We start from the raw sequence: 56,815 nt of genomic DNA on the forward strand, positions 1-56,815 counted from the left end.
GCGGCCATAGCGTGAGGGAAACGCCCGGTTACATTCCGAACCCGGAAGCTAAGCCTCACAGCGCCGATGGTACTGCAGGGGGGACCCTGTGGGAGAGTAGGACACCGCCGGACTTCTTTTAAGTAAAATGGCCACCCAATGCTGGGTGGCCATTTTGCGTTTACAGGGATAGGAATCATCATGCCGGAAGACGACCAGCGCCGCCCGCGTCGCGCCAACGACCGCGGAGCCCGCAACGAGCGCCCTTCCGGCGGACGACCGAACTATCGCGAAGGCGGGCAGCGTCGCGAGGGCGGCTATAACCGCGACGGTGGTTCTGCTCCGCGTCGCGAGGGCGGGTACAACCGCGATGGTGGCTCCGCGCCCCGTCGTGAGGGCGGTTATAACCGCGATGGTGGCTCCGCGCCCCGTCGTGAGGGCGGGTACAACCGTGATGGTGGTTCTGCTCCGCGTCGCGAGGGCGGCTATAACCGCGACGGTGGCTCCGCGCCCCGTCGTGAGGGCGGGTACAACCGTGATGGTGGTGCTCCGCGTCGTGAGGGTGGCTACAACCGTGATGGTGGTGCTCCGCGTCGTGAGGGTGGCTACAACCGTGATGGTGGTGGCCCGCGTCGCGAGGGCGGCTATAACCGCGACGGTGGCTCCGCGCCCCGTCGTGAGGGCGGGTACAACCGTGATGGTGGTGCTCCGCGTCGTGAGGGCGGGTACAACCGTGATGGTGGTGCTCCGCGTCGTGAGGGCGGGTACAACCGTGATGGTGGTGCTCCGCGTCGTGAGGGCGGATACAACCGCGACGGTGGTGGCCCGCGTCGTGAGGGCGGGTACAACCGCGATGGTGGTGCTCCGCGTCGTGAGGGCGGGTACAACCGTGACGGTGGTGCTCCGCGTCGTGAGGGCGGGTACAACCGTGACGGTGGTGCTCCCCGTCGTGAGGGCGGTGCCCCCCGTCGCGAAGGCGGATACGACCGCGACCGCGCGCCCCGCCGCGAAGGCACCGGTGCCGGCCGCTCTTACCCGCAGCGCGGGGGAGCGGGGCGTGAGCGTCCTGTGCAGGCGACGAACGAGCGTCCTCGCTTCGACGAGCCGCAGATTCCCGAAGAGGTCACCGCGCGCGATCTCAACGGCGCCGCGCGCAATGAGCTCAAGACGCTGAGCAAGGAGAACGCCGAGCACGTCGCGCGTCATCTCGCGATGGCGTCGCGACTCATCGACGAAGACCCCGCGCTGGCACACGAACACGCTCTTGCCGCGTCGCGGAGCGCCGGACGTATCGCGATCGTTCGTGAAACCCTTGGGATCACGGCCTACGCGACCGCGGACTTCGCCCTGGCACTGCGCGAGCTTCGCACCTTCCGTCGCATCTCCGGAAAGGACGACCAGATCGCGCTCATGGTCGACAGCGAGCGCGGCATCGGTCGTCCCGACCGTGCGCTCGAGACAGGACGCTCCGTCGACCGTTCCACGCTGGCGACTCCCGTGCGGGTCGCGCTGGCGATCGCGATGTCGGGTGCTCGTCTCGACCAGGGCGACCTCGAGCTCGCTCTCGGTGAACTCGAGATTCCCGAACTCGACCCCGATCGCGCCTTCGAGTGGAGCCCGGCACTCTTCGCCGCCCGCGCCGCTGTGCTTGAGGATCTCGGTCGTGACGACGAGGCGGCGTTCTGGGCGCACCGCGCGGAGGTCGCCGCCGAAGCACTCGGTATCGACGAGGCAGGCGACGAGGAGATCTTCATCGAGGACGGCCTCATCGAGGGCGACTTCGATGACGACGCCGAAGACGCCGACACGGAGGACGAGACCGCCGCCGAAGCGACTTCGGAGTCCGAAGCGTCAGAAGACTCGGTTCCCGAGTCGGATGCCGTGGACGCCGAGCCGTCCGTCGACGACGAGGTGCGCGAGCTCCTCGGCGAGTCCGACGACGACTCCGAGACGCCGGGGGCCTGAGTGGCGCTGTTCTCCAAGAAGCGCGCGGCAGCGACCCCGCTCGACGGGGTCGACACCGTCCTGGCCGACCTCGATGGTGTGGTCTACGCCGGTCCCGGAGCCCTTCCGTACGCCGTCGACAGTTTGAACGAAGCGGCACGTCGTGTGCGTCTCGGGTACATCACCAACAATGCGTCCCGCACGGATGCGTCGGTCGCTGCCCACTTGACCAGCCTCGGTCTCGAGGTCGCGCCGCACGACGTGGTCACCAGCCCTCAGGCGGCGATGCGGCTTCTGGCCGATATCGTCCCCGCTCCCGCCACGATTCTGGTCGTCGGGGGAGACGGCCTCGTCGACGAGCTGCAGAAAGCCGGATACACCGTCACACGCAGCGCGCAGGACTCTCCGCAGGCCGTCGTCCAGGGCTTCGCACCCGAGGTGGCCTGGACGGATCTCGCCGAAGCATCCTTCGCCTTGCAGCTGCCGGAGGACGAGGGCGGCATCCCCTGGATCGCCACCAACACCGACTGGACGATCCCGCGTGAGAGGGGCGTCGCCCCGGGCAACGGCACGCTCGTCTCGGCAGTGCACACGGCGGTCGGTCGGCTCGCGACCGTGGCCGGAAAGCCCGAGACGCCGATCTTCGACGAGGCCATCGCGCGCTTCGACGCGAAGAAGGCGCTCTTCATCGGTGATCGGCTCGATACCGACATCATGGGAGCCAATCGCGTCGGCATCGACTCCGTGCTCGTGTTGACCGGCATCGACCGTCCGAAGCATGTTCTGGCGGCCCCAGAGGGATCGCGCCCGACGTTCATCGTGAGCGACCTTCGGGAGCTGCACCAGCCGTACCCTGCGACCGTCGAGCGCGACGGCGTCTTCCACGTGAACGGGGCCGCGGTGCGCGTGCACGGCGCCGATGTCGAGATCGTCGCCGACGAGGGGGAGCAGATCGATCTGCTCCGGGCGGGAGCAGCAGCGATCTGGGCGTCCGGAACCCCGGTGTTCGTCCTGAGGGTGCCCGAGCACCTCTACGACGATCCGTTCCACCGTCCCTGATCGCAACCGGAGCCCGGTTCGTCGCCTGCGCCGTGGCGACCGGCGCTGTCCGAGGCGCCGCGTACAGTGGAATCCGTGAGCGAAGATAAGACGAGCACCCCGACCGACGGTCTGTGGAGCCGGCTGCGTCTGATCGAAGGACAGCCGTTGCCTGCGCGTGCCGACGCCTACTCGGCGCTGCACGACGACCTCGCCCGACGCCTCGAGAGCGGGGCGAAACTCGACCCCCGGGAGACGCCGACACGATGACGCGCCTCGATGCCGCCCTCGCCGCGCGGGGACTCGCTCGTTCGCGCACGCACGCCGCCACTCTGATCGCCGAAGGACTCGTGTCGGTCGACGGCACGCCCGTCGTCAAAGCGTCCACCGCGGTGACGGACTCCTCCGAGATCTCGATCGCAGGCGCCGATCACTATGTCGGTCGGGCCGCGCACAAGCTGATCGCCGCGCTCGACGGCTTCGATGTCGGCGTCGATGGGCGTCTCGCCCTTGACATGGGGGCATCCACCGGCGGCTTCACCCAGGTGCTCCGTGAGCGCGGTGCTCGTCGAGTCCTCGCGGTCGACGTCGGTCACGGACAGCTCGCGCCGTCGATCGCGGCGGACGCCGGTGTCGTCCCGGTCGAGGGGTACAACGTCCGCCACATGACCCCCGGGAATCTCGCGGAGGCGACCGGGGAACAGGCGCTGCCCGATGTCATCGTCGGTGATCTCTCGTTCATCTCCCTCGAGCTCGTGCTCCCGGCCGTCGCGGGAGTCGCAGCCCCGACGGCAGACATCGTCCTCCTGGTGAAGCCGCAGTTCGAAGTGGGCCGCACCGCGGTGCGCGGTGGACTCGTCACCGATCCGGCGACCCGCGCCGATGCCGTGGCGCGAACCGTGTGGAGCGCGTGGGACGCTGGGCTCGGGATGCTGGGCATCCTTCCCTCCCCGATTCTCGGAACACACGGCAACTCCGAATACCTCGTCCATCTCGCGCCGGGGCGCGGTAGCAATCCGACAGAATGGTTGGATCGCATCAACGCTTTGGCAGGAGGACGATGAACGAGCGCAGCATCCTGGTCGTCGCCCATGCCGGTCGCGCCGACACGGTCGCGGCTGCACGGCGGGTGATCGAATCCCTGCGCGGTGCGGGCGCGCGACCTGTGCTGGCGTCGGACGACCGCTCCGAGCTCGCCGCGGTCGACGCGTTCTTCGCCGACGTCGCCGAGCTGGGCACCACCGTCGATCCCGGAACTCTCGAGCTCGCGATCGTGCTCGGCGGGGACGGCACGATACTGCGGGCGGCCGAGCTCGTGCGAGAGACCGGGGCGCCGGTCCTCGGTATCAACATGGGCCACGTGGGCTTCCTCGCCGAGATCGACCGTGACGATATGGACGACGCCGTGCGGCGCGTGATCGCTCGCGATTACGAGGTCGAAGAGCGTCTGGCCCTCTCGGTGCGCGTCAAGGATGCGGATGGCGCGGTCGTCTACGAGACCTGGGCGCTGAATGAGGCGACGGTCGAGAAGGCGAGCCGGGAGCGCATGATCGAGGTCGTGCTCGAGATCGACGGGCGCCCCCTGTCGAGCTTCGGCTGCGACGGCATGGTGATCTCCACGCCCACGGGCTCGACCGCGTACAACTTCTCGGCCGGCGGTCCCGTGATCTGGCCGAGTGTGGAAGCGATCGCCGTCGTGCCGCTCTCGGCGCACGCGCTGTTCGCCAAGCCTCTCGTCGTCAGCCCCGACGCCGCCGTCGCGATCGAGATGCTCGAGCGTACGGACGGCTCCGGCATCCTCTGGTGCGACGGACGCCGATCCCACGAGCTTCCCCCGGGGGCACGCGTGGTCGCGCGCCGCTCGTCGCGGCCCGTGCGACTCGCTCGTCTGCACCCGACCGCGTTCACGGACCGCCTGGTGCGCAAGTTCCAGCTCCCGGTCGAAGGATGGAGAGGGCAGGAGGTGCCGTCGTGATCGAAGAGATGCGGATGCAGGGACTCGGCGTCATCGATGATGCCGTGCTGCCGCTGGGTCCCGGCTTCACGGCGATCACCGGCGAGACCGGTGCGGGAAAGACCATGGTCGTCACCGGCCTCGGGCTGCTGCTCGGTCAGCGCGCTGATTCCGGCGCGGTGCGCGCCGGGGCCGCCCAGGCATCCGTCGCCGGCGTATGGATCGTGCCCGAGACCGGACCGGTCTCGGAGATCGTGTCGGATGCCGGTGGCGAACTCGAACCGGCCGGCGCAGGTCGCTCCGAGCTCTACGTGTCGCGCACGCTGAGCGCCGAAGGGCGCAGCCGCGCGAGCGTCGGCGGACGAGCGGCCCCGGCGGGCGTGCTCTCGGCACTCGCCGACGAGCTCGTCGTGGTCCACGGCCAGTCCGAGCAGCTGCGGCTGCGATCCGCGGCCGCTCAACGCGACGCCCTCGACCGCTTCGGTGGAGCGCCGATCACATCCGCACTCCAGACCTACGTCATTGCGTTCGAGCGTTGGCGGGCGTTGGATGCCGAGATCTCCGACATCAGCGAGAATCGCGACCGCCGCGCCGACGAGGCGACCCGGTTGAGGGAGGCGCTCGCCCTGATCGAGGCGACGGCGCCCGAGGCGGGGGAAGACGAAGAACTCGCCGAACGGGCGGAGCGCCTCGCGAATTCCGAAGAGCTTCGGCTCGCGGCATCCGTCGCCCATGGGGCGCTCTCGAACGAAGAGGGGGAGTCCGACGCCTCTGCTCTGGTGGCCGAGGCACGACGCGTGCTCGAGCGGGTGACCGATGCCAAGCTGGCGGCGATCTCCGAGAGCCTCGCCGACATCGGTTACCGCCTGACCGATGTCGCCGGTCTCCTCTCCGCGTACCTGGCCGACCTCGACGAGTCCGGTCCGCACGAGCTCGCGGCCGTCGAAGAGCGGCGTGCCGCCCTCGGCACCCTGATCCGTGCGCACGGCTCCCTCGATGAGGCGCTCGAGGTGTGGCAGACGGGCTCGGCCCGGCTCGCCGAGCTCGACGACGATGACGACCGCCTCGAGCGGCTGCTCGCCGAACGCGACGCCGCTCGCGAAGAGCTCGATGCCGCAGCGGATCGTCTGACCGCCGCGCGCACCGAGGCGGCGGAACGTCTGGGCGCGGCAGTGACCGAAGAGTTGCATGCGCTGGCGATGCCGGATGCGCGTCTCTCCGTCACGGTATCGACGGGATCCGAGAGCACCCATGGTCGTGACGACGTCGCCATCCTGCTCGCCCCGCATCCCGGCGCCGAACCGCGCTCCGTCGCCAAGGGTGCCTCGGGAGGAGAGCTCTCCCGCGTGATGCTGGCGATCGAGGTCGTCATCGCCGCGACCGATCCCGTGCCGACCTTCGTCTTCGACGAGGTCGATGCCGGCATCGGCGGCGCAGCGGCGATCGAGGTCGGGCGGCGACTCGCCCGGCTTGCAGAGAAGTCGCAGGTGATCGCGGTGACGCACCTTGCCCAGGTCGCCGCATTCGCCACGAACCACCTGTCCGTCGTGAAGTCCAACGACGGAGCAGTCACCGCCTCGAATGTGAGGCGGCTCGACGGTGCGGATCGAGAGGCGGAGATGGCTCGTCTGCTCTCCGGACTCGCCGATTCCGACGCCGCACTGACCCACGCCCGTGAACTACTCAGCCTCGGTCGCTGAACGAACTGTTAGGATAGAAGCCCGTGATGAACTCTTCTTCTGCGGGACCCAACAACGACACCACCAAGCACATTTTTGTGACGGGCGGTGTCGTTTCGTCTTTGGGTAAGGGGCTCACCGCAGCGAGCCTGGGAAACCTGCTCACGGCTCGCGGAATGCGCGTCGTGATGCAGAAGCTCGACCCGTATCTCAATGTCGATCCGGGAACGATGAACCCGTTCCAGCACGGCGAGGTCTTCGTCACCGACGACGGCGCCGAGACCGACCTCGACATCGGCCACTACGAGCGTTTCCTCGACATCAACCTGTCGCAGGCCGCGAACGTCACGACCGGCCAGATCTACTCGCAGGTCATCGCCCGTGAGCGCCGGGGGGAGTACCTCGGCGACACCGTCCAGGTCATCCCGCACATCACCGACGAGATCAAGCGCCGCATGCGCCTGCAGGCGTCGGAGGACCCGCGCCCCGACGTCATCATCACCGAGGTCGGCGGCACCGTGGGTGACATCGAGTCGCAGCCCTTCCTCGAGGCGGCCCGCCAGCTTCGCCACGAACTCGGTCGCGACAGCGTCTTCTTCGTGCACGTCTCCCTGGTCCCGTTCATGGGAGCCTCGGGTGAGCAGAAGACCAAGCCGACCCAGCACTCGGTCGCGGCCCTCCGCCAGGTCGGCATCCAGCCCGACGCGCTCGTGCTCCGCAGCGACCGCCCGGTGAGCGAGAGCAACCGCAACAAGATCGCCCTCATGTGCGACGTCGACGTCGAGGGTGTCATCAACACCGTCGACCTGCCGAGCATCTACGACATCCCGTCCACGCTCAACGACCAGGGCCTCGACTCCTACATCGTGCGTCGCCTCGGACTCGACGCCAAGGCGGCCGATGTCGACTGGACGCGCTGGAACAAGGTGCTGCACGCGGTCCACAACCCCAAGCACGAGGTCACGATCGGGCTCGTGGGCAAGTACATCGACCTGCCCGACGCGTACCTCTCGGTCACCGAGGCGCTGAAGGCGGGCGGCTTCGCGCAGGAGACGAAGGTCAACATCCGCTGGATCCCTTCCGATCTCTGCGAGACGCCCGAGGGTGCGCAGGAGCAGCTGTCGCAACTGGACGGTATCTGCGTTCCCGGCGGCTTCGGCATCCGCGGCATCGAGGGCAAGCTCGGCGCCCTGCGTTTCGCCCGTGAGCAGGGCATCCCGACCCTGGGCCTGTGCCTCGGACTGCAGTGCATGGTCATCGAGTACGCTCGCCACGTCGCCGGCATCGAGGGCGCGTCCTCGAGCGAGTTCGACCCCGAGACCTCCGAGCCGGTCATCGCGACGATGGCGGAGCAGGTCGAGATCCTCGACGGCGGCGACCTGGGCGGCACGATGCGTCTGGGCCTCTACCAGGCGGCTCTCGCCGAGGGGTCGCTCGCACGCGAGGTGTACGGCGCGCCGCAGGCATCCGAGCGTCACCGTCACCGCTACGAAGTGAACAACGCCTACCGCGGTCGTCTGTCCGACGCCGGCCTGGTCTTCTCGGGCCTGAACCCCGAACTCGACCTGGTCGAGTACGTCGAGCTGCCGCGCGACGTGCACCCGTACTACATCGCCACCCAGGCTCACCCCGAGCTGCGTTCGCGCCCGACCGACCCGCACCCGCTGTTCCGCGGTCTCGTCGGCGCAGCCATCGATCGCCACCGCGCGAGCGAGCTGTTCGATGTCGACGCGGCCGCCGATGCCTGAGACTCAGGTCGACGCGGGCGATCTCCACGACGAGCCCTTCGAACCCGAGGTCCTGCAGAGCGACCTCGCGTTCGAGGGCGCCGTGTGGGACGTCCGCGACGACCGGGTGCGCTACGGCGACGGTGAGATCCGTCGCCAGTACGTCGCTCACACCGGTGCGGTGGCGATCCTCGCGCTCGACGACGACGAGCGCGTGCTGCTCATCCAGCAGTACCGGCATCCGATCCGTCACCGCGACTGGGAGCTGCCCGCTGGGCTCCTCGACGTGCCGGGGGAGGAGCCGCTGGAAGCGGCTCGCCGAGAGCTCGCCGAAGAGGCCGACCTCACCGCTTCCCAGTGGGTGCCGCTCGTCGCCTCGTGGACGACTCCAGGCGGAAACGACGAGCTCATCCACATCTTCCTCGCGACGGGACTCTCGGATGCCGAGACTCCGCACGCGAGAGAAGACGAAGAGGCCGACATCCGCGTCGAGTGGGTTCCTTTGGCGGATGCCGTCGACGCGGTGCTCGCCGGGCGCATGCGCAACGGCATCCTGAGCCTGGGCGTGATGGCGGCGACGCTGAGGCTGCGCAACCGGGGCTGAGGATGCTGCTCGCGCGCGCCCTCGACTCGTATCTGCGTCACGTCACGATCGAGCGCGGCTTGAGCGACCACACGGTCTCCGCGTACCGGCGTGACCTTGACGGATACATCGCCTGGTTGTCGGAGCAAGGTGTCACGGACACCTCCGAGGTCACGGCCCAAGTGATCGGCCGGTTCATCGAGGAGCGCTCCTCGGAGGTGCCGCCGCCTGCCGCGACCAGCCTCGCGCGACTGCAGTCGTCCGTGCGCGGATGGCACCGGTACCTTGCCCGCGAGGGTATCGAACAGGACGATCCGAGCGGGCGCCTGCGACCGCCGAAAGCCCCCCGGAGACTGCCGAAGGCGCTGACGATCGACCAGGTCGAGAGGTTGCTCCAGGCGCCCCCGTCGGAGGAGCCGATCGGGATCCGCGACCGTGCGCTTCTCGAGCTGCTCTACGCGACCGGTGCGCGCGTGTCGGAGGCGGTCGGACTCGACGTCGACGACCTGGCCCACGGCGATGTGCTGCGTCTGCGCGGCAAGGGGTCGAAGGAGCGCATCGTTCCCATCGGGTCGTTCGCCCGCGACGCCGTTGACGCCTATCTCACTCGGGTGCGTCCGGGGCTCGCTACGAAGGGGCGCGCATCGGCGCGCCTCTTCCTCGGAGCGCGGGGGGCGCCGCTCTCGCGGCAGAGCGCCTGGCTGGTGATTCGTTCGGCCGCCGAGCGTGCGCAGATCACCGCCGAGGTCTCGCCGCACACGCTGCGCCACTCGTTCGCCACGCATCTCCTCCAGGGCGGAGCGGATGTGCGCGTCGTGCAGGAACTCCTCGGGCACGCCTCCGTGGCGACCACCCAGATCTACACGCACGTCTCTGTCGACACCCTCCGCGACATCTACGCGACCTCGCACCCGCGCGCCCGCTGACGCGGAGCACACCTCGCAGCGGCGCCCCGAGGCCGCTCCAACGTGCGATGCACGGAGAGCAGAAAAGCGTCATGTCATCCTTTCGGCGGACGCGAGAATCTCGCCTCACTCTCTACTGTGGATACTTCCGGCCATCGTCGGTCGCACAAAGGAGTCTTGACATGCGTTCCACCGTTCCTCTCGCCGCGCTCGCGGCGACCGCCATGGTGCTCGTCCTCTCGGGCTGCGGAGGCGCGTCCTCCGACGAGCTGTCCTACGAGGACTCGCCCCTGAACGAGTACCTCGCCGCGGCCTGGGGCAGCGACCTCTCGCCCGAGGAGCAGCAGAAGAAGTTCGACGAGCAGCAGGTCAAGGTCGAGGAACTGATCTCGGAGTGCATGTCGGAGGAGGGATTCGAGTACGTCCCGAACACCAGCAGCGGCGGCGTGATGACCAGCGACGGCGGCGAGTGGGAGCCGGACAAGCGGGAATGGGTCGAGAAGTACGGCTACGGCTACGTCAACAACCCGTTCGCCGAGCAGCAGGACGAGGGCCCCACCGACCAGGAGTACGTCGACCCGAACGCGGACTACGTCTCGTCGCTCTCGGAGTCCGAGCAGACGGCGTTCTACGAGGTGCTGTACGGCCCGCCGCAGGAGGAGTCCGAGATGTCGGAGGACGGCAGCTACGAGTACAACTGGGAGACGGCCGGTTGCCAGGGCTGGGCGCAGCACGAGCTCGAGGGCGATGACCCGTGGCAGGCCGAGGAGTTCGCCGAGCTGCGCGCCAACATGGAAGAGCTGTGGACGACGTCGCAGGACGCACCCGAGCTCGCCGATCTGAACGCCGAGTGGGCCTCTTGCATGGCCGACAAGGGCGAGCCCGGATTCGAGAAGCAGATGGATGCCGGTCAGTCGATCATCGACGACCAGAATGCGCTGTACGACGCGGCCTACGGTGACGGCTCCGAGCAGGTCGACCTCGACTCGCCCGATTTCGTCGACCCGAGCGAGAGCCCCGAGATGAAGGAACTGGGCGAGCGGGAGATCGCCCTCGCCCTCGTCGATCTCGAGTGCCGCGAGAAGACGTCGTTCACGAAGAAGTCGATGGAGATCCAGTTCGCGCTGGAGGAGAAGTTCATCGCCGCGAACAAGGCCGACCTCGACGCCTTCAAGGCCGCCGCCGAGCAGAGCAAGTGATGCGCGACGACGAGACCCCGACGACCCAGATCCCCGCAGAGGGAAGCGACGCCGGGGCGGGGGAGAACTTTGCCACGGCGGAGACGACGACGTTCACCGACCTGATCGACGGCTCCGACGGTGCGAGCGCGGATTCCGCGGATGGCACCGCCGACGACGCCGCGGGAACGACGGACACTTCGCGGGTGAGCGGGTGGGGCCGCGTGCTCCGCGGCAACCGCACCCTCTGGATCGTGGCGCTCGGCGCGGTGGTCTGCCTGGTGGCCGGGCTGCTGGTCGGGCGTTTCCTGCTCTCGCCCGATGCGTCGAGTGCGGATGCGCCCGAGCCCGGTCTCGTGACCGCTCCGGTGGAGTTCGGTCCGTTGAGCAACGACGTCACCCTGCGGGCGGACGTCGGATACGCGGATGCCGTCGACGTCAAGATCGATACCTCGACGCTCACCGGCGGCGCCGTCGTCACCGGGAAGACGCCGGAGGTGGGTGCCACGCTCGAACCGCTGTCGGTCGCGCTCGAGATCGTCGGACGCCCGGTGATCGTCCTGCCCGGAGAACTTCCGGCGTATCGCACCCTGCGTTTCGGCGTCTCGGGTCCGGATGTTCTGCAGCTGAAGCAGGCGCTCGCGAGCGTCGGCATCGGCGCCGGCGACGTGAATTCCAACATGTTCGACCAGGCCACCGCCGAGGGGATCGCGCAGCTCTACGCGCAGGCCGGGTACCCGGTGCCGGAATCCGAGGAGGGGACCGCTGATGGCGTGCGGTCCGCCGAAGAGGCCGTCCGTTCCGCGCAGTCCGGAGTCGCTGACGCCGAGAAGGCGCTGACCGCCGCGGGAGCGGGCCCGACCCCGGTCGAAGCCTTCCAGGCGGACGTCGCGGTGCAGACGGCCGTGGAAGCGCTCGACGCCGCGCGTGCCGCCGGCGAAGGAGTCCCTGCCGCGGAGCGCGCCCTGCACACGGCGAACCTCGAACGGGATGCGATCTGGGCGCCGCGGGACACGAGCAGTGAAGCATCCGCTCTGGAGAGCGCGCGCGCCGCGGTGACCTCGGCCAACGAGGCGCTCGAGGAGGCGCGTCAGAAGGCGCTTCCCTTCCTGCCTGCCAGCGAGGTGCTGTACCTCACCGAACTTCCGCGTCGTGTGGACGCGGTGAACGTGCAGCGCGGCTCGATCGTCGAGGGCGCAGCGATGACCGTGTCGGGCGCGACCGTTCGTCTCACCGGGGCTGCAGCCGAGGCCGATGCCCGTCTGCTGGAGGCGGGAGCCGAGGCGGCGTTCGAGCTGCCGGACGGTACCGAGCACCGTGCAGTGATCGCGACGCTCAAGGAGGGCAAGGACAGCAGTGCTCGGTGGTCGGTGATCCTCGAACCGGACCCGCTCACGCCCGAGCAGATCAGCCAGCTCCAGGGAAGCAACGTCCGGGTCAAGATCGCGGTCGGAGCTACGGACGGCGACGTTCTCTCGGTGCCGCTCGCGGCACTCACCGCCGGCCCCGGGGGTGAGTCGCGCGTCGAGGTGGTCGAGTCCGATCCCCGAGAGGGCGAGGACGCCACGACACGCCTCGTCGTCGTCGAGCCCGGTCTGGCGGCCAAGGGGGCCGTCGAGGTGACCCCGGTCGACGGTGAACTCGACGAGGGCGATCTCGTGGTGGTGGGCCGGTGACGGCCGCGCCGCCGCTGGTCGAGCTCCGTGACGTGACGCGTTCGTTCCCCGGGCCGCCCGAGGTCCAGGCGTTGAAAGCGGCCACGCTGAGTGTGGCGGCGGGCGACTACATCTCGATCGTCGGACCCAGCGGATCCGGCAAGTCGACCATGCTCAACCTGCTCGGGCTGCTCGACCGGCCCAGCGTCGGGGAGTATCGGCTGGCAGGATCGCTCACGGGAGACCTGTCGGACGACGAGCGTGCGGCGGTGCGCGCCCGATTCATCGGCTTCGTCTTCCAATCGTTCCATCTGCTTCCCCGACGCAGCGTGCTCGACAACGTGCTCATGCCCATGCTCTACAGCGGTGTGCCTCGGCGCGAACGCGAGGAGCGGGCGCGCGAGGCGCTCTCCCGGGTGGGCCTCGGACACCGCATCGACTTCTTCCCGAACTCGCTGTCCGGCGGCGAGCGGCAGCGCGTCGCCGTTGCGCGCGCGGTCGTCAGCGGACCCCAGCTGCTGCTGGCCGATGAGCCGACGGGCAACCTCGACCAGCGCACCTCCGGCGAGGTCATGGAACTCTTCGAGGAGCTCAACGCGGACGGGCTCACTCTCATCGTCATCACGCATGACGATGCGGTCGCGCGCCGCGCCGGGCGGAGCATCCGCATCTCCGACGGCCGATTGAGCGAGCTGTGATGCGCCTGCTCCGGCGTCGACGCAGAGATGCCGGGTCGACGAACGTTCCGGCCGAGGGCACGACAGCCGAGAACTCCGCGTCCGAGAGCGCAGCCCCCGAGAACGCGGCGCCCGAGAACGCGGCGACGGCGCTCCTGCCGTCGGTGAAGCATGCCGATCGGTTCACGTTCCAGGACCTGGTCGCCGAGGCGACGGCCGATATCGGATCGAGGCCCGCCCGTCTGGTGATGACGATCCTCGGAACCGTGCTCGGCATCGCTTCGCTGGTCGCGACGCTCGGGTTCGCCCAGACGGCGGCGGCGCAGATCGCCGCGCAGTTCGACGGAGTCGCAGCGACCCAGGTCGTCGTCACGCCGGCGAAGGCGCAGTCCGGCCGGGAGAACACGACCGTCGCTGCCGGACGACTGCCCTGGGACGCCCCGGAGCGCGTGAAACTCCTCGCCGGTGTCGACAGCGCGGCTCTCATCGCCGACGTCGAACTCGCCGACGGCGAGACGATCACGGCCGTGCCGGTGAACGATCCCTCGGCCCCGATCACGGCCTCGCCGAAGCTGTTCGCGACGACCCAGGACCTGCCGGATGCCGTCGACGGGGAACTCGTGACGGGACGCTTCTTCGACGACGGTCACGACGAGCGGGGTGATCGCGTGGCGGTTCTCGGCCAGCGCGCCGCGGAGCGGATGGGGATCAATCGTGTCGATTCCCAGCCGTCGATCTTCATCGCCGGCGTGTCGTATTCCGTCATCGGCATCATCGACGGGATGGAGAGGCGCTCCGAGTTCGTCGACGGGGTGATCATCCCGCAGGGAGCGGCACGCGCGGACTTTGGATTGGCCGCGCCGTCGGAACTGGCGATCCACATCGTCGTCGGTGCCGGGCCTCAGGTCGCCGAGCAGTCGGTGCTCGCGCTCCAGCCCGACGACCCGGAATCACTGGACGCACGCGCGCCGGCGGCATCCTCCGACCTCAGCCAGAACGTGCAGGCCGATGTGAACGTCGTCTTCCTCATCCTCGGGATCATCGCGCTCCTCGCCGGTGGGCTCGGGATCGCGAACGTCACCCTGCTCTCGGTCATGGAGCGCATCGGTGAGATCGGTCTCCGTCGGGCGCTGGGCGCGACGCGCCGCCAGATCGGCGGGCAGTTCATGGTCGAGTCGATCGTGATCGGCTTCATCGGGGGGATCATCGGCTCCGCCCTCGGGGTCGTCGCGGTGATCGTGGTCGCCGCCGTCCAGGGATGGTCGCCGGTCACCGACCCGCTGATCGCCGTCGCCGGGATCTTCCTGGGGGCGCTGGTGGGATGGGGATCGGGCTGGTATCCGGCACGGCGCGCCGCACGCATCGAGCCGGTCGCCGCGTTGCGCGGCGTGTGAGGGAGAGGGCGACCGCTAGAATCGAGCAAGCACGAAGGAGCAGGAGAACCGGTGGCGGAGAAAGCGGCGAAGTCCAGGGCGACGGCCAAGAAGGTCGACGAGACACCCATGGGACCCACCGGACGGCCCTATCACGGGTTCGACACGCCCGAACCGTTGAGCTCCCACGGTCCGGCGAGGATCATCGCGCTGTGCAACCAGAAGGGTGGCGTCGGTAAGACGACGACGACCATCAACCTCGCCGCAGCACTCGCCGAATACGGGCGTAAGGTGCTCGCCGTCGACTTCGACCCGCAGGGCGCCCTCTCCGCAGGCCTGGGCATCCAGACGCACGACGTGCCGACGATCTACGACCTGCTTCTCGACACCAAGCGCGACGCGAACGACGCGATCGTCCACTCCAGCGTCGAGAACCTCGACGTCCTGCCCGCGAACATCGATCTGTCCGCCGCCGAGGTGCACCTCGTGAACGAGGTCGCCCGCGAGACGATCCTCGCCCGGGTGCTCCGCCAGGTCGCGGGGGAGTACGACGTCATCCTCATCGACTGCCAGCCGTCGCTCGGCCTGCTGACGGTGAACGCTCTCACCGCGGCGCACGGCGTGATCATCCCGCTCGAGTGCGAGTTCTTCGCGCTGCGCGGTGTCGCGCTCCTGATCGAGACGATCGACAAGGTGCGCGATCGGCTCAACCCCTCGATCACGATGGACGGCCTGCTCGCGACGATGTACGACCCGCGCACGCTGCACTCGCGCGAGGTGCTCGAACGCGTCGTCGAGGCGTTCGGCGACGACGTGCTCGAGACCGTGATCGGTCGCACCGTGAAGTTCCCCGATGCATCGGTGTCGGGTGTCCCCATCACCGAGTTCGCGCCGGAGCACGCCGCCGCACAGGCGTATCTGCGACTGGCGCGGGAGCTGGTCGCCCGTGGCGCCGTCGCCTGATTCCGAGTACGACGCCACCCTCGCGCCCGACGGCATCGCCCCTGCGCCGGAAGGCGCTTCACTCGTGCCCGAAACCGACGCCGCTCTGATCGAGCAGCCGTCGGCATCCGATCCCGGATTCCGCGTCTCGCTGTCGAACTTCGATGGACCGTTCGACCTGCTCCTGAACCTCATCTCCAAGCACGAGATGGACATCACGGAGGTCTCGCTGAGCGCGGTGACCAACGAGTTCATCGCCTACCTGCGCGACCTCGACGGCGATGAGGAGCTCGACCAGGCCTCCGAGTTCCTCGTGGTCGCGGCGACGCTCCTCGACATGAAGGTGGCGGGGTTGCTGCCGCAGGGCGAACTGGTGGATGCCGAGGCCGTGGCGTTGCTCGAGGCGCGCGACCTGCTCTTCGCACGTCTGCTGCAGTACCGCGCGTTCAAGGAGGTGTCGGCCTGGTTCTCGCGCTGCCTCCAGCGGGAGGACCGTCGGCACGTGCGCGCGGTGCGGCTCGATGAGAAGCACCGTCGCAAGACGCCCGAGCTCGTCTGGTCGCTCACCGCCGACGACTTCGCCGCGCTCGCGCTCCTCGCGTTCGCGCCGAAGGAGATCCCGCACGTCGGCCTCGATCATCTGCATGCGCCGCTGGTGAGCATTCGCGAGCAGGCGGCGATCGTCGTGACGCTCCTTCGCGGCACCGAGTCGCTGAGCTTCCGCGAGTTGGTGGCGGGGGTCAGCGAACCCGGCATCGTGGTCGCCCGGTTCATCTCGGTGCTCGAGCTGTATCGGCACGCGGCACTCTCCTTCGAACAACTGGAACCGCTCGGCGAGCTGACGCTGCGCTGGGCCGCCGACTCCTGGTCGGACGAGACACTCGCGAGCCTGGGGGCCGACTATGACCGATGACGTGACCGCCGCCGAGACCGTGAGCCGCCCCGAGACCGCGAGCGGCACCGAGACCGAGCAGACGCCGTCGACGCCCCTGTCGGAGCGCATCGAGGCGATCCTGCTCATCATCGACGAGCCGATCGGACTCGTGGCCCTCGCCGCCGCGGTCGGGTCGCCCGTGCCGGCCGTTCGGCAGTCGCTCGAGACACTGGTCGACGACTACGACGGCCGCAGACAGGGGCCCCGGCGCGGCTTCGAGTTGCGCGAGGTCGGTGGGGGCTGGCGCCTCTACGTGCGCGAGGACCATGACGATCTGATCGCCGAGTTCGTCGGCGGGCAGGCGCCGGCGCGACTGTCGCAGGCCGCGCTCGAGACCCTCGCCGTGATCGCCTACAAGCAGCCCGTCACTCGCAGCCAAGTGGCATCGATCCGCGCGGTGAACGTCGACTCGGTCGTGCGCACGCTGCTCGCCCGTGGCCTGATCACCGAACTGTTCGCCGATTCCGAGACCGGCGCCATCAACTACGGCACGACCGAGGCGCTGCTCCAGCATCTCGGAATCAACTCGCTCGACGAGTTGCCTCCCATCTCTCCGTTGCTCGACGACGGTGCCGATGGGTTCGACGAAGGGACCATCCGATGACCGATTCCGAAGCTCCGCAGGGCGTCCGCCTGCAGAAGGTGCTGGCCGCGGCCGGTGTGGCCTCCCGTCGTGTCGTCGAGGAGTACATCGTCGCGGGTCGCATCCGCGTGAACGGCGAGGTCGTGAGCGAGCTCGGACGCCGCATCGACCCCGAGACAGATCTGGTCGACGTCGACGGCACGGCGATCCAGCTCGACGTCTCGAAGCGCTATGTCATGCTCAACAAGCCCACCGGCGTCGTCAGCAGCATGCGCGACGAGAGCGGTCGTCCCGACCTGCGTCGGTTCACCGACCAGTACGAGGAGCGCCTCTACAACGTCGGACGCCTGGACGCGGAGACCAGCGGTCTGCTGATCCTCACGAACGACGGGGAGCTCGCGCACGTGCTCGCCCACCCGTCGTTCGGTGTCACCAAGGTGTACATCGCCAAGGTCGAGGGCACCGTCACGGCGCAGACCATCGCGAAGCTGACGGCCGGGTTCGACCTCGAGGACGGGCACATCCGCGCCGACAAGGCCCGCCTTCTCGACACCTCGCGCGGATCGAGTCTCGTCGAGCTCACGCTGCACTCCGGCCGCAACCGCATCGTGCGTCGCATGATGGCCGCGGTGGGCCACCCGGTCACCGAACTGGTACGTCGTCAGTTCGGGCCGCTCCACCTGGGAACGCTCCCGGCAGGAAAGTCCCGCGAACTGGGTAAAATCGAACTCGGCGCGCTGCTCACTCTGTCGCGCCGTGATTCCGGTGTCGCCTCGGCGCCAGGCGAGCAACAGGAGAACGAGTGACCGACACGTCCAGTGCGTCCAGCGTGCGATCGACGTCCGTCGACGCTGCTCGTCGTCCGGGATCCGAACGATCGGCGGTCGCCCCGCGTCTGTCGGGGACCGTCCGTGTCGTGGGCGCCGGACTCCTCGGCGCGAGCGTCGGACACGCGCTTCGGGCGAAGGGCATCGACGTCGTCCTGACGGACTCGTCGCCCGCGCAGCTGCGTCTCGCCGTCGACTACGGCGCCGGCCGCCTCGCCGCAGAGGACGATCGTCCCCGCCTCATCGTGGTCGCCGTGCCGCCGGACGTGACGGCCGACGTCGTCCAGGCCGAGCTCGCGCAGTACCCGGATGCCGTCGTCACCGACGTCGCGAGCGTGAAGCTCGAGCCGTTCCGCGAGCTGCAGGAACGCGGTGTCGATCTCGCTCGCTACATCGGTTCGCATCCGCTCGCCGGGCGCGAGCGCGGGGGAGCGATCTCCGCGCGCGCCGACCTGTTCATCGGGCGCCCCTGGGTCGTGTGCCGTGACGGCGACACCGCCGCCGCCGACCTCGCTCTCGTGGAGGCGCTCGCCCTCGACGTCGGCGCCATGCCGTTGGAGATGACCCCCGAGGAGCACGATCGGTCGGTCGCTCTCACCTCGCACGTACCGCAGGTCGTCGCGAGCCTGCTCGCCGGGCGCCTGGCCGAGGCCGACGAGGGCTCCCTCCGTCTGTCCGGGCAGGGCGTGCGCGACACGACGCGCATCGCGGCATCCGCTCCGGAGCTGTGGGTGCAGATCCTCGGCGCGAACGCCGGGCCCGTCGTCGAGATCCTCGATTCCCTGGCCGCCGACCTGCGTGAGGTGTCGGACGCGCTGCGCGACCCGGGCGCCGCGGGTGCCCGTCGTGTCGTCGCGGAGACGATCCGTCACGGCAACGACGGCGTCGACCGGCTTCCCGGCAAGCACGGCCAGAACCGGCGCTTCGAATCGCTCGTCGTGATGATCGATGACACCCCCGGTCAGCTCGGCCGTCTGTTCGGTGAGCTCGGCGAGCTCGGCGTCAACGTCGAGGACCTGCGCCTCGAGCACTCGCCGGGCGCGCAGTTCGGACTCGCCGAGATCAGCGTCGAACCGGCCTCGCTGCACGGCGCGATCTCGGGGCTTCAGGAACGTGGATGGCGGATTGCGGGGAACACCAATGACTGACACCTCTCTCGACCGGTCCGCCGCCGACACCTCGGCCGTGGACTTCATCGCGATCGACGGTCCCGCAGGTTCCGGCAAGTCGAGCGTGTCGAAGGCGGTCGCGCGGCGACTTGGCTTCGGCTACCTCGACACCGGATCCGCCTACCGGGCGCTCGCGTGGCACGTGCTCGACCGGGGCGCTGACACGGCGGATGCCGACGCGGTGCTCGCCGCGGCATCCGATTTCCCCGTGCGTCTCGGGCTCGACCCCGACGACCGCACCGTGCGCGTCGGCGACGTCGACATCACCGATGCGATCCGTGAACCACGGGTGTCGGGCGCCGTGAGCGGTGTCGCCCGCGTGCCCGCCGTGCGGGCCCAGGTCAACGATCTCTTCCGCTCCCTCGTCGCCGAGGCGCCGTATCCGGCCGTCGTCGTCGAGGGCCGCGACATCACGACGGTCGTCGCCCCCGACGCACCCGTCCGCATCCTGCTGACCGCGGCCCCCGAAGTGCGGGCCGCACGCCGAGCCGGTGAACTCGCCGGCGAGAACGCGGATGCCGTCGCCGCTGCCTTGCACAAGCGCGACGCCTCCGACAGCGCCGTCGTCGACTTCCTCAACGCCGCGGACGGCGTCGAGGTCGTCGACTCGACGGAGCTCGATTTCCCCCAGACCATCGATGCCGTCCTCACGGTGATCGAACGACTCCGAGGAGCACACCGTGGCTGACGAAGAATACGAAGGCGGCCCTGACCGTCTCGCCGAGAAGATGGAGGAGCTCGACGAGCACCTCGCCGAACAGCGCGCCGAGACGCTGCGCGCCGGCCTCGCCGACTACGAGCTCGACGACGAGGATGCCGCGCTCCTCGCCGGTGTCGAGCTGGGCGAGGACGGGATCCAGTTCCTGCCCGCGCTGCCCGTCGTCGCGATCGTCGGGCGCCCGAACGTCGGCAAGTCGCAGCTCGTGAACCGCATCCTCGGCCGCCGCGAGGCCGTCGTCGAGGACACCCCCGGCGTCACCCGCGACCGCGTCACCTACAAGGCGGAGTGGGCGGACCGCCGCTTCACCCTCGTCGACACCGGTGGGTGGGAGCCGGATGCCCGCGGCATCGATCGCTCGGTCGCCGCGCAGGCCGAGGTCGCGATCGATCTGTCCGACGTCGTGCTGTTCGTCGTCGACGCGATGGTCGGTGCCACGTCGACCGATGAGCACGTCGTGAAGCTGCTGCGCAAGAGCGGCAAGCCGGTCTTCCTCGTCGCCAACAAGATCGACGACGCGCGCCAGGAGCCCGAGGCCGCAGCCCTCTGGAACCTCGGGCTCGGCGAGCCGCACCCGGTCTCGGCCATCCATGGACGTGGCGTCGCGGATCTGCTCGACGAGGTGCTCAAGAAGCTGCCCGAGGTCTCCGCGGTCGCGAAGGCCGAGATCGGCGGACCGCGTCGCGTCGCGATCCTCGGCCGCCCGAACGTCGGCAAGTCGTCGCTGCTCAACAAGGCCGCGGGCGAAGAGCGCGTCGTGGTCAACGACCTCGCCGGCACCACCCGCGACCCGGTCGACGAGATCGTCGAGCTGGGCGGAAAGCTGTGGACGCTGGTCGACACAGCCGGCATCCGTCGTCGAGTGCACATGGCGCAGGGTGCCGACTTCTACGCGTCGCTGCGTACTTCGGCCGCTCTCGAGAAGGCCGAGGTCGCCGTGGTCGTGCTCGACGTCTCGGAGACGATCAGCGAGCAGGACGTGCGCATCATCGACCTCGTGCTCGAGTCGGGCCGCGCGCTCGTGCTGGCGTTCAACAAGTGGGATCGTCTCAATGACGACGACCTCGAGAACGCCGATCGTCGTCGTTACCTCGAGCGCGAGATCGAGCAGGACCTCGCGCACGTCGCCTGGGCTCCGCGCGTGAACATCTCGGCGAAGACCGGCCGTCACCTCGACAAGCTCGTGCCCGCGCTCGAGACGTCGCTGGAGAACTGGGATCGCCGAATCCCCACCGGTAAGTTCAACGCCTTCCTCGCCGAGCTCGTGGCCGAGCACCCGCACCCGCTGCGCGGTGGCAAGCAGCCGCGCATCCTCTTCGGGACGCAGGCGTCGACGCGTCCGCCGACGTTCGTGCTGTTCACGACGGGATTCCTCGACCCGGGGTACCGCCGGTTCATCCAGCGTCGTCTGCGCGAGCTCTACTCCTTCGAGGGAACGCCGATCGTCATCAACATGCGCGTGCGAGAGAAGCGCCAGCGCTGATCCTCGTACTCGTCAAGCGGGCGCATCCTCTCCGAGGTTGCGCCCGCTGTCGCATGTCAGGGGCCTCTGCAGTGGGCTCCATCGGGTGAGCGCTGTTTTCTCTCTGTGACCGATTCGATGCCCGGACGCGGCGGCTGTGACAGGGTGGAGGGGTGACGATCGTTCCCCCCGCTTTCGATGAGCCGCGCCGCCCGGAGGGGCCGCGCGATCCCGGGGATGCCTGGGTCGTCGCCGACTCGGGGGAGCGGTACTGGGGGCGTTTCGGCGCTGCCGGGCTGCTGGCCGTGGATGCCGAACGCGGGGTGCTGCTGCAGCACCGCGTCGCCTGGAGCCATTTCGGCGGCACCTGGGGTCTGCCGGGCGGCGCGCTGCACGAGGGCGAGAGTTCGATCGTCGGCGCGTTGCGCGAGGCACGGGAGGAAGCGGGAGTGCCCGAGGGCGCCGTCCGCCCGCGATTCACCAGCGTGCTCGATCTCGAGATCTGGTCGTACACGACCGTCGTCGCTGATGTGCAGACGCCCTTCGAGCCCGTGATCAGTGACCCGGAGAGCGTCGCGCTCGAGTGGGTGGCCATCGACGACGTGGAGTCGCGGCCGCTGCATCCCGGCTTCGCCCGCGCCTGGCCGGAGCTGCGCCGCCTTCTCGAAGAGCGCGTGGCCCTCGTCGTCGATGCGGCCAACGTGGTCGGGTCGGTTCCCGACGGCTGGTGGAAGGATCGTGCCGGCGCCGCCGAGCGACTGGCCGGGCGGCTGGACGGCGTCGCAATCGCAGCGCCCGAGCTGGGCATCGGCGGAACCGAATGGTTCCCGGAGGTGTCGCTCGTGGTCGAGGGCCAGGCGCGGGCGCTCGACGCGCATCCGCACGGAGTCTCGATCGTGCGCGCGGATGCCGCCGGTGACGACGCCATCGTCGCCGAGGTCGAGAAGCGCGTCGGTTCCGGAGCGAACGTCTTCGGGGTCACGAGCGACCGCGAGCTCGCCGACCGCATCCGGCGGACCGAGCCGGCGCAGGTGCGCTCGGCGGGATGGCTGCTCGAGCGACTCTGAACGAGTCCGCCCCTGTGGTGTTCCCGGAGTGAACGTCAGCGGAGGAAGTCATCCGATCCGCGCTCGGACCGTGCGTGCAGGCGATCGATCTCCCGGCGTTCGCGTTTGGTCGGGCGTCCGGCCCCGCGGTCGCGGAGGCCGAGCGCCGCCTGCGGCTCGCGCTCGGGGGTTCTGTCGTCGTAGGCGACGGCGGCGAGGGGTGCGCCGACGCGCTTGACGAGCAGCTGCCGCACGAAGAGGATGCGGTCGAATCCGGCGATGCGGATGCGCACCTCATCGCCGATCTTGAGAGCCTGCGCCGCCTTGACCTTGTCGCCGTTGACGCGCACATGTCCCGCGCGGCAGGCCGTGGTCGCAGCGGAGCGGGTCTTGTAGACGCGCACCGCCCAGAGCCAGCTGTCGACGCGTGCGGTGGTGCTCATGGAGTGCTCCTGCGGGTGAGAGCGGCGATCGCGCCGGCGATGAGGAGGCCCTGCCCGAGCGTGTAGGTCAGCATCACGACGGGACTGCCCCAGGGGGAGACGACCTCGGGGAGGAAGAGGCGGAAGGCGAGGACCGTGTCGCTCGCGAGGAAGAAGGCGCCGCCGACCGCGATGGTCGAGGTGCTGCGTGCCGAGCTGGCCGCGGTCCCCGCGAGGACGAGGCCGTAGATCGCCAGAGCGAGGAGGAGTCCGTCGGTGTGCGGTCCGAGGATCACGAGCATCACAACCCACCAGGCGGCGTAGAGCAGCGTCCACCACGGCAGCGGCCTCTGGGCAAGGAGCCGAAGGAAGAGCGCGATGTAGGCCAGGTGAGCAAGACCGAAGAAGCCGAGCATCAGCGGCAGCTCAGGAAGCGCGGGGAAGAAGGCGCCCGCGCTGTCGCCCAGCCACGAGAGGACGAGCGCCGCAGCCAGGAGCCACGTGGCCTGCGGGGATCCGATCCGCCGCGCGAAGACGATCAGCGGGACGGCCAGTACCGGCATCAGCAGGATCTTCGTCGGCCCCGCCGCCGGGCTGTCGATGGCCAGAAGGATGACGTGCACGACCGAGACGATGGCGTAGGGCGTGAAGGCCCAGACCAGCGCGGGGGACAGGACGCGTCGGTGCATCCCTCCATCGTAGAGTCGCGGCGGGCCGGCGGACGGGTCAGGACTCGATAGGTCAGGACTCGACTGTGACGTGCGTGATGGTGTCGTCATCGCCGAGATGGGCGGCAGGCCAGTAGCCCTCGGGGAAGTGCGTGCCGCAGGTGTCGGTCAGGTGGAGCACGATCGTGCCGTCGGCCGACGCCTCGATCGCTTCGAGCGCCAGGTCGGATGCCGCTTCGTCGAGTTCGAACGGTTCGGGGTCGCCCTGGCTGAAGGCCGTGACCACCGCATCGGATGCGCGGCGCTGAATCGAGTCGATGTCGGCGACGACGGCGCGGAGGCGGGGGAGTCGTGCGCGGGATTCCTCCGCCGACGTCCCCTCGAGCATGAGCTCGATCGAGGAGTCGTCCCGGACGATCGATCCGCCGTACCAGTCGTGCGTGAGCACCGTGCCGTCGGTGAGTTCGGTCGTCGCGCGGGTGAAGGTGCCGAGCTCGGCGTCGTCAATGATCGGATGCTCGTCGCTCATGGCTCCACGCTATCGGTCGACGCAGGTACGTCGGGGTTCATTTCGAGAGGTCGAGTGTCACGAGTGGACGCCCGGTCTTCAGCTCGCCGCGCGGGCGGAACCCCTCGGCGAGGAACGTCGTGAGCATGCCGTGGAACAGTTCGTTCGCGTGCTGCTTCGTGCCGTCGGTGTCGACGGGGTACCCCTCGATCACGCGGGCCCCCGCCTCGCGGCCATAGTCGACGGCCGCGCGCAGCAGGGCGCCGTTGAGGCCCTGTCCCCGGTGCTCGCGTCGCACGACGAAGCAGGTCACGGCCCAGACCGAGTCATCGTCGAACGGCTCTTCGGTGGCGGCGGCGATCGCGCGGGTGTGCTCCAGGCGGCGCTGCACGGTTCGCGGGCCGATGCGGATCCATCCGGCGGCCTCGCCGTCGACGTAGGCGATCAGTCCCGGCGGCGGCCCCGCGTCGATCTCTTCGCGGAGCATCGTCGTGCGCTCGGGCGTGGTCGTCTCGTTCCAGTCCTTGTTGCGCAGCATCGGCCAGATGCACTGACAGCTGGCGCCGTCACCGCCTCCGGTCAGCGCGCGCTGCACGTCGTCCCACCGGGCGCTGGTGGCCAACTCGGTCGTGATCGTGGTCATGGGCGGCACGCTACGCCGGGCATCCGACACTCGCAACGCCTGTGGTTCGCGGAGGCCCCGGCGTCAGGCTAAGATGGATGAGTTGCCTGCGCGAGAGTGCAGAACAACGGGCTGTGGCGCAGCTTGGTAGCGCACTTGACTGGGGGTCAAGGGGTCGCAGGTTCAAATCCTGTCAGCCCGACCAGATAGAAGCCCCGGAGAACCGCTGAACGACGCGGCACTCCGGGGCTTTTTTCGTGCCCGGCGGCTCGTCCGCCTCCTGCTGACGAGCCGCCGAACATCCCGCGTCTAGTTCGACTCGCAGGCGATGCGATCCTTGTCGCGGTCGAGCCCGAAGACGTCCCCGTACCACGGGTAGTACTTGTCGAAATCTGCTCGGGCGGCCGCCTGCGACGGGTAGTCGGGGCAGTTCCTATCGAAGTTCGGCTTCGGCGGCGCGGTCGGCTTGGGGGGAGTGGTCGGCTTCGGAGGCGTTCCCCTCATCTCCGGGCGGGGTGAACCCAGCGCCTTGTACTCAGCGGCTGTGAGCGCCTTCGAAACCGTCGGGCCGGAGTAGTAGATCGTGCCGCTGCCGTAGTTCTGCCAGACCTTGTCGTTCGGGAAGCGCGTGCGCACGACCGGCGTCGGGCTTCCCTCCACCTTCCAGCGCGCAGCGCTCACGGGGCGAGCCCAACCCCTGTGCGTAATCGGTCAGGAAGCCGATGCTGGAGTTCCAGGAGAGCTTGACGAAGCCCTGATTGGAGCGCTTCTCGAACGTCGGCTTCCCGGCTGCCGCCCATTCCGCGCCGGTCAGCGCATGCTTGGTTCCGCCCACATCCTGGACGAAGATCTGCGAGGATCCGGCCCACTGATAGTAGGTCGACCCTTCGATCCACCCGGCGTTGCGCGGCTTCGGGTTGCCCGCCTTCTTCCACTCGGCTGCGCTCACGCGCTTCCAGATCCAGCGCGACCTGTCAGTGCCGAAGATCGTGACGGCGCTGATGGTGGGCGACCATGCGTACTTGACATAGCTGGTCGGTGCCGGTCGAGGAGTGGGAGTGCCCGCCGCCTTCCACTGCTTGAAGGTGAGGGCGCTGATGGATGTGCCCGTGACCGCCCAGATCGTCCCGTCGTACTTCGTGATGTAGTAATCGGTCGGCGATGCCGGTGTGGCAGGGCGGTCGTCCGGAAGCGCCGGAACGACGGCCGTCTGCGGCCCGCATCCGGCAAGCACGTTCTGCACCGCGGTCACCATACGCAGCGACCGCGCATCGCCGATGTCGTGCGGATCAGGCGTCGATGCGTGCACGCCTTCGCAGCAGAAGCGCGGTCGCTCCGAGAACCAGCAGCACGCCGGACAACGGCCAGGCGCCGAGATCGAGTCCGCTCTCGGCGAGCTCCGGTGCAACCGGCGCCTGAGGTGCTCCGACGACCGGTCCTGCCGGCGGTGCGGCGACGACCGCGGGCGCGATCGTGATCTCATACGCGACCACGACATCGGGCGAGGTCCCGTTGCTCACCACGACGGTGAAGGGGAAGGTTCCGGGTGCGGTCGGCGTTCCGGTGATGACGCCGGTGATCCCATCGAGCGCGAGTCCGGGAGGCAGGGCGCCCTCGGCGATCGCGTATGTCGGAGCCGGGGTACCGGTGGCGGTGATCGTATGCGTGTAGTCCACACCGGTCTCGCCGTTCGCCGGTGCGCCGGATGTGACCTCGGGGCTTGTGCTCACCGTACCGGGAGCAGAGCAGCCGCTCGGAGCGACGATGACGTTGTCATCGAGTGTCACGGCGCCGGTGCGGGCCAGCAACCTGCCCTCGACGGTCGCGGCGGTCTGCGCCGTGACGGAGACGTCTGCCATGACGGTGCCGATGAACTGAGCTGCCGAGCCGATCGTGGCGGACGACCCCACCTGCCAGAACACGTTGCAGGCGCTCGCACCGCCGGTCAGGATGATCGTCGCGCCGGTCCCGATCGTGAGAGTGGATGCGGCCTGGAAGACCCAGACGGACTCTGCCGTGCCCTCGAGCGTGAGTGCACCCGAAAGCGAGAGCTCGCCACCCGCGTAGACGCCAGGAGTGAGCGAGGCCCCCGTGAGATCGCCCAGCCCGGACACGGTCGGCGTCAGGCCGGCGGCGACATCGTATGCCGTCGTCAGATCGACCTGCGCCTGGGCGGCGACGGCGTCGGTCTGGTGCACAGTGCCGTTCACGGTTCCCGGAGGGAAGCCGGTGATCGAGGTCTCGGGGCTGAGTCCGAGATCGCCGTCGAGCACCGAGGGCCCGGTGTTGGTGACCGCCGCGGCTGCCAGCACGGCGAACGGGGTTGCGGTACCGAGGTCGATCGGGCCGTCGATCGTCGTGTCGGCGGATGCCGCATTCGGGGAGGAGACGAGAAGGACGGCGGCGACGGCCGCCGCGAGGATGATGGCGGGTCTACGTGAGGGGAACATGACGTTCCTTCCGTTCAGGAGGGCTCGTCATCGACGGGGGTCAACAGGTCGGCACCTCCCGCCTGTCTATCACCGATATATCAATGCTCCCGATCTGGGCGGAACTGACCACTCAATCGTGACCTGGGCGCTCCCGCGCTCACGGACTCAGCATCCGCATTCCTCCCGCTCCTAGACTGGGCCGCACGGCGCACGTGCCGAGGAGGATCCGATGGACCACGAATCACTTTCCGACGCCAAGCCCTGGCTGAATGCCTACGCCGACGGCGTTCCGCACGAGATCGACGAGGTCACCCAGACCCTCCCCGAGATGCTCCGGCAGAGCGCCAAGAAGCACGCCAAGCGCACGGCGCTCGAGTTCTTCGGCGCACGGACCAGCTACGCCGATCTCGACGAGCGGGTCAGGCGCGCGGCCGCCGGTCTCCGGAGCCTCGGCGTGCGAAAGGGAGACCGGGTCGCTCTCGTCCTCCCGAACTGCCCTCAGCACGTCGTCGCCTTCTACGCGGCGCTGCGACTCGGCGCGATCGTCGTCGAGCACAACCCGCTCTACACGCCGCGCGAGCTGCGCCATCAGTTCGAGGATCACGGTGCGACGTTCGCCATCGTGTGGAACAAGGTCGCCGACACCGTTGCGGCGTTCCCGTCCGACGTGCGCCCGGCGCACATCCTCACCGTCGATCTGACGCGGGCGATGCCGGCCGCGCAGCGCCTGGCGCTGCGTCTGCCGGTCCGACGAGCGCGCGACGCACGCGCGGCCCTGACCGCCAAGGCGCCGCGGGGTCGCGGCATCCGCGAGTGGGAGAGCATCGAGCGTTCCCGGCCACTGCCGCGGCGCGCACCCGGCCCCGAACTCGACGACATCGCCCTGCTGCAGTACACGAGCGGAACCACCGGCGAGCCCAAGGGTGCGATGCTCACCCATCGCAACCTCCGCGCGAACGCGATGCAGGGTCGCGCCTGGCTGCCCGGCCTCCGCGAGGGGGAGGAGACGGTCTACGGAGTGCTGCCGCTGTTCCACGCCTACGGGATGACGCTCTGCCTGACGTTCGCGATGGGCATCGGAGCCAAGCTCGTGCTGTTCCCGACGTTCGACGTCGGTCTCGTCTCGACGGCCGTGCGCAAGTCTCCGCCCACGTTCCTCCCCGCAGTGCCGCCGATCTACGACCGTCTGACCCGTGCGGCATCCCGCGACGGCCTCGATCTCTCGACCGTGCGATTCGCGATCTCGGGGGCGATGAGCCTGCCCGTGTCGACGGTCGCACGCTGGGAGGAGGTCACCGGCGGCCTCCTCGTGGAGGGCTACGGGATGACCGAGACCTCGCCCGTCGCCCTCGGCAACCCCGTCGGCCCGACGCGGCGTCCCGGAACCGTCGGAGTCCCGTTCCCGAGCACGACCATCCGGGTGGTCGATCCCGACGATCCGCAGATCGACGTGGCAGCCGGTGATCCGGGCGAGTTGCTCATCCACGGGCCGCAGGTGTTCTCGGGCTATTGGGGGCGCCCGGAGGAGACGGCCGAGACCCTCTTGCCGGGAGGTTGGGTGCGCACCGGAGACATCGTCACCGTGTCGGAGGACGGCTTCGTGACGGTGGTCGATCGCCGTAAAGAGCTCATCATCACCGGAGGATTCAACGTCTCGCCCAGCGAGGTGGAGGAGGCGCTGCGGTCGCACCCGGACGTGGAGGATGCCGCGGTCGTGGCTCTCCCGCGCGGCGATGGTGCCGAGATGGTGGCGGCCGCGGTCGTGCTGCACGGCTCGGCGGCGATCGAGATGGAGGCGCTCCGCGACTACTGCCGCACCCGCCTCGCGGCCTACAAGGTTCCGCGACGGATCGTGCCGATGGACGATCTGCCGCGGTCGCTGATCGGGAAGGTTCTCCGGAAGGACGTCCGTCAGCGGATGCTCCAGGAGGAGATCTAGCGCGACGGGGGATGAGCCCTCTCGAGTCGTCTGCCCCACGCAGGTCTTCTCGAGAGGGCTTCACCGTCCTCCCGGACGGTGGGGAGGCGGCGATGAAAACTCGCTGCTCTCTCTTGGGGCTGATTCCCCAGTCCTCAGCCCCTGTAGCCCCCGCTACGCATATCAGAATATCTCGAAATTGTCTTGTCCGCCATTTGGGGGACAAACTTTTTTGAAAGTCGTGATTTTCCGGGGTCTCTACCGCCCCGAGCGGATGCTTCCTAAGGTGGAGTCATGGACAGATCGATCGTGTTTCCGGGGCAGATCGCCATCGCGCAGGGCCACCGCGTCGAGGTGACCGAGCAGCTCGATCCGCTCAGTGGCGAGACGCTCGCGATCGCCGTCCGCGATCTCGAGACGAACATCCGCTACCGGCTCGTCGAAGAGGCTGCCGGTGTCGATGAGGTGCGTTGGCTGGGCAGGGTGCTGGACTGCACGATCGGCGTGTCGTCGACCGGCTCGCGCACGGAGCTGCGTCTGGATGCCCGCGGGCCGGGCCCGGTCGGCGCGAAGGTCGCGCTGCGCGAGGCGGATGCCGCAGCCGATGCCGCCAAAGCCGAAGCCGACCGCTGGGGCGGATCCGATCGCCCGCCGCCCGTCGAGGAGTCCGAGCGCTTCTGGTGAGTGGACGACCCTCCGGCACACGGGTACTCATCGGAAGTCCCGCGAGCGGTGGGAGAGGCCGGTGCGCAGATCGTCGAAGGCATCCGCGAGCACATTGATGACCCCTTCCTCGGAGCGCTCGAGGATTCCCCGGATGATCAGTGCGGGGGAGTCCCGAGCGACCCGGCGGTAGCGGTTCCAGACGCCCGCCGAGCAGATGATGTTGACGAGTCCCGTCTCGTCTTCGAGATTCACGAAGGTCACGCCCGCCGCAGTCGCCGGTCGCTGGCGGTGGGTGACGAGGCCGGCGACCTCGACACGGCGGCCCGTCTCGTGGGTGCGCAGATCGGCGGAGGTGAGCACGCCGCGCTCGCCCAACGCCGCGCGGAAGTGCAGCATCGGGTGGTCGTCGGTCGAGACCCCGGTGGCCCACAGATCGGCGGAGAGGCGTTCGTAGCTGCTCTGATCGGCGAACAGGGGAGGCTGCACCGACACGCTGGTCCCCGGCAGGAAGCGGGAGCGGTCATCGGCCGCCGCCCCCGCGAGCCAGATGGCCTCTCGGCGTTCCAGCCCGAGGCAGGCGAATGCCCCGGCGGTCGCGAGCGCCTCGAGCTGCGCGGCCGTGGCATCCGTGCGCCGCACGAGATCGTTCAGATCGCGATACGGGCCGTGCGCCTCGCGCTCCGCGACGATCCGCTCGGCCATCGGAACCCCGATCCCACGCACCCCGCTGAGCCCCATTCGCACGGCGTAGCCGCCATCGCGACGGTGGGCTTCGGATTCGTCCGGGGCATCGCGGTCGAAGCGCAGCGTCGGCGGCTGGGGCATGACGCGGCAGGAGTCGCGGCCCGTCGGTATCCGGCCCTCTGCTCCGGTGAGCGGTTCGAGCGTCTCGGTGGCCCCGGAGACCTGCAGATCGGGGCGCCGCACCTCCACGCCGTGCCGACGGGCATCCGCCGTCAGCGTCGCCGCGGAGTAGAACCCCATGGGCTGCGAACGCAGGAGGCCGGCGAGGAAGGCAGCGGGGTAGTGCAGCTTCAGCCAGGAGCTGGCGTAGACCAGGAGGGCGAACGACAGGGAGTGCGACTCCGCGAAACCGAAGTTCGCGAACGCCTGGATCTGCGCGTAGATGCGATCGGATGCCGCCTCATCGAGTCCGCGTCGTGCCATGCCCGCATAGAGCTTCTCGCGCACCTTCTCGATCTTCTCCAGGCCGCGCTTGGATCCCATCGCCCGACGGAGCAGGTCGGCCTCGTCGGCCGTGCAGTCGCCGACCGCGGTCGCCATCTGGATCAGCTGTTCCTGGAAGATCGGGATGCCCAAGGTGCGCTTCAGGATCGGCTCGAGATCCGCGTGCGGATAGGGGATCGGGAAGTCGACGGGCGCCTCACCTCGGGCCGCGCGTTCCCTGTTCTCCTCGTCGACCCTGTCCTTCGCCATCTTGCGCTGCACGAACGGGTGCACCGCCCCGCCCTGGATGGGGCCCGGACGGATGAGGGCGATCTGGATCGCGAGGTCGTAGAAGCTCCGCGGTTGCAGACGGGGCAGCAACCCGATCTGCGCCCGGGACTCCACCTGGAAGACGCCGATCGAGTCGGCGCGGCAGAGCATGTCGTAGACGCCGGGCTCCTCCTTGGGCAGGGTCTCGAGCGTCCAGAGCTCGCCCGTCGCCTCGTGGATCAGGTCGAAGCAGTGCTGCAGGGCCGCCAGCATCCCGAGACCCAGCAGGTCGAACTTGACCAGGCCCATGAACGCCGCGTCGTCCTTGTCCCATTGGATGACGGTCCTGTTCTCCATGCGTGCGTGCTCGACCGGAACGACCTCGCCGACCGGACGTGCCGTGAGCACCATCCCGCCCGAATGGATGCCGAGGTGGCGCGGCGCCTTCATCAGCTCACCGGCGTAGGCGAGAACGTTCTCGGGGATGTCGTGCCCTTCTGCGGGCTCCAGCCCGGCACCCCAGCCGTCGACCTGCCGCGACCACGAGTCCTGCTGTCCCGGGGAGTGCCCGAGCGCCCTGGCCATGTCGCGCACGGCGTTCTTCGGCCGGTACTGGATCACGTTCGCCACCTGCGCGGCGCGTTCCCGGCCGTACTCGGCGTACACCCACTGGATGATCTCCTCCCGGCGTCGCGAGTCGAAGTCGACGTCGATGTCGGGCTCCTCCTGACGGGTCGTCGCGAGGAACCTCTCGAAGGGCAGCCCGTACAGGATGGGGTCGACGGCGGTGATCCCCAACAGGTAGCAGACCGCGCTCGCCGCGGCCGACCCGCGCCCCTGGCAGAGGATGCCTCGGCGACGGGCCTCGGCGACGATGCCGTGAACGATGAGGAAGTAGCCGGGGAAGTCCTTCTCCTCGATCACGTTCAGTTCGCGTTCGATCCGGCTCCGGCCGGCGTCGTCGATACGGGGGTACTTCGAGGGCACGGCGTCCCAGACGAGTCGGCGCAGCCAGCTCATCGGGGTGTGCCCCTCGGGGACCCTCTGCCGGGGGAGTGCGGGGCGGGCGAGACGCAGGGGGAAGGCGGATGCCGCGGCCAGCTCGAGCCCCGAGGAGATGGCTCCGGGGTACCGCCGGAAGCGCGCCGACATCTCGGCGCCGCTGCGCAGATGCGCGCCCCCGTGCGCGGGGAGCCATCCATCGAGCTCATCCATGCTGCGCACCGCCCGGACCGCGGCGACGGCCTCGGCGAGCGGCGCCTGCTGCGGAGCGGCGTAGTGCACGTTGTTCGTCGCGACGACGGGGAGGTGCATCCGTCCCGCCAACTCCGCGAGCACGTCGTTGCGACGGGTGTCGAGCGGATCTCCGTGGTCGAAGAGCTCGACGGCGACGTGCTCTGCGCCGAAGAGGTCGACGAGGTGCTGCAACGGCTCCCGGGCGTCACCGCGTTCGAGCCCCTGACGCACCGCACCTTTGCGGCATCCGGTCAGGATGGTCCAGTGGCCTCCGGCGCTCGCCGCGAGCTCGTCGAGATCGTAGACGGGGCGGCCCTTCTCACCGCCCCGCAGCTGCGCGGCGGTGATGACTCCGGAGAGCCGGTGGTAGCCCTCCATCCCGCGGGCGAGGACGAGCAGGTGCTCGCCGGCCGGATCGGGTGTGCCGCGCTGCGGGGCCGGGAGATCGAGCGACAGTTCTGCTCCGAAGACGGTCTGCAGCTGGACGTCCATGAGCTCGGCGACCTCGGCGAAGCGCGCGGCACCGTAGAAGCCGTCGTGGTCGGTGAGTGCGAGGGCGCTGAGTCCGAGGCGCTCGGCCTCGATCAGGAGCGCCTCGGGGGAGGACGCGCCGTCGAGGAACGAATACGAGGAGTGGGCGTGCAACTCTGCGTAGGGCACGGCGTCATCGGGGCGCGGCACGGACGACGGCGGGATACTCTTGCGTCGCCTGCTCACCGGGCCCGGATCGGCCCGCGCCCCGGAGGGCTCGGCGCTCGCGGGCGGTGGCTCGCCGCTCAGAGTGCGAGCCAGCTCGCCCCACTTCAGAGGCGGGTTGTGGAAGCCCATCAGCGGTACCGTCCCTCGGCCCACCAGCGCCCACCGGCGCAGAACACCAGCCAGGCGCGATCCCGGTCATCGATGACCTGGAAGCGATGCCCCTTCTTACCTCCGCCCGAGGCCCAGCGACGCTCGTGAACGGGCCAGGGTCCTGCCCACGCGTGCACGGCGGTGCCGTCGATGAACGCGGGATCGGAGGAGAGGGCTCCGCGCTCGTCGATGCGGATCGCGGCACCGTCGGCTCCGGTGACCCCGAGGGGACGGGGCGGGCGGAAGACCTCGGCGGGAAGCGGATCGGGCAGGCTCCCGGGCCAGGGGGAGGCGGGGTCGCGCGGAGCGACCGCGCGCTCACCCCAGGGAGTGAGCACCTGGCGGTCGGCGAGCCACCGTCCGCCGGCGAGCGCGGCGGTGACCACGCCCTCGTGCCCCAGCATGGTCTGCACGCGAGACACGGCGTGGTGCAGGCGTTCGTCCGTGCCGGAGCCGAAGAGCCCCGGCTGGTGGTGAGCGGCGTCATCGACCGCGACCGGCACGATCCGCACCGCCGAGATCCCGCCGAACGCCCGTGCCTCGTCGACGGGATCCTTCGCGGTCTGCGCCGCCAGCGCCTCCAGCTGCCAGCGCACCCGGTCGACCAGGTCGGAGGCGTCGAAGCACGAGGGGTGCAGCCACGGTCGGGAGAACACCTGCCCGTTGTCGTCGGTCAGGTCGATGCGCACCTCGGTGCAGACGACGGATGCCTCGCCCAGCGCGAGCATCACCGCATCGGCCGTCTGCCGCACGGCGAAGGCCACCTGATCCGCGCCACCCAATGGGGTCTCGAACTCCACGCTCCGCATCAGTTCGGGGTCGGGAGGACGGGGCACGAGGCGCTGCGAGTCCGCGCCCGCGGCCAGCGCCCGGAGACGGGCGCCGCGCTCGCCGAAGCGATCGCGCACGTCGACGGGGCCGAGGGCGGCGAACTCTCCGAGCGTGCGGACGCCGAGGCGGAGGAGGAGGCCGGTGATCTGCTCGTCGCGCAGCACCTGCACGGGGAACGGTGCGAGGAACTCCCGTGCCTCACCCGGCGGCACGACGGTGCAGCGCTGCGGCCCGCGGGCGGCGGTCTCGGCGGTGAAGGGGCCGTCGCCGACGCCGATGCGCACCTCGGGGAACCCGGCCTCGGTGAGCTGCGTCACGAGCCAGGCCGCGGCAGCCTCCTCTCCGCCGTGATAGCGGGAGATCCCGCGAGCGCGGAGCACCGCGAGTCCCGGTCGCAGCAGTGTGACGCCGGGGGCGTGCTCCTCGATGAGCTGCAGTACGGGGAGGAAAGCACGCTCGTCGCGGTCGGGATCGTGGGGGAGCACGCGCAGGGAGGAGAGGCGCCCCTGCGCCTCGCGACGGCGCTGCCCGACCCGCACTCCGTGCTCGCGAGCGGAAGCGGTGCAGGCGACGACGATGTTCGCCTGCATCAGGGCCGTCGGCGGGTGCGGGAGCGCGTCGCCCAGTGCGGCGCGCAGCGGCCAGTCGGGGAACCACAGCACCAGGACGCGGAGAGGGGCGCTCATCCGGCCTCCGCCCAACGGAGGAGCTCGGGCGCCGGCGCAGGGCTCTGCGTGCGCGCGGGCAGAGAGGGGAGCGCGGCGAGCTCGGTCGTCACGGACTCGAGCGCACCGTCACGCCCGGGCAGTCGCACGCGAACGCTGGAAGCGAGCGGACGTCGGCGGGTCTGCGCGGTCACGGTCACCGTGCGGTCGGACAGCAGCCCCCAGCCCGCGCCGAGGCCGTTCCACTGCGGGTCGTGCACGCGGATGGACCCCTCGCTCTGCGGCCAGACGCCGGTGACGAGCAACGTGGAGCCACGATCGCGCAGCCGGGCGCTCAGGCGGGAGACGTCGGCGTCGCGCAATCGTGTTCCGGGGTGCACGGCGATCAGCGGCACGACTTCGGCGAGGGCGGAGGTCGCGGCGAACCAGCGATCGCCGGGATCGGGCACCAGGATCAGCCGGTCGAGATCGATTCCGAAGCCCGCGGCCGCCTCGACGCCGAGCGTCGGCATACCGACGACGGCGCACCAGTGCCCCTTCTGCGATGCCGCGCTCAACAGGGCGAGGACGAGGCTCGGCGAGGGGGAGAGCGTGTACGCGGTGCCTGCGAGGAGACCTTCGTCGGGGAGGATGGAGGAGAGAGCGGGGTCGAGCGGGAGCACCGCCTGGTCGCTGCGGCGACGCTGCATCCGACTGATCTCGCGGCGCAGACGAAGCACCTCTCCCGCACGCGCATCGCTGTTCGGAGAGAGCGCGGTCACCGCATCGAGCCCGATCCCCATGGTTTCCATCCTCGAACGAATATTCGAATTAATCAAGTGATGGAGTCGATGCTAATTCGTACATCGGACATTGCGCGAACGGGAGTCCGGGCGGCAGGCCGAGGTTATCCACAGCGCCCCGCGGGACGGAACCGGAATCTCCTAGCCTTCCGGGATGGATACGCGCTTCGCCCTCATCGGGCTCGTCCACCTCATGCTGCTCGGCATCGGCGGGTGGCTGCTCGTCATCGACGCGCGCACCCACCGCCTGCCCGATCGCATCGTGCTCCCGACCCTCGCGGGACTCCTGCTGCTCGCACTCGTCGATGCACTCGCGACCGGCGACCGGGCGCCGTCGATCCGCGCGCTCCTGGGCATGATCGTGCTCGGCGGCTTCTACGCCCTGCTGCGTCTGCTGAGTCGCTCGGGCATGGGAGGCGGCGACGTGAAGCTCGCGGCCGTGATCGGCCTGGTGCTGGCCTGGCACGGATGGACGGCCCTCGCGGTGGGCGCGGCATCCGCTTTCGTGCTCGGCGCGCTGTACTCCCTGGGGCTCATGGCGCTCCGGCGGGCCGATCGCACCACGCGCATCGCCTTCGGTCCCTGGATGATCGTGGGTGCGGTGCTCGGCGTCCTCGCCGTCTGACCCGGACCCGCCGGTTCTCCGCCCGAAGGTCGGAGCACGGCGATAGGGTGAGGGCATGGCACTCGCACGACTTCACGGCGGCCCGCTAGACGGGCAGATCATTCCTCTCGGCGACGCGGACGACAAGCTGATCGTCCCCTACAGCGAGACGCAGGTGGTGTACAACCGTCGCGGCGAGCCGCAGAACACCGGCTCCGACGACGGCCCCACCGAGATCGACTACTGGTACGACGAGTCCCTCGAGGACCTCACGTCCAACGATGACTGAGCCGTCTCGCACCGTCGAAGTCGAGCGCAAGTTCGACGTCGACGATGCGACGCCGCTCCCTCGTTGGGACGCGATCCCCGGAGTCGACACCGTCACGGATGGTGAGTCCCGCGACCTCGACGCCCAGTACTTCGATACGGCCGACGGGGCGCTGTCGCGCTCCGGAGTGGCGCTGCGTCGACGCACCGGCGGTCCCGATGCGGGCTGGCACGTCAAGGGGCCGCGCGAGGGCGACGGCCGGCTCGAGCTGGGATGGCCGCTCGGAGACGGCGAGGGCATCCCGGATGCCGTCGCCGCCACGGTCGCCCGTTGGGCCACCGACCCGTTGACGCCCCTGGCGCGCATCCGCAATGACCGGACCGCGTATCTGTTCACCGGACCCGACGGCGTGATCGCCGAGTTCGTCGACGACCGGGTCCGCGCCACCGACCTCCGCCAGGGGGTCGAGCGCGCGTGGCGCGAGTGGGAGATGGAGCTGGGGCCGGCCGCGCCCGCGGACGCCGACGGTCGCGAGGCTTTCTTCTCCGCGGTCGAGGCCGCGGTGCGCACGGCCGGCGGGCGCGACGCCTCTTCCGGATCGAAGCTCGCCCGCGCACTCGGCTTCTGAGCCTTCGCAGAGGTCGCGACACGGCACAACCCCCTTCCCCCGGGAACAGGCCGCGTGCTTGAGTGACACCATGAGTCGTCCCGCCGTCCTGCGCTCGCTGCAGACGATCGTTCCCGACACCGTCATCGCGCAGGACGCGGTGAGAGACGTCTTCGCGCAGCAGCCCGGTCTCGGGCGGCTCGCGCAGCGGATCGTCACGGCATCCTTCGACGGCTCGGGCATCGACACCCGACACACCGTGATCGAGGAGTTCTCGCCGCTGCACGAGACGGACGAGCCCGTGTTCTTCGCCCCGGCGACGCGCCAGTTGCTCGCGCCGGGCACCCGGGCGCGCAACGACATCTACGTGCGCGAGTCGACGAGGCTGTTCGTGGAGGTCGCGCAGCGGGCGATCGAGGAGGATCCCGACCTTCAGGCATCCGATGTGACGCACGTGATCACCGTCTCGTGCACGGGCTTCCATGCCCCGGGACCCGAGTACGAGATCGTGCGCGCCCTCGGACTGGCCGACAGCGTGCAGCGCTTCCATTTCGGTTTCATGGGCTGCTACGCCGCCATGCCGGCCCTGCGCGCGGCGAGCCAGTTCTGCGCGGCGGATCCGGATGCCGTCGTCCTCGTCGTGAGTGTCGAGCTCTGCACCCTGCATCTGCGGTCTTCCGACGACCCCGACACGATCGTCGCGACCTCGCTGTTCGCCGACGGAGGGGCGGCCGGTATCGTCACGGCCCGCCAGCTGCCGTCGGAGGTGCCGGCGCTGAGTCTCGACCGTTTCCACACGGCGATCGCGCCCGAGGGCGAGAAGGACATGGCCTGGACGATCGGTGACGAGGGCTTCGAGATGATCCTCTCGACCGCTGTGCCGCAGATCATCGGCGAGACCATTCTCGGAGCGCTGCGTCCGCTGTACGTCGGGGAGCACGACATGTCGATCGCGTTCGAGGAGGGCGCGATCGGCGAGCGGGTCGCGCACTGGGCGATCCATCCCGGGGGACGCAGCATCCTCGACCGGATCCAGGAGCGTCTCCATCTGAGCGACGCACAGCTGCACCCGGCGCGCGCCGTGCTGCGCGAGAACGGCAACATGTCGAGCGCCACCATCCTGTTCGTGCTCAAGCGCATCCTCGAGGAGGAGGGCGCGCAGCGCGGAGATCGTGTCGCGGCGATGGCCTTCGGCCCGGGGCTCACCGCGGAGAGCGCGCTGATGACGGTCGAGACGCCGCGCGGTCATGGCGCCTGACCTCCGGGAGCGGGCGGTCGGCCTGCGAGAACTCATGGACGACCCCGAAGCCGATCTGCGGATGCTCGAGCGCACGTATCGGCGCTTCGCGGTCGTCAACGCGCTGGTGTCGCGACCGGGGCTGCTCTATCGGCGGCACGTACGACCGCGCGCACGACGAGGCGAGGTGCGCATCCTCGACATCGGGGCGGGCGGGGGAGACCTCTGCCGGTATCTGGCGGGACGCCTTCGAGGAGACGGGCTGTCGGCTCGGATCACGGCGCTCGACCCGGACGAGCGGGCGATCGACTGGGCACGCGCCCATGACGGCACGGCCGGGGTCGAGTACCGATGCGCAAACAGCGCGACGCTGGCGGATGCCGGAGAGCGGTTCGATATCGTCGTCTCGAATCATCTGCTCCACCACCTCGACTCCGCCGAACTCACGGCTCTCCTCCGCGACAGCGAGAAGCTGGCGGAGCCGGGTGGCGTCGTCGCACATCAGGACATCGCGCGGGGACGTGCCGCCTATGCGCTCTACGCCGCGGGCACGGCGCTGTTCGCGAAGAACCTCCTCGCGGACTCGTTCATCCGGATCGACGGCCTGCGCAGCATCCGCCGCTCCTACACCGCGGTCGAGCTCGACGCGGTGACGCCGGCGGGATGGCGGGTGAGATCGGCGCTGCCGGCTCGGCTCGAACTGCGGTGGGAGCATCCGCTCGGCTGAGCATGCACGGCCGCCATACGCACGAAGGCCCGGTCGCGCGAGCGCGGACCGGGCCTTCGTGGCGGTGCCTTCGAGAGGCGCGCGGGCGATCAGAAGTTGATCATGTGTCCTGCGAGGCCGTGGAAGCCCTCCTGCAGTGCCTCCGACAGCGTCGGGTGCGTGTGCACGTTGCGCGCCAGCTCAAGCGCGGTGAGGTCCCACTTCTGGGCCAGCGTCAGCTCGGGCAGCAGCTCCGAGACGTCGGGGCCGATCATGTGGGCGCCGATGAGCTCGAGGTGCTCGGCGTCGGCGATGAGCTTGACGAAGCCGACCGGCTCACCGAGGCCGTGCGCCTTGCCGTTGGCCATGAACGGGAAGCTGACGACCTTGATGTCGCGCCCCTCGTCCTTCGCCTGCTGCTCGGTGAGGCCGAACGACGCCACCTGCGGGGAGCAGAACGTCGCGCGCGGCATCATGCGGTAGTCGCCGAGGGTCATGGTCTCGGCGTTGCCGATGGTCTCGGCGGCGACGACACCCTGGGCCTCGGCCACGTGGGCGAGCTGCAGCTTGGCGGTCACGTCGCCGATGGCGTAGATACCCTCGACGTTGGTGCGCATGTGGTCGTCGATCGCGATCGCGCCGCGCTCGGTGAGCTCGACACCGGTCTTCTCGAGGCCGAAGCCTTCGACGCGCGGGGCGAACCCGATCGACATGAGCACCTTCGAGGCCTCGATCGAGCCGGACTGGCCGTCCTTGCCGGTGTAGGTGACCGTGACGGACGAACCGTTGTCGACGACCGTCTCGACCTTGGTCGAGGTGAGGATGTCGACGCCGTAGTTCTTGTACTGCTTGGCGATCTCCTTCGAGACGTCGGCATCCTCGTTGGGGAGGGCACGGTCGAGGAACTCGATGATCGTGACCTTCACGCCGTAGTTCGTCATGACGTAGGCGAACTCCATGCCGATCGCGCCGGCACCGACGATGACGATCGATTCGGGGAGCTCGCGGCTCATGATCTGCTCTTCGTAGGTGACCACGTTCTCGCTGAGCGTGACGCCGGGGAGCAGGCGCACCGTCGAACCGGTCGCGATGATCACGTTGTCGAAGGTGACCTCTTCGGTCGTGCCGTCGGACTTGGCGACCGAGATAACCTTCGGGCCGGTGAACGTGCCGCGGCCGTCGTACTCGGTGACCTTGTTCTTCTTCATCAGGAAGTGGATGCCCTTGACGCGGCCATCGGCCACGACACGGCTGCGGTCGAACGCCTTGCCGTAGTCGAGCGAGAACTCGCCCGAGATGCCGAAGAAGTCGGCCTTGTGCTTCAGAGTGTGGGCGATCTCCGCGTTCTTCAGGAGGGCCTTGGAGGGGATGCAGCCGACGTTGAGGCAGACACCACCCCAGTACTTCTCCTCGATGATGGCGGTGGACAGGCCGAGCTGCGCGCTGCGAACCGCAGCGACGTATCCACCAGGACCTGCACCGAGGATGACGACGTCGTAATGAGGCATGCGTTAAGCCTATCGCGCCGCGGAGTCGTCGGAACCGGCCGGCGAGGCGCTCCGGCGACGCCGGGAGAGGATGACGGCGAGCGCGATCCCCGCGGCGATCACCAGGATGCCGAGGACGACGAGGATCCAGATCCAGGCCGGCGAGGATGCGGTGTCCGCGGGGTCGTCGGCCGTGAGGGTCGGCGTCGCGGTGGGCGTCGCTGTCGGGGCGGGGGCGAACGAGGAGGAGGCCGACTCGGTGGGGGCGGGCGTCGGTTCGGTGGTCGGCAGGGTGCTGTTCGTGACCGTGAAGGTGAACTCCTTCGCCGTTGGATGCCCGTCGCTGGAGACCACCCGCCACTGCACGCGGTACAGGCCGGAGGCAGCCTCGGCGAGCAACGGCTGGGTTACGGTCGCACCTTCGACGATGGGGTCTCCGTCGGACACGAGATTCTCGTTCGCGTCGAGAACCCGCACATCAGTTCCGTTCCCGCCGCTGATCAGGTCAGCGCTGAACGTCAGGACGATCTCCGAAGGGAGCACATCAATCGTCGAGTCCGCCGCTGGAGACGAGGAGATCAGGTCGTCATGCGCCGAAGCCGACAGGGGAGCGAAGAGCACGAGGAAGGCGGCGAGAAGGGCCACGGCGAGAGCGAAGGGCGCGGTCGAGCGCCGGAGGATGGTGGTCTGCACCCCACCACCCTAGGAATATCCGGTGTGCGATGCCTGAATGTGGGAATCGACTGTGGATGCGGCTCCCGCGGGGGGCTCGGCATCCGATAGTCTGGACGATCAGGAGGGCAAAGTGACAGACAGCGAGAGCCGACCGGCCGCAGAAGCGGCGATTCACCGATCCGGCGAGCAGAAGCACGACGTGACGCAGACGTTCGGGCACGATTCCGACCTGTCGTTCGTTCCCTTCGGAGTGGAACTGACCGAGGTCGAGCAGTCGGCGATCGCCGCGCTTCCCTCCGGATCCGCGTTGCTGCTGGTGCGCTCCGGCGCGCTGGCGGGTGCACGCTACCTCCTCGACACCGACGTGACCACGATCGGGCGTCACCCCGAGGCCGACATCTTCTTCGACGACGTGACGGTCTCACGTCGGCACGCCGAGGTCACTCGGAACGGCGCGGCGTTCGAGATCATCGATCAGCGGTCGCTGAACGGCACGTACGTCAACGGCGAGCGGTTCGACCGCAGCCCCCTGGTCGACGGAGCAGAGGTGCGCGTCGGCAAGTTCCGGCTGAACTTCTTCGCCTCCCCGGTCGACCGCGCGGCGGCCAACGCCTGATGGCGGCTTCCCCGGCCCGCGAACGATCTGCGTCCGCGGGTCTTCTGAGCATCGGTCAGGTCCTCGCACGTCTGACGCCCGATTTCCCCGATCTCACCTCCAGCAAGCTGCGGTTCCTCGAGGTGCAGGGCATCGTCACCCCCTCGCGCACGGAGTCGGGCTACCGCAAGTTCTCGCAGGCCGACATCGAGCGCCTGCGTCTCGGTCTCACGCTCCAGCGCGATCACTACCTTCCGCTGAGCGTGATCCGCGAGCAGCTGGACGAGGCGAGCACGGAGTCCGCAGCCCTCACGCCTCCGCCGTCGATCACCCCGACGCCGCGCCGCTACCGCCGTACCGAGCTGCTCTCCGCGGCGGGTGCGGGCCCTCAGCTGCTGAACGACGCGATCAGCACCGGCGTCATCACCGCGCAGGAGACATACCCCGAAGCCACGGTCGCTCTGCTGCGCGGATTGGTCGCCCTCGACCGTCACGGCATCGAGCCGCGGCACTTGCGCGCACTGCGTCAGGGGGCGGACCGCGAGGTCGCTCTCATCGAGTCCGCGCTCTCCGCGCTGCTGCGGCGGACCGACGCCGCGTCGCGCGCGAAAGCGAGCGAATTGGCGCCGGAACTGGCATCGAAGATCGACGAGGTCCGCGGGCTCTTCGTCAAGGAAGCGCTCACGCGCGTCCTTTCGTAACGAACTGATTGCGACACACCTTCGCGGTGTCGCGGATGTCGTTGCCGCCCCGGGGGTGCTGCTCTAGCGTGGAGGTAACCGTTCCAGGGAGGATTTGAAATGAATGCGGATGAGCTCACAGGCGACCCGCGGTTCGTGCCCGAACTCCTCTTCACCGACGGTCTCCCGGCGATGGACGACGAGGTCGGATACCGCGGAGCGGTCGCCGCTCGTGCCGCCGGCATCACCTACCGCCAGCTCGACTACTGGGCGCGCACGGAACTGGTCGTCCCGACCGTCCGCGGCGCCAGCGGGTCGGGCTCGCAGCGTCTCTACGGTTTCCGCGACATCCTCGTGCTCAAGCTCGTGAAGAGCCTTCTCGACACCGGTATCTCGCTGCAGCAGATCCGCACCGCGGTGGAAGAGCTGCGTCGCGCCGGCATCCGCGATCTCGCCGGCACCACGCTCATGAGCGACGGTGCCTCGGTGTACCTCTGCACGTCGAACGACGAGGTCATCGACCTCGTCAGCCGCGGCCAGGGCGTGTTCGGCATCGCCGTGGGCAAGGTGCTCCGCGAGGTCGAGTCCACTTTGGTGGAGTTCGACCCCACGGCTCCGGACCCCGTCGACGAGCTGGCCAGCCGCCGCTCGAAGCGCTCCGCCTGACCCACCGTCCGACCGGACACAAGAACGGCCACCCTCGTCGAGGATGGCCGTTTCTCATGTCTGCGAGGCGTTACGCCTGCTGTCCGGTCTCGGGGACCGGGATGCGCCCCGTTCGGATGATGCGATCGAGGAGCTGATCGAAGTCGGCGGCGAGTTCCTGCGCCGAGTCGCCCGGCCAGATGTGCAGCGGCTTGGCGGCGCCCTGCGCCTGCTGGAGTGACGTGCGCTCGGGGAGCTGGGGGGAGAGGACGAGCGGTCCGAACATGTCGCGCAGTTCCTTGATGCGGAACTGGTGCTCGATCGACTGCGGGCGCACGCGGTTCACGACGATGCCCAACGGCTGCAGACGGGGGGAGAGTCCGCGGCGGATCTCCTCGATCGCGCGCAGGGCGCGGTCGGCCGCGGCCACCGAGAACAGGCCGGGCTCGGTGACGACCATCACGCGGTCGCTCGCGGCCCAGGCCGTACGCGTGAGGGCGTTGAGCGACGGTGCGCAGTCGATGAGAACGAGGTCGTAGTCGGCCTCGACGGCCGCGAGGGCCTCTTCGAGCTTCCACACGTCGCGCACGCTGGGGTGCGGGCCGTCGAAGTTGATCGCGGACGGGCTGCCGATGAGCACGTCGATCGTGCCGGGGTGCACCTTCGCCCAGCCGCTGGAGGTGATCGCCTGGCGGACGACCTTCTCCTTCGGGTTCGCCAGGACATCGGCGATGTTGAGTCGTCCTGCCACCTGGATGTCCATGCCGGTGGACACATCGGACTGCGGGTCGAGGTCGACGACGAGAGTACGGACGCCCCGGGCGAAGGCCGCTGAGGCCAGGCCGAGGGTCACGGTCGTCTTGCCGACGCCTCCCTTGAGAGAGCTGACGCTGAGTACGTGCACGGACTCCACGTTACCTTGCCCTAGTCTGGGGGGACACTCAGCCCCGCCCCATGTGCGCGCATCCACGCGCACATCGAGCTTCCAGAGGTGTGCATGTTCCAGAAGATCCTTGTGGCCAACCGCGGCGAGATCGCGATCCGTGCCTTCCGCGCGGCCTACGAAGTCGGAGCCAGGACCGTCGCGGTCTTCCCGCATGAGGATCGGGGCTCCGTGCACCGCCTCAAAGCGGACGAGGCCTATGAGATCGGCGAGCGCGGGCATCCGGTGCGCGCGTACCTGAACGTCGACGAGATCATCCGCGTCGCGCTCGAGTCCGGCGCCGACGCGATCTACCCCGGCTACGGCTTCCTGTCCGAGAACCCGGAGCTGGCCGAGAAGGCCGCCGCCAACGGCATCGTGTTCATCGGTCCGCCCGCCGCCGTGCTCGAGATGGCCGGCAACAAGGTCGAGGCCAAGCGCCACGCCGTCGATGCCGGCGTGCCCGTGCTGCGCTCGACCGAGGCATCCGCCGACGTCGAGGCGCTGGTGTCGCAGGCCGCCGACATCGGTTTCCCCCTCTTCGCGAAGGCCGTGGCCGGCGGTGGAGGGCGCGGAATGCGTCGCGTCGAGAGCGCCGCCGAACTCGCCCCCGCACTCGCCGAGGCGATGCGCGAAGCGGACAGCGCCTTCGGCGACCCGCGGATGTTCCTCGAGCAGGCCGTGGTGCGTCCCCGTCACATCGAGGTGCAGATCCTCGCCGACAAGACCGGTGAGACGGTGCACCTCTTCGAGCGCGACTGCTCGGTGCAGCGCCGCCATCAGAAGGTCGTCGAGATCGCCCCGGCGCCGAACCTCGACGACGGCATCCGCACCGCCCTGCACGGATACGCCGTCGCCTTCGCACGGTCGATCGGGTACGAGAACGCCGGCACGGTCGAGTTCCTGCTCGAGACCGCGGGGGAGCGGGCAGGTGAGGTCGTCTTCATCGAGATGAACCCGCGGATCCAGGTCGAGCACACGGTCACCGAAGAGGTCACCGACGTCGACCTCGTCCAGAGCCAGATGCGCATCGCCTCCGGTCAGACGCTGGCGGAGCTCGGCCTGCAGCAGCAGAACCTGCAGCTGCGCGGAGCGGCCCTCCAGTGCCGGATCACGACCGAGGATCCCACGCAGGGCTTCCGCCCGGACACGGGGAAGATCACGACGTACCGATCGCCCGGCGGCGCCGGCATCCGTCTCGACGGCGGAACCGTGCACCAGGGAGCGCAGATCAGCCCCCACTTCGATTCGATGCTGTCGAAGCTGACCTGCCGCGGGCGCGACTTCCCCGCGGCGGTCGCCCGTGCGCGTCGTGCGCTGGCGGAGTTCCGCATCCGCGGCGTCTCGACGAACATCCCGTTCCTGCAGGCGCTGCTCGACGACGACGCCTTCGTTGCCGGTGACCTCAGCACCTCGTTCATCGACGAGCGTCCCGAACTGCTGCGCGGACGGGTGTCGAAGGACCGCGGCACCAAGATCCTCAACTGGCTGGTCGACGTCACCGTCAACAAGCCGAACGGTGCGCACCCGGGGGCCGTCGATCCTCGCACGAAGCTGCCGGCGATCGACCTCGCCGCCGAGCCGGTGCCCGGCTCGCGTCAGCGCCTCCTCGAACTCGGACCGGAAGGGTTCGCGACCGAACTGCGCGCGCAGAGCGCGCTGGCGATCACCGAGACCACCTTCCGCGATGCGCATCAGTCGCTGCTCGCCACGCGAGTGCGCACGAAGGACCTCGTCGCGGCCGCTCCCTACGTCGCTCGACTGACGCCGGGGCTGCTCTCGGTCGAGGCATGGGGCGGGGCGACCTACGACGTCGCGCTCCGGTTCCTGGGCGAGGATCCCTGGGAGCGCCTCGACAAGCTGCGGGCGGAGCTCCCGAACGTGGCGATCCAGATGCTTCTCCGCGGGCGTAACACGGTCGGCTACACGCCGTACCCGACGGCCGTCACCGATGCCTTCGTGGCCGAGGCCGCCGCGAGCGGTGTCGACATCTTCCGCATCTTCGACGCCCTCAACGATGTCGAGCAGATGCGTCCGGCGATCGCGGCGGTCCGGCGTACCGGGACGGCGGTCGCGGAGGTCGCGCTCTGCTACACCGGCGACCTGTTGAATCCGGCCGAGGACCTCTACACGCTCGACTACTACCTCGGCCTCGCCGAGAAGATCGTCGATGCCGGGGCGCACATCATCGCCATCAAGGACATGGCGGGTCTGCTGCGTCCGGCAGCCGCCGCGAAACTCGTCTCCGCGCTGCGCGAGCGCTTCGATCTCCCGGTGCACCTGCACACGCACGACACCCCGGGCGGGCAACTCGCCACGCTCCTGGCCGCCAGCGCCGCCGGTGTCGACGCGGTGGATGCCGCATCCGCTCCGTTGTCGGGCACGACGAGCCAGCCCTCGCTGTCGGCGCTGGTCGCCGCGCTCGCGCACACCGACCGCGACAGCGGCATCGATCTCGCGGGCGTCTCGGATCTCGAGCCGTACTGGGAAGCCGTACGGCATCAGTACGCGCCGTTCGAGTCGGGTCTCCCGGGGCCCACGGGGCGCGTGTACCACCACGAGATCCCGGGTGGCCAGCTCTCGAATCTGCGTCAGCAGGCCAAGGCGCTCGGCCTCGCCGACGACTTCGAGCTGATCGAGGACATGTACGCCGCCGCCGACCGGATCCTCGGTCGCGTGCCGAAGGTCACGCCCTCGTCGAAGGTGGTCGGCGATCTCGCCCTGCACCTCGCCGCGGTGAAGGCCGACCCGGCCGATTTCGAGGCGAACCCCGAGAAGTACGATGTGCCGGACTCGGTCGTCGGCTTCATGGCCGGGGAGCTCGGCGACCTGCCGGGCGGATGGCCGGAGCCGTTCCGATCGAAGGTGCTCGCGGGACGCACGGTCCGCGTCGGGTTGACCGACCTCACGGCCGACGACGAGTCGGCCCTCGCGGGCGACAGCGCGACGCGGCGGGCGCGTCTGAACACCCTGCTCTTCCCGGCGCCGATGCAGGAGTTCAGCCAGATGCGCGAGCTCTTCGGCGATCTGTCGGTGCTCGACACCAGCGACTACCTGTACGGCCTCGTGGCGGGGCAGGAGCATCTGGTCGAGATCGACCGTGGCGTGCAACTGTACGTCGGGCTCGAGGCGATCGGCGACGCCGATGACCGCGGCATCCGCACCGTGATGACGACTCTCAACGGCCAGCTCCGACCGGTCTTCGTGCGAGATCGCGCGATCTCCGTCGACGCCCACGAGGTCGAGAAGGCCGACACCTCCGTTCCCGGTCAGGTCGCCGCTCCGTTCTCGGGAGTCGTCACCCTGAAGGCCGAGATCGGGGCCACGGTCCGAGCCGGTGAGCCCGTCGCGTCGATCGAGGCGATGAAGATGGAGGCCGCGATCACGGCACCCGTCGACGGTGTCGTCGAGCGCCACGCGATCTCGTCGACGCAGCAGGTCGACGCCGGCGATCTTTTGGTCGTCATCCGTCCCGCGCACTAACCTTGTCCGGGCGGGGGGCAGCGCACGATGCGGCGCGCCCTCGCCTGCGCATGCTTGGAGCGAGACAGTGACCCCGAAGAACACCCCTGATCCCCGCGAGGACGACACGATGGGGGTGCTCGACGACGCCGCGTCCGTCGCGACGACCGGCATCGGCATCCTCGGCGGAACCGCCCAGGTGAGCGTCGTCATACCGCAGGAGCACGATGACGATCTCGCCGATGAAGAGATCATCGACGGCGAGGTCGACGAGGCCGTCATCGCCGACATCGTGCTGGAGGATGCCGTCATCGCGGTGTCCTCCGCACCGATCGCCGCCGCCGTCGAGGAGGTCGTCGCCGAGGCCGAGCCCGCCCGCGTTCCTGAGCCCGCCCGCGTTCCCGAGCCCGCTCCCGAGCCCGTGCCCGTTGTGGTGCCTGCTCCCACCTCCGTGAAGGAGACCGCTCCCGTGGAGAGCCCGAAGAAGTCCGTCGCACCACGCACCGCTCCGCCGGAGGTGACGCTGACGTCCAAGCGTCTCGGCGATCTGAGCGGCGCGAATCGCGAATCCGCCGATCTGCTCACGACCGACCGGTTGCTCGATCCGCATCGTGTGACGAAGCCCGAACCCGAGGGCGCCTGGAGCCACCTGCTGTACTCGATCTCCGGCCGACGGATCAACATCGGCGACGGGCGTCGCGCGCGCGAGCGCAAGGCGCTCTCCGCCCGGATCGCCGCTCCGCTGCCCGGCGGAGCCCGGTTCGTCCCGGTGCTCTCCCGCAAGGGCGGGGTGGGGAAGACCGCGATCACGGCTCTGCTGGGCATGGCGCTGGCGGATGCTCGTGACGACCGTGTCATCGCGATCGACGCGAATCCCGACCGGGGAACGCTCGCCGATCGGATCGTGCGTCCGCAGCACACGAAGTCGGTGCGCGATCTCGTGCGCAGCCACGATCAGGTGACGGGGTACCACGACATCTCGGCGGTCGTCGCGCGGGATGCGACGCGGCTCGACGTGCTCGCCTCGGACACCGATCCGCGCATCGCCGAAGCGTTCAGCGACACCGACTACCGCGACGTGGCGGATCTGGCCGCGCACTACTATTCGTTGGTTCTCACCGATACCGGTACGGGCATCGTGCACTCGGTGATGGCGGCCACGCTCGATCTCGCCGACCGCATCGTCATCGTCTCGGGTCTCAGCGTCGACGAGGCGCGTTTGGCGTCCGAGACCCTGACCTGGTTGGAGACGAACGGGTTCGAGGATCGCGCGCACGACGCAATCGTCGTGCTCAACCACTCCACGCCCGGCACACCGCTCGTGCGCGTGAACGAGCTGGAAGCGCACTTCGCCTCCCGCGTCCGCAGCGTGGTGCAGATGCCCTACGACGCGCAGCTCGCCGCCGGCGGTGCGATCGTGTTCGCGAACCTGCAGCCCGAGACGCGTCTCGCGGCGCGTCAGCTCGCCGCGCTGCTGGTAGAAGGACTGCGGACGGAGGCATCCGCATGACCGTCCGTGAGATCCGGATCTTCGGCGATCCCGTGCTGCGCACCGTGTGCGCACCGATCGACGAGATCGACGACGGCGTCCGTGCTCTCGTGACCGACCTCGTCGAGACCGTGGAGCTGCCCGGGCGCGCCGGCGTCGCGGCGCCGCAGATCGGTGTCGCGTTGCGGGCGTTCAGCTACAACATCGACGGCGACATCGGATACGTGATCAACCCCGTCCTCACCGAGGTGCGCGGGGAGCCCGTGCCCACGGGCGAGGGGTGCCTGTCGGTGCCCGGCCTCTGGCACGACGCGCTGCGGTACCCCTGGGCTCGCGTCGAGGGCATCGATCTCCACGGCGCGCCGGTCGTGCTCGAAGGAGAGGGGCTGCTCGCGCAGGCTCTGCAGCACGAGACCGACCACCTCGACGGCAAGCTCTACCTCTCGCGTCTCGATCCCGAGACGCGGCGCACGGCGATGCGCCAGGTGCGCGAGAGCGACTGGTTCTGACGCCGGTACCTCCTTCTCCGAACGAGAAAGCCCTCTGCGCGACGTGCGCAGAGGGCTCTCCTGTTCCGGAGGGGCGATCTCGGGAGAGCTCAGCCGCCGATCGCGACGTTCGTCGTCGACACCGGCTCGTCGTAGATCGCCGAGATCTCGTCCGCGAAGTCGTTCATGATCACGTTCCGCTTGATCGAGAGCTTCGGGGTGAGGTGGCCGGATGCCTCGGTCCACTCCGACTCCAGCACGGTGAACTTGCGGATCGACTCCGCGCGGGAGACGCGGGCGTTGGCGGCATCGACCGCTCGCTGGATCTCGGCACGCACGGCATCGTTCTTCGCGGCATCCGCGAGCGTCATGTCGGCGGCGAGGCCGTTGTTGGCGAGCCACGTCGGCAGCATCTCCGAGTCGAGCGTGACGAGCGCCGAGATGAACGGCTTCTGGTCGCCGACGACGACGACCTGACCGATGATCGGGTTCGCGCGGATCGGGTCCTCGAGGGCCGCCGGGGCGACGTTCTTGCCGCCGGCGGTGACGATGATCTCCTTCTTGCGACCCGTGATGGTGAGGAAGCCCTCGGAGTCGAAGCTGCCGATGTCGCCGGTACGGAACCAGCCGCCCTCGCTGAACGCCTCGGCTGTCGCCTCCGGGTTGTTCCAGTACTCCTTGAACACGTTGATCCCACGCACCTCGATCTCGCCGTCGTCGGCCAGGCGGACGCCCACCCCGGGGAGCGCCGGGCCGACCGTGCCGATCTTCGACTTGTCCGCGAGGTTCACGGTCGCGGGGGCGGTCGTCTCGGTGAGGCCGTAGCCCTCGAGGATGACGACGCCGAGGCTGTGGAAGAAGTGCCCGAGGCGCGGCCCGAGCGGGGCGGAGCCCGAGACGGCGTAGGCGACGTTGCCACCCATCGCCTCGCGCAGCTTGCTGTAGACGAGCTTGTTGAACAGGGCGAACTTGAGCTTCGTGCCGAAGGGGATCTTCTTGCCCTCTTCGACGAGCTTGGAGTGCTCGATCGCCACATCGGCGGCCGCGCGGAAGATCTTTCCCTTGCCACCGGCCTCGGCCTTCTGCTCGGCGGAGTTGTAGACCTTCTCGAACACGCGGGGGACCGCGAGCAGGAAGGTCGGCTTGAACGACCCGAGCGCCGGAAGGAGCTGGCGGGTGTCGGGCTGGTGACCCGTGCGGACGCCGGCGTGGATGTCGAGGATCGAGATGAATCGCGCGAACACGTGAGCGGTGGTGATGAAGAGGAGCGTCGAGGCGCCCGGCACCTGCACGACCTCGTCCAGCGCCTTGGCGGAGTTGCGTGAGAGCTCGACGAAGTTGGAGTGGGTGAGGACGCAACCCTTGGGGCGACCCGTCGAGCCCGAGGTGTAGATGAGGGTCGCGATGTCCGAACCCACGGCGAGCGATCGGCGACGTTCGATCTCGGCATCCTCGACCGACGCGCCCTGGGCGGTGAGGGTGTCGATGGCGCCGAGGTGCAGCTGCCAGACCTCGCGGATGAGCGGGAGGTCGCCGCGCACCTCGTCGACGCGGGCGAAGTGCTCGGGCGACTCGACGATCAGGGCGATCGCTCCGGAGTCCTCGAGGATCCACTGGATCTGCGACGGCGAGCTCGTCTCGTAGATCGGCACCATCACGGCGCCGGCGTAGAAGAGGGCGAAGTCGACGAGCGTCCACTCGTACGTGGTGCGGGCGAGGAAGCCGACCTTCTCGCCGGGCTGGATGCCGGCGGCGGCGAAGCCCTTCGCCAGCGCGATCACGGCGGTCTGGAAGTCGGCGGCCGAGATGTCACGCCATCCGTCCCGGTCGGGGACGGCGAACAGAGCGCGGTCGGGAGTGGCGCGGACGCGTTCGACCAGGAGGTCGGCGACGTTCGCGTCGGGGTCGGCGGGGACGACGGCGGGAACTTCAAACTGGACCACGGCAGCTCCTTCGGTACCGGTCGGGTACGGGTTCCTCCCGAGTCTAGGGCATGACACCGGGTCGCACACCTGGTGGAACTGGGTCGCTTCCCGAGGCTTGTTCCTGGGAAGTTTCCGGCGGAGAGCGATCACGGCGCTAGACTCACGACGGTGTTCTACTGGCTGATGAAGTACGTCGTGATCGGCCCCGTGGTCAAGGCGATCTTCCGTCCCTGGATCGTGGGCCGCAAGAACGTGCCCGCGAGCGGTGCGGCGATCCTCGCCAGCAACCACCTCTCCTTCGCCGACTCGATCTTCCTGCCCCTGGTCATCGACCGGAAGATGTCGTTCCTCGCGAAGAGCGACTACTTCACCGGGCGCGGTCTCAAGGGATGGGCGACCAAGTTCTTCATGAGCGCCACCGGACAGATCCCGATCGACCGGTCGGGTGGCAAGGCGTCCGAGGCGTCGCTGAACACGGGTCTCCAGGTGCTCGGCGGGGGAGACCTGCTCGGCATCTATCCCGAGGGCACGCGCAGCCCCGACGGAACGCTCTACCGCGGACGCACCGGCATCGCGCGGATGGCGCTGGAGGCGAAGGTTCCCGTCGTGCCCGTGATCATGGTCGACACCGATACGGCGATGCCGATCGGGCAGAGACTGCCACGGATCGTGCGCGTCGGAATCGTGATCGGCGAGCCGCTCGATTTCTCGCGCTACGCGGGTATGGAGAACGATCGGTACATCCTCCGTTCCGTCACCGACGAGATCATGGTCGCGCTGCAGCGGCTCGGGGAGCAGAAGTACGAGGACGTCTACGCATCGACCGTGAAGGACCGTCTTCCGGTCCGCGTCACACGACGTTCCTGACGCCGACGACGCGCCGCACGACCACTAGGCTGGGAGGATGCTCCCGCACGATATCGACGCCCTGGACGCGTGGCGCTCGCTCCCGATCAAGCAGCAGCCGCAGTGGCCCGACGCCGAGCGCGTCGCCGAGGTCTCTCGACAGATCGCGGCCCTGCCGCCGCTGGTTTTCGCCGGCGAGGTCGACAACCTCCGCGACCGTCTCGCCCGCGCGGCTTCCGGCCGCGCCTTCCTGCTCCAGGGCGGTGACTGCGCCGAGACGTTCGCCGGTGCGACCGCCGAGCAGATCCGCAACCGCATCAAGACGGTGCTGCAGATGGCCGTCGTGCTCACGTATGGCGCCTCGATGCCCATCGTCAAGATGGGCCGTATGGCCGGGCAGTTCGCCAAGCCCCGCTCGAGCGACTCCGAGACCCGGGGCGACGTCACGCTGCCGGCGTACCGGGGCGACATCGTCAACGGCTACGACTTCACCGAGGGCTCGCGCCAGGCCGACCCTGGACGCCTGTTGCAGGGGTACCACACGGCGGCATCGACGCTGAACCTCATCCGCGCGTTCACGCAGGGCGGGTTCGCCGACCTGCGTGAGGTGCACTCGTGGAACAAGGGCTTCGCGCAGAACCCGGCGAACCAGCGTTACGAGCGCATGGCGGCCGAGATCGATCGCGCGATCAAGTTCATGGAGGCGGCCGGCGCCGACTTCGACGAGCTCAAGCGCGTGGAGTTCTTCACGGGCCACGAGGGTCTGCTCATGGACTACGAGCGCCCGATGACGCGCATCGACTCGCGAACCGACACGCCGTACAACACGTCGGCGCACTTCCTCTGGATCGGGGAGCGCACGCGTGACCTCGACGGTGCGCACGTCGATTACTTCTCGAAGATCCGCAACCCCATCGGCGTGAAGCTGGGGCCGACGACGACGCCCGAGACGGCTCTCGAGCTCATCGACAAGCTCGACCCGAACCGTGAGCCGGGACGCCTCACCTTCATCACGCGCATGGGTGCCGGAAAGATCCGTGACGCGCTTCCGCCTCTCCTCGAGGCCGTGCGCGACTCGGGCGCGACCCCGCTGTGGGTCACGGACCCGATGCACGGAAACGGCATCACGACGCCGACCGGATACAAGACGCGTCGTTTCGACGACGTGGTCGACGAGGTGCGCGGGTTCTTCGAGGCGCACCGCGCCGTCGGCACGTTCCCGGGCGGCATCCACGTCGAGCTCACGGGCGACGACGTGACCGAGTGCCTCGGCGGATCCGAGCACATCGACGAGGCCGCACTGGCGACCCGGTACGAGAGCCTCTGCGACCCGCGCCTGAACCACATGCAGTCCCTCGAGCTGGCGTTCCTCGTCGCCGAGGAGCTCGAGAAGCGCTGACACCGCATCTTCGACCGACGAAGGCCGCACCCCGGATTCCGGTGGTGCGGCCTTCGTCGTCGTGTGCCTTCGTCCAGGGAACGGCGGATGCCGAGGCCGGGGATCTAGAAACCGCTGCTCTTGATCTGCAGAGTGACCTGAGCACCCTTCCGGCGTTCGGACTCGGGTGCGGGGTCCGTCCCCGACACCTCCGTGAAGTCATTCGGGAACGCATTCCAGATGACGTTCCATGTGGGTTCGAACCCAGCATTCCGAAGGGTCTGCGCGGCCTCATCGCGGGTCATCCCCGTCACATCGGGAACCGGGAACAGCTCCGGCCCCTTCGAGACGATCAGCTGGACGGTGTCGCCGGGGCGCCAGTTGCCCTCTTCGGCGCGGTCCGAGACGCCGATCACGATGTCCTTGTCGACGTCCGAGCTGAAGACGTACGACGACTCGCCCACGATCAGGCCACGCTCGGTCAGGGTCGAACTCGCTTCGCTGACGGACATCCCCGAGACATCGGGGAAGGCGCCCGCCGAGATGTAGAGCTCGATCGTGTCGGCCTCGAAGAGGTCGCAGCCCTCGGCGCAGGCGTAGGCCTCGCCGCCGGCACGCGGGGTGGCGAAAGCGTTGATGACGATGCCCTCGGCGGCGTCGGAGAAGAGCACGACGGTCGTCTCCGCGACGTTCACGTTGATGCTCGCGAGATAATCGCGCGCATCCTCCTCCGCCCGCCCGTTGAGAGTCTCGACCGTGTGCGGAGTCGGTCCGGCGGACACGATCACCGACACGACCGCTCCCTTGTCGAGGCGCTTGCCCTCACCGGGATCTGTCTCGATCACCGTGCCCGGCTCGACGTCGAGCGAGAAGCGGTCCTCCTGTCGAGGGGAGAAGCCGTCGGCGGTGAGTGCGTCCGCCGCCTCGTCGTAGGTCATTCCCGCGACGCCGGGAACAGCCACGAGCGAGCCGGGCCCGGAGCCGAACCACCAGCCGACGCCGCCGGCGAGTACTGCGAGCAGCAGGACGAGAGTGAGGAGGAACGCGCCGCGTGCGCGCCGTCGCGACGCGCGCCGCCGCAGGAGCGTGGCGTTGTCGACGGTCTGCGGCACGGGGGCGACGGGATCGGTGACGGCCACCGTCGCGGGCATGACCTTGGTGAGATCCCCGGAGTCGCTCGCGGATCGCACCGGTGGCGAGGTGGTCGCCGCGGCGGGGGAGACGCCGAGCTCGCGCTCGATCTCGCGCAGGCGGTCGAGCATCTGCTTCGCGTCGTCGGGGCGTTCGTCGGGGGACTTCTCGGTCGCCCACAGCACCAGTTCGTCGAGTTGCTCGGGCACGCCGGGGTTGCGAGCGCTGGGGCGCGGAACCGACTCGGTCGCATGCTGGAAGGCGATCTGCATCGGCTGCTCGCCCTTGTATGGCTGCTCGCCGACCAGCATCTCGTACAGCATGATGCCGAGGGCGTAGATGTCGCTTCGCGCGTCGGCGGTGCCCCGGGTGACGAGTTCGGGAGCGAGATACGCGATCGTGCCCAGCAGTTGCTGACCCGTCGCCGTGTTGGCGGTGGTCGCACGGGCGAGACCGAAGTCGCCGATCTTGATACGACCGTCCTCGGCGAGGAGCACGTTCTCGGGCTTCACGTCGCGGTGGACGATGTTCGCCCGGTGCGCGGCGGACAGCCCGGACAGCACGGCATCCATGATCGTGATCGTCTGCGTGATCGTCAGACGCTTCTGCTCGCGGAGGAGTTCGCGCAGCGTGATGCCCGGAAGGTACTCCATCACGAGGTAGGCGAGCTCGCCGTCCTGCCCCTGATCGAACACGTTCACGACGTGCGGATCGGCCAACCGAGCGGCGGACCGGGCTTCCTGGATGAACCGGCTCTGGAACGCCGAATCGTCGCTGAGGTGCGCGTGCATCACCTTGAGAGCGATGCGGCGCTCGAGGCGCAGATCGGTCGCGACGTAGACGGTGGCCATGCCGCCGCGGGCGATGCGCGCACGCACGCGGTATCGGCCGTCGACAAGCCGCCCGATGAGGGGGTCGGCTTGCTGGTTGGACGTCACGTCAGAATTCTATGGAGAACTGCCTGAAAGGCCGGGGAGCGCCTCACCCCTGACGGCAACCCGATTTCAGAACGCGCGGTCACTGATACAGGGCGAGCCAACGGTGGGCCGCTGTCTCCCACTGTCCGTAGCGGAGCGGGAAGGCCGAGATCTGCACGGCCTGGGCGGCGTCCGTGAACGCCATCGACTCCCAGCCGGGAACGTCGAGAAGCCCTCGGGTCGTCCGACCGTTCGGATCGCTCGGACCGCCGTAGAAGACGCGCGTGCTGCGCTCCGCATCCCGGATCTGCTCGGGCGTGCCCCAGCCGGTGCTCGGTCGCTGCTGGAAGATCCCGAGCGAATCGCGGTCTCCCCAGTCGAGGTTGCGCAGGTCGGACTCGACCATCCCCGTCGCCAGTGCGATCGCGATGCCGTGATCGGACACGCCGAGTTCGCGCCCGATGCGGATGATCAGTGCGGCGTTCGCCGCCTGCTCGGGGGAGAGGTCAGCGGACTTCTGCGCGGGTGCGGCGTCGACGGGCGCGGGGGCCCCAGCAGGTGCCGGAGCCGCAGCAGCTGCAGGGGCCGCTGCCGGGGCGGATGCGGAGACGGTGAGGCTCTGGCCGGGGTAAATGATCGAGGATCTGTCGAGCCCGTTCGCGGTGAGAAGAGCGTCGAGCGGGATGCCGTGGCGCTGGGCGATGGCGAAGAGGGTGTCTCCGGCGGCGACCGTGTAGGTGGCGGGCGCGGCGGCGGGAGCCGGTTCCGGCGCGGCAGCGGGTGCTGCCGGGGCGGATGCGGAGACGGTGAGGCTCTGGCCGGGGTAGATGATCGAGGATCTGTCGAGCCCGTTCGCGGTGAGAAGAGCGTCGAGCGGGACGCCGTGGCGCTGGGCGATGGCGAAGAGGGTGTCTCCGGCGGCGACCGTGTACGTCGCGGGAGCGGATGCGGGAGGAGCAGTGGGCGCGGGTGTGCTCGCAGCTGCCTGTGGGGCATCGAGCCGCAACTCCTGTCCGGCGAGGATCACGGAGCTCGCGTCGAGCCCGTTCCACGCGAGCACGTCCGCGGTGCGCAGGCCGAAGCGCTGAGCGATGGCGAAGATCGTATCGCCGGGGGCGACAACGTAATCGGTCGGCGGGGCTTCCGCCGGTGCGATGCGGTGCGGAACACCGTTGAGGCGAGCGGTGGACGAGGCGTCGGCGGCCACATCGGCTCCGGCGGGGGCGGCGACCAGCACGCCGGCGAGTGCACCCAGGACGGCGGCGGGTAGGCCGAGCGTCGCGTACCGCTGGCGACGGGAAGAGGTGTTCGGTGTCACGAGGGCCCCCTTTTCGAACCCTGCCA

General features: G+C 69.2%; 52 protein-coding genes, 1 tRNA gene and 1 rRNA gene. 38 read left to right on the forward strand and 16 right to left on the reverse strand.

Translation table 11 applies throughout. From position 1 onward, the window contains the following. The 22 genes from rrf to KZC52_RS00110 form a co-directional block, all read left to right on the forward strand. Nucleotides 1–113 (forward strand): 5S ribosomal RNA (rrf, locus tag KZC52_RS00005); the annotation flags it as partial. A gap of 67 nt (nucleotides 114–180) precedes the next feature. Then, nucleotides 181–1,944, forward strand: a complete 1,764-nt coding sequence (locus KZC52_RS00010) for a primosomal protein (protein ID WP_247622028.1) — start codon at nucleotides 181–183, stop codon at nucleotides 1,942–1,944. Continuing rightward, nucleotides 1,945–2,982 (forward strand): HAD-IIA family hydrolase, encoded by a 1,038-nt coding sequence (locus KZC52_RS00015; protein ID WP_247622029.1) that lies wholly within the window; start codon nucleotides 1,945–1,947, stop codon nucleotides 2,980–2,982. 75 nt (nucleotides 2,983–3,057) lie between these two features. Then, nucleotides 3,058–3,231 carry a hypothetical protein gene (locus KZC52_RS00020; RefSeq protein ID WP_247622030.1) on the forward strand — a complete coding sequence of 58 codons (174 nt, stop codon included), beginning with the start codon at nucleotides 3,058–3,060 and terminating at the stop codon, nucleotides 3,229–3,231. Continuing rightward, complete coding sequence (locus tag KZC52_RS00025) at nucleotides 3,228–4,025, forward strand: TlyA family RNA methyltransferase (RefSeq protein WP_247622031.1); 798 nt, start codon at nucleotides 3,228–3,230, stop codon at nucleotides 4,023–4,025. Before KZC52_RS00020 ends, KZC52_RS00025 begins: the two co-directional genes overlap by 4 nt. Beyond that, the gene (locus KZC52_RS00030; RefSeq protein ID WP_247622032.1) at nucleotides 4,022–4,936 is read left to right on the forward strand and encodes an NAD kinase; all 915 of its coding nucleotides are present in this window, start codon (nucleotides 4,022–4,024) and stop codon (nucleotides 4,934–4,936) included. Before KZC52_RS00025 ends, KZC52_RS00030 begins: the two co-directional genes overlap by 4 nt. Further along, nucleotides 4,933–6,615: a DNA repair protein RecN gene (gene recN, locus KZC52_RS00035; RefSeq protein WP_247622033.1), complete on the forward strand. Its 1,683-nt coding sequence runs from the start codon at nucleotides 4,933–4,935 to the stop codon at nucleotides 6,613–6,615. Before KZC52_RS00030 ends, recN begins: the two co-directional genes overlap by 4 nt. Nucleotides 6,616–6,641: 26 nt before the next feature. Next, entirely contained in the window at nucleotides 6,642–8,342 is a 1,701-nt protein-coding gene (gene pyrG, locus KZC52_RS00040) for a CTP synthase (RefSeq protein ID WP_247622034.1), read from the forward strand. Next, nucleotides 8,335–8,925, forward strand: coding sequence for an NUDIX domain-containing protein (locus KZC52_RS00045; RefSeq protein WP_247622035.1), 591 nt, complete (start codon nucleotides 8,335–8,337; stop codon nucleotides 8,923–8,925). Before pyrG ends, KZC52_RS00045 begins: the two co-directional genes overlap by 8 nt. 2 nt (nucleotides 8,926–8,927) lie before the next feature. Next, nucleotides 8,928–9,830: a site-specific tyrosine recombinase XerD gene (gene xerD, locus KZC52_RS00050; protein WP_247622036.1), complete on the forward strand. Its 903-nt coding sequence runs from the start codon at nucleotides 8,928–8,930 to the stop codon at nucleotides 9,828–9,830. Nucleotides 9,831–9,991: 161 nt separating this feature from the next. Then, a complete protein-coding gene (locus tag KZC52_RS00055) occupies nucleotides 9,992–11,008 on the forward strand; it encodes a hypothetical protein (protein WP_247622037.1) in 1,017 nt (338 codons plus the stop codon). Then, on the forward strand, nucleotides 11,008–12,663 hold the full coding sequence (locus KZC52_RS00060; RefSeq protein ID WP_247622038.1) for an efflux RND transporter periplasmic adaptor subunit: 1,656 nt from the start codon (nucleotides 11,008–11,010) through the stop codon (nucleotides 12,661–12,663). Before KZC52_RS00055 ends, KZC52_RS00060 begins: the two co-directional genes overlap by 1 nt. Beyond that, nucleotides 12,660–13,340, forward strand: coding sequence for an ABC transporter ATP-binding protein (locus tag KZC52_RS00065; protein WP_247622039.1), 681 nt, complete (start codon nucleotides 12,660–12,662; stop codon nucleotides 13,338–13,340). Before KZC52_RS00060 ends, KZC52_RS00065 begins: the two co-directional genes overlap by 4 nt. After that, nucleotides 13,337–14,713: an ABC transporter permease gene (locus KZC52_RS00070; protein WP_372491545.1), complete on the forward strand. Its 1,377-nt coding sequence runs from the start codon at nucleotides 13,337–13,339 to the stop codon at nucleotides 14,711–14,713. Before KZC52_RS00065 ends, KZC52_RS00070 begins: the two co-directional genes overlap by 4 nt. A gap of 108 nt (nucleotides 14,714–14,821) precedes the next feature. Beyond that, nucleotides 14,822–15,655 (forward strand): ParA family protein, encoded by an 834-nt coding sequence (locus KZC52_RS00075; RefSeq protein ID WP_247624672.1) that lies wholly within the window; start codon nucleotides 14,822–14,824, stop codon nucleotides 15,653–15,655. Beyond that, nucleotides 15,639–16,547: a segregation and condensation protein A gene (locus KZC52_RS00080; protein WP_372491546.1), complete on the forward strand. Its 909-nt coding sequence runs from the start codon at nucleotides 15,639–15,641 to the stop codon at nucleotides 16,545–16,547. The genes KZC52_RS00075 and KZC52_RS00080 overlap by 17 nt, the downstream gene beginning before the upstream one ends. Further along, nucleotides 16,537–17,172 (forward strand): SMC-Scp complex subunit ScpB, encoded by a 636-nt coding sequence (scpB, locus tag KZC52_RS00085; RefSeq protein ID WP_247622041.1) that lies wholly within the window; start codon nucleotides 16,537–16,539, stop codon nucleotides 17,170–17,172. The genes KZC52_RS00080 and scpB overlap by 11 nt, the downstream gene beginning before the upstream one ends. Continuing rightward, entirely contained in the window at nucleotides 17,169–17,957 is a 789-nt protein-coding gene (locus tag KZC52_RS00090; protein ID WP_247622042.1) for a pseudouridine synthase, read from the forward strand. The genes scpB and KZC52_RS00090 overlap by 4 nt, the downstream gene beginning before the upstream one ends. 23 nt (nucleotides 17,958–17,980) lie before the next feature. Next, complete coding sequence (locus KZC52_RS00095; RefSeq protein WP_372491576.1) at nucleotides 17,981–19,126, forward strand: prephenate dehydrogenase; 1,146 nt, start codon at nucleotides 17,981–17,983, stop codon at nucleotides 19,124–19,126. Next, nucleotides 19,119–19,835, forward strand: a complete 717-nt coding sequence (gene cmk / locus KZC52_RS00100) for a (d)CMP kinase (RefSeq protein WP_247622043.1) — start codon at nucleotides 19,119–19,121, stop codon at nucleotides 19,833–19,835. Before KZC52_RS00095 ends, cmk begins: the two co-directional genes overlap by 8 nt. 40 nt (nucleotides 19,836–19,875) lie before the next feature. After that, complete coding sequence (gene der, locus KZC52_RS00105; protein ID WP_247624674.1) at nucleotides 19,876–21,348, forward strand: ribosome biogenesis GTPase Der; 1,473 nt, start codon at nucleotides 19,876–19,878, stop codon at nucleotides 21,346–21,348. A gap of 152 nt (nucleotides 21,349–21,500) precedes the next feature. After that, nucleotides 21,501–22,394, forward strand: a complete 894-nt coding sequence (locus KZC52_RS00110; protein ID WP_247622044.1) for an NUDIX domain-containing protein — start codon at nucleotides 21,501–21,503, stop codon at nucleotides 22,392–22,394. 35 nt (nucleotides 22,395–22,429) lie between these two features. Here KZC52_RS00110 and KZC52_RS00115 read toward each other — a convergent pair whose 3' ends face one another. Genes KZC52_RS00115 through KZC52_RS00130 form a run of 4 tightly spaced genes read right to left on the reverse strand, consistent with a single transcriptional unit; the run spans nucleotide 22,430 to nucleotide 24,614 of the window. Continuing rightward, complete coding sequence (locus KZC52_RS00115; RefSeq protein WP_247622045.1) at nucleotides 22,430–22,816, reverse strand: RNA-binding S4 domain-containing protein; 387 nt, start codon at nucleotides 22,814–22,816, stop codon at nucleotides 22,430–22,432. After that, nucleotides 22,813–23,484: a lysoplasmalogenase family protein gene (locus tag KZC52_RS00120; protein WP_247622046.1), complete on the reverse strand. Its 672-nt coding sequence runs from the start codon at nucleotides 23,482–23,484 to the stop codon at nucleotides 22,813–22,815. Before KZC52_RS00120 ends, KZC52_RS00115 begins: the two co-directional genes overlap by 4 nt. 52 nt (nucleotides 23,485–23,536) lie before the next feature. Further along, nucleotides 23,537–23,992: a DUF2262 domain-containing protein gene (locus KZC52_RS00125; RefSeq protein ID WP_247622047.1), complete on the reverse strand. Its 456-nt coding sequence runs from the start codon at nucleotides 23,990–23,992 to the stop codon at nucleotides 23,537–23,539. Nucleotides 23,993–24,029: 37 nt separating this feature from the next. Then, on the reverse strand, nucleotides 24,030–24,614 hold the full coding sequence (locus tag KZC52_RS00130) for a GNAT family N-acetyltransferase (protein ID WP_247622048.1): 585 nt from the start codon (nucleotides 24,612–24,614) through the stop codon (nucleotides 24,030–24,032). A 107-nt stretch (nucleotides 24,615–24,721) separates the two neighbouring features. Here KZC52_RS00130 and KZC52_RS00135 point away from each other — a divergent pair. Next, a tRNA-Pro gene (locus tag KZC52_RS00135) sits at nucleotides 24,722–24,798 on the forward strand. A gap of 104 nt (nucleotides 24,799–24,902) precedes the next feature. Here the strand turns inward: KZC52_RS00135 and KZC52_RS00140 are convergent. Genes KZC52_RS00140 through KZC52_RS00150 form a run of 3 tightly spaced genes read right to left on the reverse strand, consistent with a single transcriptional unit; the run spans nucleotide 24,903 to nucleotide 27,043 of the window. Continuing rightward, entirely contained in the window at nucleotides 24,903–25,097 is a 195-nt protein-coding gene (locus tag KZC52_RS00140; protein ID WP_247622049.1) for a hypothetical protein, read from the reverse strand. 31 nt (nucleotides 25,098–25,128) lie between these two features. Next, the gene (locus tag KZC52_RS00145; protein ID WP_247622050.1) at nucleotides 25,129–25,902 is read right to left on the reverse strand and encodes a hypothetical protein; all 774 of its coding nucleotides are present in this window, start codon (nucleotides 25,900–25,902) and stop codon (nucleotides 25,129–25,131) included. Then, nucleotides 25,883–27,043, reverse strand: coding sequence for an ice-binding family protein (locus KZC52_RS00150; protein WP_247622051.1), 1,161 nt, complete (start codon nucleotides 27,041–27,043; stop codon nucleotides 25,883–25,885). The genes KZC52_RS00145 and KZC52_RS00150 overlap by 20 nt, the downstream gene beginning before the upstream one ends. Nucleotides 27,044–27,254: 211 nt before the next feature. Between KZC52_RS00150 and KZC52_RS00155 the strand changes: the two genes are divergently transcribed. After that, the gene (locus tag KZC52_RS00155; RefSeq protein ID WP_247622052.1) at nucleotides 27,255–28,964 is read left to right on the forward strand and encodes a long-chain-fatty-acid--CoA ligase; all 1,710 of its coding nucleotides are present in this window, start codon (nucleotides 27,255–27,257) and stop codon (nucleotides 28,962–28,964) included. 273 nt (nucleotides 28,965–29,237) lie between these two features. Then, nucleotides 29,238–29,627 (forward strand): hypothetical protein, encoded by a 390-nt coding sequence (locus KZC52_RS00160; protein ID WP_247622053.1) that lies wholly within the window; start codon nucleotides 29,238–29,240, stop codon nucleotides 29,625–29,627. 27 nt (nucleotides 29,628–29,654) lie between these two features. Here KZC52_RS00160 and KZC52_RS00165 read toward each other — a convergent pair whose 3' ends face one another. From KZC52_RS00165 to imuA', 3 genes are read right to left on the reverse strand one after another with little or no spacing between them, the layout of a single operon-like run. Continuing rightward, entirely contained in the window at nucleotides 29,655–33,110 is a 3,456-nt protein-coding gene (locus KZC52_RS00165) for an error-prone DNA polymerase (protein WP_247622054.1), read from the reverse strand. Continuing rightward, a complete protein-coding gene (locus KZC52_RS00170; protein WP_247622055.1) occupies nucleotides 33,110–34,648 on the reverse strand; it encodes a DNA polymerase Y family protein in 1,539 nt (512 codons plus the stop codon). Before KZC52_RS00170 ends, KZC52_RS00165 begins: the two co-directional genes overlap by 1 nt. Beyond that, nucleotides 34,645–35,409 (reverse strand): DnaE2-dependent mutagenesis accessory factor ImuA', encoded by a 765-nt coding sequence (gene imuA', locus KZC52_RS00175; protein WP_247622056.1) that lies wholly within the window; start codon nucleotides 35,407–35,409, stop codon nucleotides 34,645–34,647. The genes KZC52_RS00170 and imuA' overlap by 4 nt, the downstream gene beginning before the upstream one ends. Nucleotides 35,410–35,563: 154 nt before the next feature. Between imuA' and KZC52_RS00180 the strand changes: the two genes are divergently transcribed. From KZC52_RS00180 to KZC52_RS00200, 5 genes are all read left to right on the forward strand, one after another. Further along, nucleotides 35,564–36,034: a prepilin peptidase gene (locus KZC52_RS00180; RefSeq protein ID WP_247622057.1), complete on the forward strand. Its 471-nt coding sequence runs from the start codon at nucleotides 35,564–35,566 to the stop codon at nucleotides 36,032–36,034. 55 nt (nucleotides 36,035–36,089) lie between these two features. Next, nucleotides 36,090–36,302, forward strand: coding sequence for a response regulator (locus KZC52_RS00185; RefSeq protein ID WP_247622058.1), 213 nt, complete (start codon nucleotides 36,090–36,092; stop codon nucleotides 36,300–36,302). Next, a complete protein-coding gene (locus KZC52_RS00190; protein WP_247622059.1) occupies nucleotides 36,295–36,909 on the forward strand; it encodes a CYTH domain-containing protein in 615 nt (204 codons plus the stop codon). Before KZC52_RS00185 ends, KZC52_RS00190 begins: the two co-directional genes overlap by 8 nt. Nucleotides 36,910–36,979: 70 nt before the next feature. Next, complete coding sequence (locus KZC52_RS00195; protein ID WP_247622060.1) at nucleotides 36,980–38,146, forward strand: type III polyketide synthase; 1,167 nt, start codon at nucleotides 36,980–36,982, stop codon at nucleotides 38,144–38,146. Then, entirely contained in the window at nucleotides 38,136–38,852 is a 717-nt protein-coding gene (locus tag KZC52_RS00200; protein WP_247622061.1) for a methyltransferase domain-containing protein, read from the forward strand. Before KZC52_RS00195 ends, KZC52_RS00200 begins: the two co-directional genes overlap by 11 nt. A gap of 89 nt (nucleotides 38,853–38,941) precedes the next feature. On the opposite strand, the gene lpdA is transcribed toward KZC52_RS00200, so the two are convergent. Together lpdA and KZC52_RS00210 are read right to left on the reverse strand one after the other, a co-directional pair. Continuing rightward, complete coding sequence (gene lpdA / locus KZC52_RS00205; protein WP_247622062.1) at nucleotides 38,942–40,339, reverse strand: dihydrolipoyl dehydrogenase; 1,398 nt, start codon at nucleotides 40,337–40,339, stop codon at nucleotides 38,942–38,944. Between the two features lie 9 nt (nucleotides 40,340–40,348). Then, complete coding sequence (locus tag KZC52_RS00210) at nucleotides 40,349–41,011, reverse strand: copper resistance protein CopC (RefSeq protein WP_247622063.1); 663 nt, start codon at nucleotides 41,009–41,011, stop codon at nucleotides 40,349–40,351. A 112-nt stretch (nucleotides 41,012–41,123) separates the two neighbouring features. Here KZC52_RS00210 and KZC52_RS00215 point away from each other — a divergent pair, with 112 nt between their 5' ends. From KZC52_RS00215 to KZC52_RS00225, 3 genes are all read left to right on the forward strand, one after another. Next, nucleotides 41,124–41,609, forward strand: coding sequence for an FHA domain-containing protein (locus KZC52_RS00215; RefSeq protein ID WP_247622064.1), 486 nt, complete (start codon nucleotides 41,124–41,126; stop codon nucleotides 41,607–41,609). Beyond that, complete coding sequence (ftsR, locus tag KZC52_RS00220; protein WP_247622065.1) at nucleotides 41,609–42,289, forward strand: transcriptional regulator FtsR; 681 nt, start codon at nucleotides 41,609–41,611, stop codon at nucleotides 42,287–42,289. Before KZC52_RS00215 ends, ftsR begins: the two co-directional genes overlap by 1 nt. A gap of 99 nt (nucleotides 42,290–42,388) precedes the next feature. Beyond that, nucleotides 42,389–42,934: a MerR family transcriptional regulator gene (locus KZC52_RS00225; RefSeq protein WP_247622066.1), complete on the forward strand. Its 546-nt coding sequence runs from the start codon at nucleotides 42,389–42,391 to the stop codon at nucleotides 42,932–42,934. Nucleotides 42,935–43,004: 70 nt separating this feature from the next. Here the strand turns inward: KZC52_RS00225 and KZC52_RS00230 are convergent, their stop codons facing one another. Beyond that, the gene (locus tag KZC52_RS00230) at nucleotides 43,005–43,817 is read right to left on the reverse strand and encodes a ParA family protein (RefSeq protein ID WP_247622067.1); all 813 of its coding nucleotides are present in this window, start codon (nucleotides 43,815–43,817) and stop codon (nucleotides 43,005–43,007) included. Between the two features lie 93 nt (nucleotides 43,818–43,910). Between KZC52_RS00230 and KZC52_RS00235 the strand changes: the two genes are divergently transcribed. From KZC52_RS00235 to def, 3 genes are all read left to right on the forward strand, one after another. Further along, entirely contained in the window at nucleotides 43,911–47,318 is a 3,408-nt protein-coding gene (locus KZC52_RS00235; RefSeq protein ID WP_247622068.1) for a pyruvate carboxylase, read from the forward strand. 67 nt (nucleotides 47,319–47,385) lie between these two features. Beyond that, on the forward strand, nucleotides 47,386–48,807 hold the full coding sequence (locus tag KZC52_RS00240) for a MinD/ParA family ATP-binding protein (protein ID WP_247622069.1): 1,422 nt from the start codon (nucleotides 47,386–47,388) through the stop codon (nucleotides 48,805–48,807). Continuing rightward, a complete protein-coding gene (gene def, locus KZC52_RS00245; protein WP_247622070.1) occupies nucleotides 48,804–49,295 on the forward strand; it encodes a peptide deformylase in 492 nt (163 codons plus the stop codon). The genes KZC52_RS00240 and def overlap by 4 nt, the downstream gene beginning before the upstream one ends. Nucleotides 49,296–49,384: 89 nt before the next feature. Here the strand turns inward: def and KZC52_RS00250 are convergent, their stop codons facing one another. Further along, nucleotides 49,385–51,217 (reverse strand): AMP-dependent synthetase/ligase, encoded by a 1,833-nt coding sequence (locus tag KZC52_RS00250; RefSeq protein ID WP_247622071.1) that lies wholly within the window; start codon nucleotides 51,215–51,217, stop codon nucleotides 49,385–49,387. 150 nt (nucleotides 51,218–51,367) lie between these two features. Here KZC52_RS00250 and KZC52_RS00255 point away from each other — a divergent pair, with 150 nt between their 5' ends. Both KZC52_RS00255 and KZC52_RS00260 read left to right on the forward strand, forming a co-directional pair. Beyond that, nucleotides 51,368–52,066 carry a lysophospholipid acyltransferase family protein gene (locus KZC52_RS00255; protein WP_247622072.1) on the forward strand — a complete coding sequence of 233 codons (699 nt, stop codon included), beginning with the start codon at nucleotides 51,368–51,370 and terminating at the stop codon, nucleotides 52,064–52,066. A gap of 37 nt (nucleotides 52,067–52,103) precedes the next feature. Further along, entirely contained in the window at nucleotides 52,104–53,444 is a 1,341-nt protein-coding gene (locus tag KZC52_RS00260) for a class II 3-deoxy-7-phosphoheptulonate synthase (RefSeq protein ID WP_247622073.1), read from the forward strand. A gap of 104 nt (nucleotides 53,445–53,548) precedes the next feature. Here the strand turns inward: KZC52_RS00260 and pknB are convergent, their stop codons facing one another. Next, a complete protein-coding gene (gene pknB, locus KZC52_RS00265) occupies nucleotides 53,549–55,492 on the reverse strand; it encodes a Stk1 family PASTA domain-containing Ser/Thr kinase (protein WP_247622074.1) in 1,944 nt (647 codons plus the stop codon). 79 nt (nucleotides 55,493–55,571) lie between these two features. After that, entirely contained in the window at nucleotides 55,572–56,789 is a 1,218-nt protein-coding gene (locus KZC52_RS00270) for a LysM peptidoglycan-binding domain-containing protein (RefSeq protein WP_247622075.1), read from the reverse strand. Between the last annotated feature and the right edge of the window lie 26 nt (nucleotides 56,790–56,815).

This window comes from Microbacterium galbinum (assembly GCF_023091225.1).
Classification (GTDB): Bacteria; Actinomycetota; Actinomycetes; order Actinomycetales; family Microbacteriaceae; genus Microbacterium; species Microbacterium galbinum.

What these genes read in the sequence shown, in the direction of transcription:
- KZC52_RS00010 (WP_247622028.1), top strand. Translation starts at nt 181, where the DNA reads ATGCCGGAAGACGACCAGCGCCGCCCGCGTCGCGCCAACGACCGCGGA.
- KZC52_RS00025 (WP_247622031.1), top strand. Translation starts at nt 3,228, where the DNA reads ATGACGCGCCTCGATGCCGCCCTCGCCGCGCGGGGACTCGCTCGTTCG.
- KZC52_RS00030 (WP_247622032.1), top strand. Translation starts at nt 4,022, where the DNA reads ATGAACGAGCGCAGCATCCTGGTCGTCGCCCATGCCGGTCGCGCCGAC.
- pyrG (WP_247622034.1), top strand. Translation starts at nt 6,642, where the DNA reads ATGAACTCTTCTTCTGCGGGACCCAACAACGACACCACCAAGCACATT.
- KZC52_RS00045 (WP_247622035.1), top strand. Translation starts at nt 8,335, where the DNA reads ATGCCTGAGACTCAGGTCGACGCGGGCGATCTCCACGACGAGCCCTTC.
- xerD (WP_247622036.1), top strand. Translation starts at nt 8,928, where the DNA reads ATGCTGCTCGCGCGCGCCCTCGACTCGTATCTGCGTCACGTCACGATC.
- KZC52_RS00055 (WP_247622037.1), top strand. Translation starts at nt 9,992, where the DNA reads ATGCGTTCCACCGTTCCTCTCGCCGCGCTCGCGGCGACCGCCATGGTG.
- KZC52_RS00060 (WP_247622038.1), top strand. Translation starts at nt 11,008, where the DNA reads ATGCGCGACGACGAGACCCCGACGACCCAGATCCCCGCAGAGGGAAGC.
- KZC52_RS00075 (WP_247624672.1), top strand. Translation starts at nt 14,822, where the DNA reads ATGGGACCCACCGGACGGCCCTATCACGGGTTCGACACGCCCGAACCG.
- scpB (WP_247622041.1), top strand. Translation starts at nt 16,537, where the DNA reads ATGACCGATGACGTGACCGCCGCCGAGACCGTGAGCCGCCCCGAGACC.
- KZC52_RS00090 (WP_247622042.1), top strand. Translation starts at nt 17,169, where the DNA reads ATGACCGATTCCGAAGCTCCGCAGGGCGTCCGCCTGCAGAAGGTGCTG.
- cmk (WP_247622043.1), top strand. Translation starts at nt 19,119, where the DNA reads ATGACTGACACCTCTCTCGACCGGTCCGCCGCCGACACCTCGGCCGTG.
- der (WP_247624674.1), top strand. Translation starts at nt 19,876, where the DNA reads ATGGAGGAGCTCGACGAGCACCTCGCCGAACAGCGCGCCGAGACGCTG.
- KZC52_RS00115 (WP_247622045.1), bottom strand. Translation starts at nt 22,816, where the DNA reads ATGAGCACCACCGCACGCGTCGACAGCTGGCTCTGGGCGGTGCGCGTC.
- KZC52_RS00120 (WP_247622046.1), bottom strand. Translation starts at nt 23,484, where the DNA reads ATGCACCGACGCGTCCTGTCCCCCGCGCTGGTCTGGGCCTTCACGCCC.
- KZC52_RS00125 (WP_247622047.1), bottom strand. Translation starts at nt 23,992, where the DNA reads ATGAGCGACGAGCATCCGATCATTGACGACGCCGAGCTCGGCACCTTC.
- KZC52_RS00130 (WP_247622048.1), bottom strand. Translation starts at nt 24,614, where the DNA reads ATGACCACGATCACGACCGAGTTGGCCACCAGCGCCCGGTGGGACGAC.
- KZC52_RS00140 (WP_247622049.1), bottom strand. Translation starts at nt 25,097, where the DNA reads ATGAGGGGAACGCCTCCGAAGCCGACCACTCCCCCCAAGCCGACCGCG.
- KZC52_RS00150 (WP_247622051.1), bottom strand. Translation starts at nt 27,043, where the DNA reads ATGTTCCCCTCACGTAGACCCGCCATCATCCTCGCGGCGGCCGTCGCC.
- KZC52_RS00155 (WP_247622052.1), top strand. Translation starts at nt 27,255, where the DNA reads ATGGACCACGAATCACTTTCCGACGCCAAGCCCTGGCTGAATGCCTAC.
- KZC52_RS00160 (WP_247622053.1), top strand. Translation starts at nt 29,238, where the DNA reads ATGGACAGATCGATCGTGTTTCCGGGGCAGATCGCCATCGCGCAGGGC.
- KZC52_RS00165 (WP_247622054.1), bottom strand. Translation starts at nt 33,110, where the DNA reads ATGGGCTTCCACAACCCGCCTCTGAAGTGGGGCGAGCTGGCTCGCACT.
- KZC52_RS00170 (WP_247622055.1), bottom strand. Translation starts at nt 34,648, where the DNA reads ATGAGCGCCCCTCTCCGCGTCCTGGTGCTGTGGTTCCCCGACTGGCCG.
- imuA' (WP_247622056.1), bottom strand. Translation starts at nt 35,409, where the DNA reads ATGGGGATCGGGCTCGATGCGGTGACCGCGCTCTCTCCGAACAGCGAT.
- KZC52_RS00180 (WP_247622057.1), top strand. Translation starts at nt 35,564, where the DNA reads ATGGATACGCGCTTCGCCCTCATCGGGCTCGTCCACCTCATGCTGCTC.
- KZC52_RS00185 (WP_247622058.1), top strand. Translation starts at nt 36,090, where the DNA reads ATGGCACTCGCACGACTTCACGGCGGCCCGCTAGACGGGCAGATCATT.
- KZC52_RS00190 (WP_247622059.1), top strand. Translation starts at nt 36,295, where the DNA reads ATGACTGAGCCGTCTCGCACCGTCGAAGTCGAGCGCAAGTTCGACGTC.
- KZC52_RS00195 (WP_247622060.1), top strand. Translation starts at nt 36,980, where the DNA reads ATGAGTCGTCCCGCCGTCCTGCGCTCGCTGCAGACGATCGTTCCCGAC.
- KZC52_RS00200 (WP_247622061.1), top strand. Translation starts at nt 38,136, where the DNA reads ATGGCGCCTGACCTCCGGGAGCGGGCGGTCGGCCTGCGAGAACTCATG.
- lpdA (WP_247622062.1), bottom strand. Translation starts at nt 40,339, where the DNA reads ATGCCTCATTACGACGTCGTCATCCTCGGTGCAGGTCCTGGTGGATAC.
- ftsR (WP_247622065.1), top strand. Translation starts at nt 41,609, where the DNA reads ATGGCGGCTTCCCCGGCCCGCGAACGATCTGCGTCCGCGGGTCTTCTG.
- KZC52_RS00225 (WP_247622066.1), top strand. Translation starts at nt 42,389, where the DNA reads ATGAATGCGGATGAGCTCACAGGCGACCCGCGGTTCGTGCCCGAACTC.
- KZC52_RS00235 (WP_247622068.1), top strand. Translation starts at nt 43,911, where the DNA reads ATGTTCCAGAAGATCCTTGTGGCCAACCGCGGCGAGATCGCGATCCGT.
- def (WP_247622070.1), top strand. Translation starts at nt 48,804, where the DNA reads ATGACCGTCCGTGAGATCCGGATCTTCGGCGATCCCGTGCTGCGCACC.
- KZC52_RS00260 (WP_247622073.1), top strand. Translation starts at nt 52,104, where the DNA reads ATGCTCCCGCACGATATCGACGCCCTGGACGCGTGGCGCTCGCTCCCG.